This window comes from Meiothermus granaticius NBRC 107808, assembly GCF_003574355.1.
In the GTDB taxonomy this organism is placed as follows: domain Bacteria; phylum Deinococcota; class Deinococci; order Deinococcales; family Thermaceae; genus Meiothermus; species Meiothermus granaticius.
Genome location: NZ_QWLB01000025.1, coordinates 1 through 51,729 on the forward strand (window position 1 = coordinate 1; position 51,729 = coordinate 51,729).

The 51,729-nt window shown below is 63.2% G+C and carries 48 protein-coding genes, 1 pseudogene and 1 riboswitch; of the genes and pseudogenes, 20 read left to right on the plus strand and 29 right to left on the minus strand.

Going from position 1 to position 51,729, the window contains the following annotated elements:
* Positions 1-444 (plus strand): C40 family peptidase (locus Mgrana_RS09855; protein WP_147371292.1); only part of this gene is annotated, 444 nt, incomplete at its 5' end.
* Positions 445-456: 12 nt separating this feature from the next.
* Here Mgrana_RS09855 and Mgrana_RS09860 read toward each other — a convergent pair.
* The 7 genes from Mgrana_RS09860 to Mgrana_RS17365 all read right to left on the minus strand — a co-directional run bounded on the left by Mgrana_RS09860 (position 457) and on the right by Mgrana_RS17365 (position 6,592).
* Complete coding sequence (locus tag Mgrana_RS09860; RefSeq protein WP_170146442.1) at positions 457-1,296, minus strand: YihY/virulence factor BrkB family protein; 840 nt, start codon at positions 1,294-1,296, stop codon at positions 457-459.
* Between the two features lie 88 nt (positions 1,297-1,384).
* Entirely contained in the window at positions 1,385-2,122 is a 738-nt protein-coding gene (locus tag Mgrana_RS09865; protein WP_119357444.1) for a zinc ribbon domain-containing protein, read from the minus strand.
* 50 nt (positions 2,123-2,172) lie between these two features.
* Positions 2,173-2,787 carry an MBL fold metallo-hydrolase gene (locus Mgrana_RS09870; protein ID WP_119357445.1) on the minus strand — a complete coding sequence of 205 codons (615 nt, stop codon included), beginning with the start codon at positions 2,785-2,787 and terminating at the stop codon, positions 2,173-2,175.
* A 19-nt stretch (positions 2,788-2,806) separates the two neighbouring features.
* Complete coding sequence (locus Mgrana_RS09875; RefSeq protein WP_240631316.1) at positions 2,807-3,484, minus strand: sulfurtransferase; 678 nt, start codon at positions 3,482-3,484, stop codon at positions 2,807-2,809.
* A 297-nt stretch (positions 3,485-3,781) separates the two neighbouring features.
* Entirely contained in the window at positions 3,782-4,639 is an 858-nt protein-coding gene (gene mqnP, locus Mgrana_RS09880) for a menaquinone biosynthesis prenyltransferase MqnP (protein ID WP_119357446.1), read from the minus strand.
* 71 nt (positions 4,640-4,710) lie between these two features.
* Positions 4,711-6,228, minus strand: a complete 1,518-nt coding sequence (locus tag Mgrana_RS09885) for an Rqc2 family fibronectin-binding protein (RefSeq protein WP_119357447.1) — start codon at positions 6,226-6,228, stop codon at positions 4,711-4,713.
* Between the two features lie 49 nt (positions 6,229-6,277).
* On the minus strand, positions 6,278-6,592 hold the full coding sequence (locus Mgrana_RS17365) for a site-specific integrase (RefSeq protein WP_119357448.1): 315 nt from the start codon (positions 6,590-6,592) through the stop codon (positions 6,278-6,280).
* A gap of 145 nt (positions 6,593-6,737) precedes the next feature.
* Between Mgrana_RS17365 and Mgrana_RS09895 the strand changes: the two genes are divergently transcribed.
* Positions 6,738-7,859 (plus strand): trans-sulfuration enzyme family protein, encoded by a 1,122-nt coding sequence (locus Mgrana_RS09895; RefSeq protein ID WP_119357449.1) that lies wholly within the window; start codon positions 6,738-6,740, stop codon positions 7,857-7,859.
* Between the two features lie 95 nt (positions 7,860-7,954).
* Here Mgrana_RS09895 and Mgrana_RS09900 read toward each other — a convergent pair.
* A pseudogene (locus Mgrana_RS09900) lies at positions 7,955-8,081 on the minus strand (SAM-dependent methyltransferase); the annotation flags it as partial.
* 359 nt (positions 8,082-8,440) lie between these two features.
* Here Mgrana_RS09900 and katG point away from each other — a divergent pair.
* Together katG and Mgrana_RS09910 are read left to right on the plus strand one after the other, a co-directional pair.
* Complete coding sequence (katG, locus tag Mgrana_RS09905; protein WP_119357483.1) at positions 8,441-10,618, plus strand: catalase/peroxidase HPI; 2,178 nt, start codon at positions 8,441-8,443, stop codon at positions 10,616-10,618.
* An 86-nt stretch (positions 10,619-10,704) separates the two neighbouring features.
* On the plus strand, positions 10,705-11,133 hold the full coding sequence (locus Mgrana_RS09910; protein WP_119357450.1) for a hypothetical protein: 429 nt from the start codon (positions 10,705-10,707) through the stop codon (positions 11,131-11,133).
* On the opposite strand, the gene Mgrana_RS09915 is transcribed toward Mgrana_RS09910, so the two are convergent.
* The 12 genes from Mgrana_RS09915 to Mgrana_RS09970 all read right to left on the minus strand — a co-directional run bounded on the left by Mgrana_RS09915 (position 11,123) and on the right by Mgrana_RS09970 (position 24,734).
* A complete protein-coding gene (locus Mgrana_RS09915; RefSeq protein ID WP_119357484.1) occupies positions 11,123-11,893 on the minus strand; it encodes a tRNA (adenine-N1)-methyltransferase in 771 nt (256 codons plus the stop codon). The two genes, Mgrana_RS09910 and Mgrana_RS09915, sit on opposite strands and share 11 nt — an antisense overlap.
* 35 nt (positions 11,894-11,928) lie before the next feature.
* Positions 11,929-12,747, minus strand: a complete 819-nt coding sequence (locus tag Mgrana_RS09920; protein ID WP_119357451.1) for a PulJ/GspJ family protein — start codon at positions 12,745-12,747, stop codon at positions 11,929-11,931.
* A 16-nt stretch (positions 12,748-12,763) separates the two neighbouring features.
* The gene (locus Mgrana_RS09925) at positions 12,764-13,210 is read right to left on the minus strand and encodes a type IV pilus modification PilV family protein (protein WP_119357452.1); all 447 of its coding nucleotides are present in this window, start codon (positions 13,208-13,210) and stop codon (positions 12,764-12,766) included.
* A complete protein-coding gene (locus tag Mgrana_RS09930; protein WP_170146443.1) occupies positions 13,207-13,638 on the minus strand; it encodes a prepilin-type N-terminal cleavage/methylation domain-containing protein in 432 nt (143 codons plus the stop codon). The genes Mgrana_RS09925 and Mgrana_RS09930 overlap by 4 nt, the downstream gene beginning before the upstream one ends.
* Before the next feature lie 10 nt (positions 13,639-13,648).
* Complete coding sequence (locus Mgrana_RS09935; RefSeq protein ID WP_119357454.1) at positions 13,649-16,822, minus strand: DUF4900 domain-containing protein; 3,174 nt, start codon at positions 16,820-16,822, stop codon at positions 13,649-13,651.
* 194 nt (positions 16,823-17,016) lie between these two features.
* A complete protein-coding gene (locus Mgrana_RS09940) occupies positions 17,017-17,595 on the minus strand; it encodes a response regulator transcription factor (RefSeq protein ID WP_119357455.1) in 579 nt (192 codons plus the stop codon).
* 1 nt (position 17,596) lies between these two features.
* Positions 17,597-18,583, minus strand: coding sequence for a sensor histidine kinase (locus Mgrana_RS09945; RefSeq protein WP_119357456.1), 987 nt, complete (start codon positions 18,581-18,583; stop codon positions 17,597-17,599).
* A 39-nt stretch (positions 18,584-18,622) separates the two neighbouring features.
* Entirely contained in the window at positions 18,623-20,422 is a 1,800-nt protein-coding gene (lepA, locus tag Mgrana_RS09950; protein WP_119357457.1) for a translation elongation factor 4, read from the minus strand.
* Between the two features lie 102 nt (positions 20,423-20,524).
* Positions 20,525-23,161: a leucine--tRNA ligase gene (gene leuS / locus Mgrana_RS09955; protein ID WP_119357458.1), complete on the minus strand. Its 2,637-nt coding sequence runs from the start codon at positions 23,159-23,161 to the stop codon at positions 20,525-20,527.
* Between the two features lie 217 nt (positions 23,162-23,378).
* Complete coding sequence (locus tag Mgrana_RS09960) at positions 23,379-24,047, minus strand: queuosine precursor transporter (protein ID WP_119357459.1); 669 nt, start codon at positions 24,045-24,047, stop codon at positions 23,379-23,381.
* A gap of 62 nt (positions 24,048-24,109) precedes the next feature.
* Positions 24,110-24,307, minus strand: coding sequence for a hypothetical protein (locus Mgrana_RS09965; protein WP_119357460.1), 198 nt, complete (start codon positions 24,305-24,307; stop codon positions 24,110-24,112).
* A 115-nt stretch (positions 24,308-24,422) separates the two neighbouring features.
* Positions 24,423-24,734, minus strand: a complete 312-nt coding sequence (locus Mgrana_RS09970; protein ID WP_119357461.1) for a ComEA family DNA-binding protein — start codon at positions 24,732-24,734, stop codon at positions 24,423-24,425.
* A gap of 164 nt (positions 24,735-24,898) precedes the next feature.
* On the opposite strand from Mgrana_RS09970, the gene Mgrana_RS09975 reads away from it, so the two are divergent.
* Positions 24,899-25,543 (plus strand): hypothetical protein, encoded by a 645-nt coding sequence (locus Mgrana_RS09975; RefSeq protein ID WP_240631318.1) that lies wholly within the window; start codon positions 24,899-24,901, stop codon positions 25,541-25,543.
* An 8-nt stretch (positions 25,544-25,551) separates the two neighbouring features.
* Here the strand turns inward: Mgrana_RS09975 and Mgrana_RS09980 are convergent, their stop codons facing one another.
* The gene (locus tag Mgrana_RS09980; RefSeq protein ID WP_119357462.1) at positions 25,552-26,070 is read right to left on the minus strand and encodes a hypothetical protein; all 519 of its coding nucleotides are present in this window, start codon (positions 26,068-26,070) and stop codon (positions 25,552-25,554) included.
* A gap of 3 nt (positions 26,071-26,073) precedes the next feature.
* Positions 26,074-26,553, minus strand: a complete 480-nt coding sequence (locus Mgrana_RS09985) for a macro domain-containing protein (protein ID WP_119357463.1) — start codon at positions 26,551-26,553, stop codon at positions 26,074-26,076.
* 69 nt (positions 26,554-26,622) lie between these two features.
* On the opposite strand from Mgrana_RS09985, the gene Mgrana_RS09990 reads away from it, so the two are divergent.
* On the plus strand, positions 26,623-27,996 hold the full coding sequence (locus Mgrana_RS09990; RefSeq protein ID WP_119357464.1) for a GH1 family beta-glucosidase: 1,374 nt from the start codon (positions 26,623-26,625) through the stop codon (positions 27,994-27,996).
* Positions 27,997-28,012: 16 nt separating this feature from the next.
* On the plus strand, positions 28,013-29,830 hold the full coding sequence (gene pepF / locus Mgrana_RS09995; RefSeq protein WP_119357465.1) for an oligoendopeptidase F: 1,818 nt from the start codon (positions 28,013-28,015) through the stop codon (positions 29,828-29,830).
* Positions 29,831-29,838: 8 nt separating this feature from the next.
* On the opposite strand, the gene Mgrana_RS10000 is transcribed toward pepF, so the two are convergent.
* Both Mgrana_RS10000 and Mgrana_RS10005 read right to left on the minus strand, forming a co-directional pair.
* Positions 29,839-30,744: a leishmanolysin-related zinc metalloendopeptidase gene (locus Mgrana_RS10000; protein ID WP_119357466.1), complete on the minus strand. Its 906-nt coding sequence runs from the start codon at positions 30,742-30,744 to the stop codon at positions 29,839-29,841.
* 63 nt (positions 30,745-30,807) lie between these two features.
* On the minus strand, positions 30,808-32,415 hold the full coding sequence (locus Mgrana_RS10005; protein ID WP_119357467.1) for a peptidase M66: 1,608 nt from the start codon (positions 32,413-32,415) through the stop codon (positions 30,808-30,810).
* Positions 32,416-32,496: 81 nt separating this feature from the next.
* Between Mgrana_RS10005 and proB the strand changes: the two genes are divergently transcribed.
* The 4 genes from proB to Mgrana_RS10025 are packed head-to-tail and all read left to right on the plus strand — an operon-like array spanning position 32,497 to position 37,380.
* A complete protein-coding gene (proB, locus tag Mgrana_RS10010; RefSeq protein ID WP_119357468.1) occupies positions 32,497-33,660 on the plus strand; it encodes a glutamate 5-kinase in 1,164 nt (387 codons plus the stop codon).
* Between the two features lie 31 nt (positions 33,661-33,691).
* Entirely contained in the window at positions 33,692-34,948 is a 1,257-nt protein-coding gene (locus Mgrana_RS10015; protein ID WP_119357469.1) for a glutamate-5-semialdehyde dehydrogenase, read from the plus strand.
* 7 nt (positions 34,949-34,955) lie between these two features.
* Positions 34,956-35,840 carry a YhjD/YihY/BrkB family envelope integrity protein gene (locus Mgrana_RS10020; RefSeq protein WP_119357470.1) on the plus strand — a complete coding sequence of 295 codons (885 nt, stop codon included), beginning with the start codon at positions 34,956-34,958 and terminating at the stop codon, positions 35,838-35,840.
* A 58-nt stretch (positions 35,841-35,898) separates the two neighbouring features.
* The gene (locus tag Mgrana_RS10025; protein WP_119357471.1) at positions 35,899-37,380 is read left to right on the plus strand and encodes an ABC transporter permease subunit; all 1,482 of its coding nucleotides are present in this window, start codon (positions 35,899-35,901) and stop codon (positions 37,378-37,380) included.
* An 11-nt stretch (positions 37,381-37,391) separates the two neighbouring features.
* Here the strand turns inward: Mgrana_RS10025 and Mgrana_RS10030 are convergent, their stop codons facing one another.
* Positions 37,392-37,823 (minus strand): SWIM zinc finger family protein, encoded by a 432-nt coding sequence (locus Mgrana_RS10030; protein ID WP_119357472.1) that lies wholly within the window; start codon positions 37,821-37,823, stop codon positions 37,392-37,394.
* A 78-nt stretch (positions 37,824-37,901) separates the two neighbouring features.
* A riboswitch (FMN riboswitch) is annotated at positions 37,902-38,049 on the plus strand.
* Between the two features lie 150 nt (positions 38,050-38,199).
* Between Mgrana_RS10030 and Mgrana_RS10035 the strand changes: the two genes are divergently transcribed.
* Entirely contained in the window at positions 38,200-39,168 is a 969-nt protein-coding gene (locus tag Mgrana_RS10035; RefSeq protein WP_119357473.1) for an ABC transporter substrate-binding protein, read from the plus strand.
* A gap of 1 nt (position 39,169) precedes the next feature.
* Here Mgrana_RS10035 and Mgrana_RS10040 read toward each other — a convergent pair whose 3' ends face one another.
* Entirely contained in the window at positions 39,170-40,195 is a 1,026-nt protein-coding gene (locus tag Mgrana_RS10040) for a hypothetical protein (RefSeq protein ID WP_119357486.1), read from the minus strand.
* Between the two features lie 121 nt (positions 40,196-40,316).
* Here Mgrana_RS10040 and Mgrana_RS10045 point away from each other — a divergent pair, with 121 nt between their 5' ends.
* The 5 genes from Mgrana_RS10045 to Mgrana_RS10065 all read left to right on the plus strand — a co-directional run bounded on the left by Mgrana_RS10045 (position 40,317) and on the right by Mgrana_RS10065 (position 45,315).
* The gene (locus Mgrana_RS10045; RefSeq protein WP_119357474.1) at positions 40,317-41,564 is read left to right on the plus strand and encodes a polysaccharide deacetylase family protein; all 1,248 of its coding nucleotides are present in this window, start codon (positions 40,317-40,319) and stop codon (positions 41,562-41,564) included.
* 173 nt (positions 41,565-41,737) lie between these two features.
* Complete coding sequence (locus Mgrana_RS10050) at positions 41,738-42,883, plus strand: acyltransferase family protein (RefSeq protein ID WP_119357475.1); 1,146 nt, start codon at positions 41,738-41,740, stop codon at positions 42,881-42,883.
* Between the two features lie 119 nt (positions 42,884-43,002).
* A complete protein-coding gene (locus Mgrana_RS10055) occupies positions 43,003-43,266 on the plus strand; it encodes a hypothetical protein (RefSeq protein WP_119357476.1) in 264 nt (87 codons plus the stop codon).
* A gap of 70 nt (positions 43,267-43,336) precedes the next feature.
* A complete protein-coding gene (locus Mgrana_RS10060) occupies positions 43,337-43,996 on the plus strand; it encodes a response regulator transcription factor (RefSeq protein WP_119357477.1) in 660 nt (219 codons plus the stop codon).
* Positions 43,997-44,034: 38 nt separating this feature from the next.
* Positions 44,035-45,315, plus strand: a complete 1,281-nt coding sequence (locus Mgrana_RS10065) for a HAMP domain-containing sensor histidine kinase (protein WP_119357478.1) — start codon at positions 44,035-44,037, stop codon at positions 45,313-45,315.
* On the opposite strand, the gene Mgrana_RS10070 is transcribed toward Mgrana_RS10065, so the two are convergent.
* Positions 45,289-46,245 carry a PIG-L deacetylase family protein gene (locus Mgrana_RS10070; RefSeq protein WP_240631319.1) on the minus strand — a complete coding sequence of 319 codons (957 nt, stop codon included), beginning with the start codon at positions 46,243-46,245 and terminating at the stop codon, positions 45,289-45,291. The genes Mgrana_RS10065 and Mgrana_RS10070 overlap by 27 nt on opposite strands.
* A gap of 23 nt (positions 46,246-46,268) precedes the next feature.
* Between Mgrana_RS10070 and Mgrana_RS10075 the strand changes: the two genes are divergently transcribed.
* Positions 46,269-46,892: a GNAT family N-acetyltransferase gene (locus Mgrana_RS10075; protein ID WP_240631320.1), complete on the plus strand. Its 624-nt coding sequence runs from the start codon at positions 46,269-46,271 to the stop codon at positions 46,890-46,892.
* 289 nt (positions 46,893-47,181) lie between these two features.
* Positions 47,182-48,972 (plus strand): 30S ribosomal protein S1, encoded by a 1,791-nt coding sequence (locus Mgrana_RS10080; protein ID WP_119357480.1) that lies wholly within the window; start codon positions 47,182-47,184, stop codon positions 48,970-48,972.
* 60 nt (positions 48,973-49,032) lie between these two features.
* Here Mgrana_RS10080 and Mgrana_RS10085 read toward each other — a convergent pair whose 3' ends face one another.
* Together Mgrana_RS10085 and Mgrana_RS10090 are read right to left on the minus strand one after the other, a co-directional pair.
* The gene (locus Mgrana_RS10085) at positions 49,033-49,860 is read right to left on the minus strand and encodes a class I SAM-dependent methyltransferase (protein ID WP_170146444.1); all 828 of its coding nucleotides are present in this window, start codon (positions 49,858-49,860) and stop codon (positions 49,033-49,035) included.
* A gap of 61 nt (positions 49,861-49,921) precedes the next feature.
* Positions 49,922-50,995, minus strand: coding sequence for an aminopeptidase (locus Mgrana_RS10090; protein WP_119357488.1), 1,074 nt, complete (start codon positions 50,993-50,995; stop codon positions 49,922-49,924).
* 125 nt (positions 50,996-51,120) lie between these two features.
* On the opposite strand from Mgrana_RS10090, the gene Mgrana_RS10095 reads away from it, so the two are divergent.
* Positions 51,121-51,729, plus strand: a 609-nt coding sequence (locus tag Mgrana_RS10095; RefSeq protein ID WP_206075076.1) for an E3 binding domain-containing protein, incomplete at its 3' end; no start/stop codon positions are given.

Here is a 51,729-nt window from a genome sequence, read left to right on the forward strand (position 1 = left end):
CCCCTACCCGCTAACCCACCCCGGGCGGAGCCTGCCGACACCGACTACGACCCCACCAACCCACTGATTCAGGTGGTGCTCAAGTACCTGGGGCTGCCCTATGTGTATGGCTCGAGCTCCGATCTAGCGGTGGACTGTTCGGCTTTTGTACAGAAGATCTATGCCGATCTGGGCATCAAAATTCCTCGTACCAGCCGTGATCAGTGGGCCAACCTGACCACCGTGCAGGGGGCTTTGCACCAAGGCGATCTGGTGTTTTTCAGCTTTGGGGGCAGCCAGGTAGACCATGTGGGCATCTACCTCGGTCGAGGCGTATTCGCTCACGCCAACAGCTACGGCAGCCGGGTGGTGATCGAGAGCCTGGATAGCCCCTACTACAAAAAGGTCTACCGGGGGGCCAAGCGGATTGAGCTGAGCAGCGCCGGAACCCCGGCCTCGCCCTAGAGGCCGCCTACTTTAGGCCCTCGAGCCCATGGCAACTGCCCGGTTCTTAGGGCTCATGGCAGCGGCAAACAACGCCCCGATCAAAAAGGCCAGCGAGGAAAACTGCAGCCAGAGCAACAACACCGCCAGGCTGGCCAACGGCCCAAACACGGTCTGAAAAGAGACCAGGCGCAAGTAGACCCCAAACCCAACCTGCACCCCGCCAAACAACACCCCTCCGATCACCGCCCCCCAGACCGCCGCCCCCCAACCCGGCCTCCGATTGGGCAGAAGCTGGTACAAAAGCACAAAGGCTGGAATGGGCAGCAGAAAGTTGACAACCGCCCGCAGCGGGGCCTCGAGGGTGGCCAGCACCGGGATAAAGCGCGCAATCACCCCCAGCACCTGCGACCCCAGGGTGAAGAGCACAAATACCCCACCGATGGCCAAAATCACCCCTCCCGCGCGTAGGCGGGCCTTCCAGTCCAGCAACGGAGCCTCGGGATCAAACACCTGGCCCATGGCCAGGGATACCGCGCTCAAGCTGCCCGAGATCCCCCACAGCAAACCCAAGACCCCCGCCAGCCCGATGACGGGGGCGGAGGTGGCAAGGGTGGAAAAGAGCCCACCCACCGTACCCCCCACCCCAGAAGTGGCCAGGGTCTGGGTGGCGTACTCGAGCACCGTGGCTTCGAGCTCCACCGCGAAGGGGGCCCGCAGCCGAACCAAATACCCCAGCCCCGCAGCCGTCAGCAGCAGCAGGGGAAAAATACTGAAGAAGGCATAATAGGCCAGGGCCGCCGCTCGCAGCGAGACCTCTCGTTCACCGAAGGCTTGGGCGAGCCAGCTCAATCGCTTGCGCCAAGGGTTCATCCGGCAATCCTGGCATACCCACGTAGCTAGAGGGGTTAGCCATGCCACACTGTGTTCGCAGGTTTTGAGGGTGAAACCCAGCTCAGCCTTACTCCCCTTTCCAGAGAATCCGCCCACAGCTCGGGCAGCGCACGATTTTGTTCCCACCAAACACCTGCTGGGCCACGTGCATGGGAAGCTGCACATTGCAGGCCGTGCAGCGGTAGCCCGCCCCGGCCTTGGCCATCCGGGCCAGCCCCGTCCCGCGCCGGGCTCGGCGAATGCTCTCGTACTCCCGCACGATGTTGGCCGGGATGCGGGACGCCAAAGCATCCCGCTCGCGCTTTTTCTCCTGATAGGTGGCCTCTAATTCCGCGATGCGGTCGCGGTTGGCCGCCTCCATGGCCTCGAGCTTAGGACGCGCCTCCTCAACCTTAGCCCGCACCCCCTCGATCTCCCCCTCGAGCTTGTCCATCTGCTCCATCAAGGGCATGATCTCGCCCTCGATTTTTTTCTTCTCGTTGCCCTCGAGCTCCTCAATGCGGTCCTCGAGCTGGCGCATCTGCTCGCCGTACTGGGTTTGCTCTTTGGCGCTGGAAGCCCCCATCTGGGCTTGCTTGGCCCGGTCATACTTGCCCTTGAGGTCTTGTAGCTCGAGATCGGCCCGGTGATACACCACCCGCACCTCGCGCAGCCGGTCTTGTAGGTCCGCCAATTGATGTTCTAAAGTGCCAAACTCTTCGCGTGCGGCAGAGAGCTCGCTAGGAATCAACCCTTGCTCTTCACGAATCCGATCCAGCTCGAGGTCCTTATCCTGTAGATGATTCAACTGGGCCAGAGGGTCCATTCCAAACCCAGTCTAAGCCAGAGGCGTCTGCAGACGCAAACCAGAAGCGCTCAGGGGCGCAGGTAGGGGTTGTGCTCGAGCTCGTAAGCGATGGTCGTGGGGGGACCATGACCGGGGTACACCTCCGTCTCGGGCGGCAACTGGGCCAGCGCCTGCAAGGAGCGGAACAGGGCTTGAGGGTCGGCCCCAGGCAGGTCATAGCGCCCGATGCCCCCCCGGAACAGCACATCCCCCGAGACCAGCTTGCCCCCCGCATAGAATGCCACATGGCCTGGGCTGTGACCGGGAACCCAGAGCACCTCGAGGCCCAGCCCAAAGTCCAGCCGCTCCCCCGGTTGCAGCCCCAAGGTGGGCTCGGGGGGCCTGGGGAGGGTCAGGCCAAAACGGGCCGCCGCTTGGGGGGCCCCGCGGTAGAGCGGGAGGTCCTTGGGGTGCAGATACACCGGCAGCTTCAGGGCCTCAACCAGCCCCGCCACCGCACCGACATGGTCGAAATGGGCGTGGGTCAGCAGGATGGCCTCAGGCTGAAGCCCCACCCGCTCCACCTCTTTCAAAATGCGCCCCACCTCGTCGCCGGGGTCCACAATAACCCCCCGCGATCCCTCTCCAACCCACAGGTATGCGTTTTCCTGCAGGGGGCCGAGGGTTAGGGAATAGACCTGCATGCGGAAATCGCCTCCAGGCCTAGCGCTCGAGCGGAAGGTCCCCCTCGGCCTCCCACTCCAGCATGCTACCCAGGTAATTTTTGGCCCGTACCCCTTGCTCCCGTAACAGCCAAAAGGCTAGGGCGCTGCGCGCCCCACTGCGGCAGTGAAGCCCCACCGCTTGGCCCGATTGCAACCCCAGCTCCCCTGCATTATCGGCCCGAAAGTGCGAGAGTGGAACGTTCTTGGCACCAGGAATACGCCCCGAGGCAAATTCATGGGGTTCGCGCACATCCAGCAGGACGGACTCCCCCAGCACTTCGTCTGCGGTGAGCAAAATCTCGCGGTTTAGCTCGCCCCACGGAGCGGTGGGGACGGGGTGGCTGGGTGCTTGCTCGGTGGCCTGAGGCTCCCACCCCTGGGGCCAGAGGCGCACCTCGAGCCCCCCCAAAGCCAGCATGAAGGCGGTTTTGCTCAAGCGGGTGGTAAGCCCGCTGTCGTAGACCACCACCGGCCGCCCTGGGCTGGCCCCGATGCGACCGTTGAGCTCGGCCAGGCTTTGCTGGAGCCCTTGGAGTTCCTCCGCGCTGCGCAACCGGGCGCGAAAGCTCGAGAGATCCACATTGAGCGCACCGGGCAGGTGGCCCGAGGCGTATTCCCCAGGTGAGCGGGTGTCAATCAGCAGGACCTGGGTAGGGGGGGCATCGCGAAGGATCACGAGCGCGATTGTAGAGCAGTTTCTATGTCCCAAAGGTGCTACGGCCCATAAACCCCCCGGGGAAACCATGGGGATCGGGCTCTGCCCTGCCCCGCTGTGGGGCGCTTGACCGGCCCGCCCCCCGCCAAGATGGGGATAAGCTGAGAGTTTCATGACCCGGAGTGTTTCACGCCGAGCGGTTTTGAACCCTTATCCCAAGCCAATTTCAGCCCGATCCCCTGGCTTATCCACAAAGTTATCCACAGATGACCCCTAGTTATCCACAGGGTTATCCACAGGCCCCGGTTGCGGGTGTGGCTAAAGCAGGGTCTCGAGCGCGATGATCGCCAGCATGCCCAGGCTCACCACCACATTGGCCTGAAAGAAGGCCTGATCCACTTTGGAAAGGTCGTTGGGCTTGACCAGGTGGTGCTCATACCAGAGCACCCCCCCCACGAACAGCAGGCCCAGGTAGTACACCCAGCCCAACCCCTCGAGCCACCCCGTCAGGGCAAAAAATCCAAAGGTCAGGGCATGACAGGCCCGGGCAATGCGCAGCGCGGTGGGAATCCCAAACCGCGCAGGCACGCTATACACCCGATTTTTACGGTCGAAATCGTAGTCTTGCAGGGCGTAGAGGATGTCAAATCCCGCCAACCAGAACAATGCCCCCGCCCAAAAGGCGAACACGGCAGGGGAAAACGCACCGGTCACCGCAATCCACCCACCGGCGGTCGCGGCTCCCACGGTGAGGCCCATCCACCAGTGGCACAGCCAGGTAAAGCGCTTAGTGTAGCTGTAGCCCACCAGGAAAAACACCGCCACCGGCAACAACCGGGCCGTGAGCGGATTGAGCTTGAACGCAGCCAGACCCAAGCAGACCAGCCCCACCCCCGCCAGGACCAAAACCTCCTTGGGCTTCACCACCCCCCTTGGCAGGTGCCGTCCGGCGGTGCGCGGATTGCGGGCATCAATCTGTTGGTCAATCAGCCGGTTGAGGGCCATCGCTGCGGTGCGGGCGCCCACCATGGCCACCGTAACCCACAGAAACACGTTCCAGCCAGGCCAGCCTCGAGCGGCCAGCAACATCCCTCCATACGCAAAGGGCAGGGCGAAGAGGGTATGCTCGAAGCGCACCAGATCCAGGTAGGTTTTGAGTCGGCTCGAGGTCTGCACGGTATTCCTTCCCTGGACAATTTACCGGTTCTCCCAAGGCCAGACTGTGGGAGCAGGAGCCACCCAGTCCTCTAGGCAGGCGGCTCGGCATCTACAAATAGGGTTTTACCCCCGGTATAGAGCACCTGTCCCGGTGCAGCCTTGCGGGGCCGCCAGACGTGTTTTTTGGCGGTGTAATCTACCGGCACGTTTTTCTCGCCCCTGGCCCTGGAATGGTAAGCCGCCAGCTGCGCCGCATAGAGCAGGTCGGGCAGGGCGGCGGGCTGCCCCTGGGTGCGCAGGATCACGTGCGAGCCGGGGAGGCCCTGGGCATGAAACCACAGGTCTTCGGAATGGGCCATGCGGGTCAGGAGGTCATTTTCCTTGCTGCTGCGGCCCACCCAGACCTCAAACCCTCCTGGGCTCTGGAAGCGCAGCCCGGTCTGGGGGCCTTTCTCGCGGAGCTTGCGGCTCTCGGCACGGAGCTCGTCCCTCGAGAGCCCTTCCACCCGCTTGAGCTCGGCCTCCAGGGCCCCGATCTGGGCCTCGGTCTGGGGGAAGAGTTCCAGGGCCTTTTCGGCGTTGGCCTCCAGGCGCTTGGCCCGCTCGTAGAATTTGCGGGCGTTCTGGATGGGCGAGAGCCCCTTCTCCAGCGGAATTTCTACCGGCTGGCCGGAGAAGTCCTGGAGCCGCGCCACGGTTCCCGGCGGAATTTGCGGGCCATAGGCCATCAGGAGGTCGCCCCACTCGCGCAGCCGTGTCGCTTCCTCCAGCCGCTCGAGGGCCCGATGGTAGTCCTGTAAACGGGCTTGCAGGGTTTTGATCTGCCGCTCGAGCGCCTCGCGCAGGGGCTTGCGCAGGGCCTCGGCCTCCTCCTGCTCCCAGTTTGCCCGCAGTGCTGCCGAGAGCGGGGTGCGCCCCTGGGGCTGTTCCACCAGGCTGTGGATAACCCTGTGGATAAGCGGCAGATGCTCGGCGGTCAGCACTGTCTGTGGGCTGAGCTGGGCGCGGCGCAGCAGTTCGGCCCCCAGTTCCTTGCCCACCCCGTCCAGGTGTTTGAGAAACTGGGCGAAGGTCTGGCCCACAAAAGGGGTCAGCGCCTCCGGCTTTAGCATGCGGGGGTCGAGCTTCTGGTAGGGCGGGGGCGGGGTGTAGGGCAACCCAGGCCGCAACTCCCGGAAGCGGTTAATCGCAGGCGTGACGGGGCGGTCTATACCCAGAATCTGCCCCCCCAGGTCGCAGACCATCAGGTTGGCGTTGCGCCCGGTGAGCTCGAAGACCAGCCGGGCCGGGGCCACGTCCACAAAGCCCTTCTCCCCCTCAAACTCCAGCAGCACCACCCGGTCCAGCTTGACCTGCTGTAGCCCCACCAGCCGACCCTTGCAGCGGGCCTCGAGCAGCCGCTGGAAAGGGGTTCGGGCCTCGCCCCCCAGGCGGCCCGGCTCCACCGTCAGGATGGGGTTGGGCGGGCGGTAGCGCAGCACCAGGTTGCCCACCCCCTCCAACAAGAGCGCTGCCGTCCCCTCGTCCGGAAAGGCCCAGCCCAGGCTACGCAGGGGCAACTGCCCCGCCAGCTCGCGCACCACTGCATGAATCAGCAAACCTTCCATCCGGCCCTACCACGGCCAAGTATAGGGGTTTGGAGAGGGCCTGACCGCTTCAGACTTCGGAGGCTAGCCTGTTCTCGAGTACCGTTTTATACAAAAACAACAGGGCCGAAAGGGCAACGTTCTGCGTAGAGGCCGATACGTTCTGATTAACTGCGAGATCGGTTGGGTAGGCCCTTACCTCTTCTAGCCCCAACTCTCTTGGGTGTTTTCTGCCGTGGAACCTGATGAAATCGGTGATGTAATATAAATACGACTGTTCGGTACTGCGGGCTAGATGGCGAACCCTGATGGCCTCGCGCACTGAGTTTAGGAAAGGAGAGGTTTTGGGTGAGTAAAACTTCTGTGATTTATCGACGTTCGCCACTTCGGTATAACTCCTCTTGGGAGGGTGTTATACCGCAAGTGCGGCCTAATTACTAGTTGGGCTGTGCAAGTTGGATCTGGTAGAATTCGCATCTGATCCAATAGTTCCGCGCCATAATTCTTCCTGTCTGGAGGTATTCGAAAGAATGGAGAAGCGCCCGTCTGGAATCAAACCGGAGTCGTGGCTCGTCTCGGCAGGCCGCGCTTCCGAGCCCGGCGCTCCGCTGAACGTACCGCCGATCCCCGCATCGAACTTCATCATCGGCAGGGAGCGCGAGTACTCGCGCGATGATGGAACTCCGACCTGGGAAGCACTCGAAGAAGTCGTCGGCGGGCTTGAGTCTGGTAAGGCCGTGGCGTTCGCATCTGGCATGGCCGCCATTGCCGCAGTATTTGATCAGTTGGCGGCGGGTGCCGTGGTGGTGCTACCCGATGATTGCTATCAAGGGGTTGTCGGCCTAGCCGCCGCGGGCGCTGAACGACAGCGTTGGTCCGTGCAGCGTGTGGCTGTGGACGATACCGCTGGCTGGATTCGGGCCTGCGGCGTCGCTGACCTGATTTGGCTTGAATCCCCCTCGAACCCACTGCTCACGGTAGCAGATCTGGAGGCGGTCTGCGCTGCACCCCGCAAGCCCGGAGCGATCGTCGCAGTGGACAACACCTTCGCCACACCGTTGAATCAGCAGCCGCTTGACTTCGGTGCCACGGTGTCTCTGCAATCGGCCACCAAGTTCATTGGCGGCCACTCCGACTTGTTAGCAGGTGTCGCCACGACGAAAGACGATGCCCTCTGGCACGCCCTCCGGAAGTCGCGCGAGTTGACCGGCGCGACACCAGGAACGCTCGAAGCCTTTCTTGCCGTCCGCGGCGCGAGAACTCTCGCGCTTCGCTTACAACGGGCCCAGCAAACAGCCATGCTGCTTGCGGAGCGGCTTGAGGAGCACCCGCTGGTCACTCGTGTCCGGTATCCCGGCTTGCCCTCCCATCCGACGCACGCGATGGCCAAGCGTGTGCTCAAGGGCTTCGGAACCATCATTTCGTTCGATCTGCTTGGAGGGGCTGAGATTGCTGATAGGGTTTGTCGAAACGTCCGGCTCATCCGCCATGCCACCAGTCTCGGCGCAGTAGAATCAACGATGGAGCGAAGAGCCGCGATCCCTGGGCAGGGCCACCTTCCACCTTCGCTCCTGCGACTCAGCGTCGGCATCGAGGATGCCGACGATCTCTGGGTCGATCTCGATTCGGCAATCCGCTCTGCCGCCCAGTGACTCTGTCACTTGTGCCCAGCCTAACACGCGGTTGCAGGCGACTCGGCCTTCGCGGTCGCTCCGCTCCCGCTTGGCCGAGCGCCTGAACCGCCCCGTTAGACCCCCCCAACCCGCCTGAGCTGCACCAAAAACGCGGTATGCCCGACCTGCTGAAACTTGGGGTGGGCGATGGGGGGGGCGCACGTCCCACTCGCGGTGCAGTACCTCTAGGGTGCGCTCGAGCCCCACCTCACTCCAAAAAACAAAGCTAACCGGGTCACATTTCGCTCGAGACCGATGTGTTTTGCTTGAGGGCAAAGACGGTCAAGTGGGCTCTTATTCCATCTATCCCCATTTAGACGCGTTTTTGCTGAGGTCTGGATACGATCGTCCGCACCGCCAACACGACCCCTCGCTGCGGTGAGCCAAGCGATGAGCCCCACTGGCCTCGAGCAGCGAGACGAGAAAGGGAGAGACCCTGGATGAATCAACCTTGGTTAAGCGGTTGGCGATGAAGCGGGTGGGTTCTAGCCAAGCTGCCTGACTACGGCCAAATCTGAATCTTGAAGGTACAAATTCATAGCCTGGAAGGAGAGCTCGAGATGAGTGAAGAAAGCAAGTGCCCCTACAACCACATCGCCGGGGTCGGACGGACCAACCGTGACTGGTGGCCCAACCGGCTGCGCCTGGACCTGCTGCACCAGCACTCTGAGAAGTCCAACCCGATGGACAGGGATTTCAACTACGCTAAGGAGTTTAAGTCCCTCGATTACTGGGCCCTCAAGAACGACTTGGTCAAGCTGATGACCGACTCGCAGGACTGGTGGCCGGCGGACTTTGGCCACTATGGCCCCCTCTTCATCCGTATGGCCTGGCACAGCGCCGGCACCTACCGCATCACCGATGGCCGTGGCGGGGGTGGGCGGGGGCAGCAGCGCTTCGCCCCCCTCAGTGCCTGGCCCGACAATGTCAACCTCGATAAGGCCCGCCGCCTGCTGTGGCCGATCAAGCAAAAGTATGGCCGGAAGATTTCCTGGGCCGACCTGATGATCCTCGCGGGTACGGTTGCGCTGGAGTCCATGGGGTTCAAAACCTTTGGCTTTGGCGGGGGGCGCGCGGACGTTTGGGAGCCAGACGAGGACGTGAACTGGGGAGAAGAGATCGCCTGGCTGGGGGATGACAAGCGCTTCACCGGCAACCGGGATCTGCTGGCCCCCTTCGGGGCTACCCACATGGGCCTGATCTACGTCAACCCGGAAGGCCCCAACGCCAGCGGAGATTACTTGGCCGCGGCCAAAGACATCCGCGCCACCTTCGGGCGCATGGCCATGAACGATGAGGAAACCGTAGCCCTGATCGCTGGGGGCCATACCTTTGGCAAGAGCCACGGGGCTGGGCCGGAGTCCCACAAGGGCCCCGATCCGGAAGCAGCCCCGCTCGAGGCTCAGGGTTTGGGCTGGATTAGCAACTATGGCTCAGGGCGTGGCGCCGACACAATCTCCAGCGGCATTGAGGTGACCTGGACCGAGACCCCGGCGCTGTGGAGCAACAACTTCTTCAAAAACCTGTTTGAGTATGAGTGGGAGCTCACCGAGTCGCCCGCCGGAGCCAAGCAGTGGGTGGCCAAAGATGCGCCGGAGATCATCCCCGATGCCCACATCCCGGGCAAGTTCCACAAGCCGACCATGCTGACCACCGACCTGACCCTGCGCTTCGATCCGGAGTTTGGCAAGATCTCGCGCCATTTCTACGAGAACCCGCAGGCCTTCGCCGAGGCCTTCGCCCGGGCCTGGTTTAAGCTGACCCACCGCGACATGGGGCCTCGAGCCCGCTACCTGGGGCCAGAGGTGCCCAAAGAAGAGCTGATCTGGCAAGACCCCATCCCCGCGCTCGACCACAAGCTGATTGACGCGAAAGACATCGCCGCGCTCAAAGAAAAGGTGCTGGCTTCGGGGCTTTCGGTCTCGCAGCTGGTCTCAACCGCCTGGGCCTCGGCTTCCACCTTCCGCGGCTCCGACAAGCGCGGCGGGGCCAATGGCGCCCGCATCCGCCTGGCTCCCCAGAAGGACTGGGAGGTCAATCAGCCCGCCGAGTTGGCGAAGGTTCTGAAGGTGCTGGAGGAGATCCAACAAGAGTTCAACCAATCGGCCCCCGGGGGCAAGAAGGTCTCCCTGGCCGACCTGATCGTCCTGGCCGGCTGCGCGGGGGTTGAGCAGGCGGCGAGAAACGCGGGCCTCGAGCTCGAGGTTCCCTTCACCCCTGGGCGCATGGACGCCCGGCAGGATCAGACCGATGTGGAATCCTTCGCGGTGCTCGAGCCGATCGCCGATGGCTTCCGCAATTACCTCAAAGGCGAGTTCGCGGTTACCCCAGAGCAGTTGCTCATTGACCGGGCCCAGCTTCTGACCCTCAGCGCACCAGAGATGGCCGTCCTGATCGGCGGCATGCGCATGCTGGGCACCAACCACGGCGGCTCCAAGCACGGGGTGTTCACCGCTACCCCCGAGGCCCTGAGCAACGACTTCTTCGTGAACCTGCTCGACATGGGCATCGAGTGGGAGCCCACCTCCCCCGAGGCCGAGGTCTTCGAAGGGCGCGACCGCAAAACCGGTGAGGTCAAGTGGACCGGTACCCGTGTTGACCTCGTCTTGGGCTCCAACTCTCAGCTGCGGGCGCTGGCTGAGGTCTATGCCAGCGCGGACGCCAAGGAAAAGTTTGCCCACGACTTCGTGGCCGCTTGGAACAAGGTGATGAACCTGGATCGCTTTGACCTGGCCTAGCTGCCAATGTCCCACACCGCAAAAACCGCTGTGCCCTGCACGGCGTGCAGGGCACGCACTCAACCCAACCGGCCGTAGCCAGCGCCATGGCTGACTCCCACGCATTCGAACTCACCGTCCAGCGGGCTGCACTGCCTGGCCTTGCGGCGGCGATCAATGGGCGGCTGGCCCTCGAGACCCCACCGGTCACCGCGGAGGGCCTTCTGGCCCTGGCCCAAGACCCAGATCCGAACCACCTGTGCCTCACCTTCCTCTTCGTGGCGGACAACGTTTTGTCCGCCTTGGCGGCTGAGCACCCAGATCTATGGGTCCCACCTGGCTCGGTTACGGTTGGCTATATCTTCGTCAGCGCAATGCTCCAGGGCGAGGCGATTGATCTCTGCTTCTTCTCCACCAGCCACAAGCTGGCCATGGTCATGCGGGAGTCCCCTCAGGTGCGGGCCTTCTTCCGCTCGCTTGGCGCGCAGGTTCAAGAGGTCGATGAGTGGAACCAGAGCCGACCGCTTAGTCCCTAACCCGCCTGAGCTGCACCAAAAACGCGGTATGCCCGACCTGCTGAAACTTGGGGTGGGCAATGGGGGGGCGCACATCCCACTCGCGGTGCAGCACCTCTAGGGTGCGCTCGAGCAGGTAGGGCAGCCGCTGGTCTTTGATCTGCTCGAGCAAGACGATCACCTGGGTCAGGTTGGGCAGGTAGCAGACCAAAAACCGATCGAGCTTGAGGGCCGGGGTCACCGCAGGCAGCACCGTCCAGGGCTCCATCAGATCGAGCGCCACGCCGTCGAAGGCCTCTGGGGGGAGCGGGGCCTGGGCCAGGTCGGCCCCCAGCCAAGTCACGTTGCCCCAGTCTTCAAACGCGCTTAGGTTGCGCTGGGCCCGGGCCTGGTGCTTGGGGCGGGTCTCGTAGCTCCACACCTGGCCCGCAGGCCCCACCGCCCGCGCCAGGTACAGGGTCAGGCCCCCGGAGCCCGAACCGGCTTCCAATACCCACATCCCCGGAGCCAGGTCCAGCAAAAAGGCCATGGTAGCCGCGTCCTTGGGGTAGGTGGGGGTGGCCTCACGGGGCATCTGGAGGAGGTAGTCCTCGAGGGTGGGCCGGTGCACGGTGAAGCGCTCGCCCTGTGGGGTGCTCACCGCGCCGCCCAAACCGGCCTCCAAGATGCGCTCGTGGGGGATCGAGCCACGGTGCGAGTCAAAGCGGGCTGAGGGCTCGAGGCGAAAGAGGTAATTACGGCCCCGCCGGTCTTGCAGCAGCACCCAGTCCCCATATTGCATGGGGTCCAGCATACCCTTTTACCCATTCCAGGGGGTTAGTTGGTGGCTGCGCCTGCGTTGATGTTGCGGGGGAACACGGTGATGTTCAGGCCATTGGCCGAGGCCCCGTTAACCACCAGAGTTCTCCCCTGTACTTGCTTGAGGAAGCTCAGGTTGATGCCGACACTGGGGGCAGAGGCCCCGCCGGTAGTGGCCGGAACGGTAAACAGAGGGGTACCCGGTTGAACATAGTCCACCAAAACGATCCCCCTTCTAGATCCGGTCAGGGGTTGTAGGGGCAGGTTGGTGGGGGTCACGCTGGGATCGGTGGTATCGGTTCCTCCGGCCAGGTTGGCCGCCAGAACTTGGCAGGTCTGGCCGGTGGAGAGGGATAAGGAGCTGTCTATGTTGGCCCGATACTCCATCAGCACCAGGGCATTGGTGTTTTGGGTGTCGGGCTCGAGCCGCTCGCTGGCCGAGGCGTTGCTTTGGTAGAAGGCCCGGGTCATGGCGAAGTAGGCAAAGAAGCGGTATTGGTTGCTTCCGGGCTCCGGGGGCAGGAGCATCGCCACGATGGGGTCAGCCCCCACCACCCAGTTGTATCCCGAGCCCCCGACGGTCTTTTGGGTCGTCCATCCACTGCTGGTCAGGGTGATGGTGCTGCCCTGGGGATAAACGTAGCAGGCCTCCTGTAGCCTCGAGCTGATCACCCGTACGGCCAACTGGCCCTCATTGATGAGGTTGTTGCGGGAGTTGAGGTTGGTGGTGGTGCTGAGGGTATTGGTGAAGATCTGCAGAAAGATCACCGAGAGCACCCCCAGTATTCCCAGGGCGACCAGAATCTCGAGGAGGGTAAAACCCGACTTATAGCGCATTTAGGGATCTCCTGATCTAGGGGCTGGGGATGTCCAGGGTCAGCTGGGCCAAGACTGGGCTGGCCATGTTCGCATTCTGGCGCACCGAGACCACCACCCGCTTGTATGTCGCATTGGTTATGGTGCCGGTGGTGCAGGACGCCCCTACGGCAACGGTGGACAGATTGCCAATGGCCGTGGTGGTGTTGGTGATGGGGTTATAGCTGCTCACCCCCACCGAGACATTGCCCGGCAAAGTTCCGATGGCCGCTTGGGTACGCTGGTAGCAGTTTAGGTTTTGCCAGCTCCCCCGAATCCCCTCCATGATCTGCTGGGCTTGGGTGGTGGCATTGAGGGTGCGGTTGTTCTGCCCGGTGAGGCGAAACGAGGCCGCAATGGGCCCGAGCGTCAACACCATCAGCACCGCCAAAATGACCATGGAAACCAATACCTCAATGATGGTTAGCCCTCGAGACCGCTTCACTGTACGATCACCTTACCCGTCACACCCACCACCCTAACCTGTATCGGCTGGGTTCCACTGGTACCGCTCACGGTAAACACCACGGGGTTGCTCTGGGTGTTCTCGGCATTGGGGGCCGAGTAGCGCACCTGGGTGTTGCCCCCGCCATCTATGCTGATCCCGGCTGGGAGGGTTCGGGTAGTGGTCTGCCCGTTGATGGTGAAGCTGTAAGAGGTTGCGCTGAGGAGATCCAGCTGGGTAGTGGTATTGCTCCGCCAGGCATTGCTGCGGATGTTTTGCAGGTCGGCGGCCAGCGAGACCGCCGCATCGCGCACCCGACTCTGCTGAAAGCCCTGCCGCACCGCATTGGCGGCAAAGGCCAGGACAATCCCCGCGATGGCCAGCACCACCAAGATCTCTAAGAGGGTAAAGCCTCGAGCTCTGCTCACTCCTGCGCTCCTAAGGAACCTTGGTGGGCTGAATAAAGCTGGTGTTGAGGGTGACCTGATTGGGGTCGGTCACCTTGCTCACCCCGTTCTGATCCAGCTGAAGCACCCACTGGCCCTGGGTAAAGGTGGGGAAGAAGGGCGGGGTCAGCCGGCTGCCTTCGGTGCGAGGGTCGTAGGCGAAAGCCCGACCATAGCCGTTGACCACGGTACTGCCCTGCTGCTCACCAAACTGCCCGTAGTAGTTGCTGATGATCCCGCCTTGGAGGTTGAAGTTGCCCCTCGAGCCGGTGAAGCTGTCGTAATCAGCGTACACCCGCCCCGCTGAGCTCATGAGGATACCGTTGACCTCCAGGTTCTGCGGGAGGGGGTTGTTGGGGATGCGGATATCCGCGCTTTGGGAGTAGATCCCCAAGATGTTCTGCCCACTGGAGTTGGCCAGCATGGTGTCTACATCCTGGCAGGGGGCCGGGTTGATGGTGCTGCTGGCACCGCTGCCGTTGCGCGAGGGAGTACCTGAACAGGGGGGGTTCTCGTACTTGAGGTCTCCGGTGATGTTGATGCGCTGGGCCGCCGCAATGGTGAGCTTCTGGAAGCGGGCGATGGCCGGGGGGGCGGTGCGGGGATCTGTGGTGGGGATGGTGGCACCGTTCTTGTCCTTGAGGCCGCTGATGCGGGCTGGACCGGTGACGCCGTCAATGGCGTCAGGGTAGGTGCCCTCTTGCTTATCCACGTAGACGATGCCGTTAAAGTTGGGCTCGCTCTGCCAGCTGCTCCACTGGGTCTGGGCAGAGGTGGCGTTGGCCACGCCCTCGAGCCGATAGCGAGACACCGTGGTGCCGTCGGGGGCAATGCGGTACTGGATGCGGATAATTCCCCGGTTGGCGTAGTTGGCATCCAAAACCTGACCCCCGGTGCAGTTCGGGGTGGGCACGTAGGTGGGCAGGGTTAGCATGGGAGTGGTAGCGGAGAGGAGCCAGGCCGGGCCCAGCGCAGCGGTGACAAAGGGACGAACCCACCGGCGGTCAATCATCTGCCCAGAGGAACCCACCCGGATGGTAAAGGTCTTGGTTGCGGTCAACCCCCCGCTTTTGGCGGTCACCGTGATGGTGTAGCTGCCCGTGGCCACCCCCGGGCCTACGCTGATGGGCAGCGAAAGGTTGCCGGTGCTTCCGGTTCCGGAAGGAGCGGTGAGCGTACTGATGACCATGCCGCTGGGCATGCCCGAGAAGGTAAAGGTGACGATATCGGGGGTGGTGAAGTTGGAGCGGTTCGCGCTCACCGTAGTGGTGACCACCACCGTCTGGCCCGAGCTGCTACGGATCGCATCGGGTGCGTTGGAGGCGCTGGTGCTGAGGCTGGGGGTAGGAGGGGTGGTGGTGCCTCCGGTCCCCCCGCCGGTGGCCATGGGGTTGATTTTCAGCGATTGGGTGGAGGTAAAGCCGTTGGCCGTCCCGCTCACCGGAACGGTGGTGGTGGCGGTGGGGTTGTTGCTCAGGGTAACGGTAAATGTGGAGGCGCTGCTGGTGGCACTGGGGCTGGTGGGGTCTGCCGAGAACCCGGAAACGCTGTAGTTGTTGGGGGTGTACGAGCCAAAGCTGAGGTCAATGGCCCCCTGCCACGGCGAGGTCGGGCTGTTGTTGTAGGGGTTCGCGCTGGCATCCACTAAGCCGGTGCGGCTGACATTGATTTTGACGGTTTGGGCTTTGTTCTGAATGCTGGTGCTATAGGTGATGGAGGTGGGGCTGAGCGAGATGCTAAAGGGGTTTACGCACCTTCCATAGGAGAAGTAATCGCGGGTGAACTCGATCATCTGGTACTGGCTGTTTTGCTTCCAGCGGTTGTTGGCCGCGTCCCAATCGCTGGACGAGAACCCGGTCCCGTTGGCGTCCTTGGCCGCCCAAAGGGTCATGCCGTTGAGGTTTCCGGCCACCCCAGCGGTAGGAGCGGTGGGCAGCTCGGATGCGTCCACGTAAATGCCCTTGCTGTTGTTGACGATGTTCTGGGCAGCGTTTTTCTGGGTGGCATCGGTGGAAGGGGGCAGCGGAATGAAATCGGCGGAGTAGTTGACGTCTTTATCCTTATTGTTGCCGTTGGAGCAGCCCGTGGTGCCGGCTTTGGGGGCAAAGATGGGGGTAGCCGTAGGGGCCACCAAGCAGGGATCCCGGGGGCTGGAATCCGTGCCCACAAAAGCCCCTGGGGTGGCGCTGGTGCAGGTTTCTATGGTGCTGGTCACACCGCCTGCGGTGACGGTTTTGGTGCCTCGAGCCACACACCCCGCACTGGTGACGGTTTTGCCAAAGAGCGGGGACTGACCCGCGGAGAAGCTGTAGTACTCGTTGGTGTGAATCGGGCCATCGTAGACCGCGTTGTCCCCCAAAAACACCCGGCTACCGCTGACGCTGGTGAGCTGGCGGTTGGTAAACTGGGCAAAGGCCGAGAAATTGGGCGGGCTCAGCTTGAGCTGGAAGGGCCCTCCTAGGCCGCGCTGGAGGGTGCGGGTGGCCACCACCGTGGGGTTGGCCCCGGTGGTGACCAGCTCCCCGGTCGAGGTGGCGTTGGCCGGTCGGAACTCGAAGGTCAGTACGTAGGTCGAGCCGGAGGCCTGCCCCAAAACGTCCACGGCCTGGAGCCCGGCGCTCAGACGGTATTGTTCCTGAGAATTGGTGGAGCTCGAGGTCACCACCGGTGGGCGCTGAATCTGCCCCGCAAAAACCCGGGTCCAGAACTCCGCAGGGGTACCGGTAATGGGCTCGTTGGGATTGGCCGTGTTCCACGCCGAGTAGGCACTTTGGGGAATGAGCGAGGTGAAGAGGGTCCAGCGGCTGGCGTCTGAACCGGGGCTGGCCGTGCACATCACGTTGGTGGTGGTCAAGGCAGTGTTGAGGCTGCCAAAGGGAACCCCGCAGAAGTTCGCTGCGTAACCGAGAAGGGTGTTGGTGTCCAGTGAGGAGACGTCCATTCGGTTGACCAGGTAGGTTACCTGGCGCATCAGGGTTCTGGTCTCCCCTTCGGCACGGGTGATCCCCGACTCCGCCGCGTACTGGGCCCGCACGGTCTGCTGCTGTTCGGTGGTGAGCTTCCTCGAGCCCACCGTGAGGGTGCTGGTAATGGACAGCAGCACCACAAACAAGACGGCGGCAGCAATCAGAACCACCACCAGAGCGATTCCTTGGGTTCGTTTCACAACAGCTCCTCCACATGCGGCCAGCGATCGGCAGCCTTGCTCCTGCTGGGATCTGGGTTGGGCCAACCACCAAAACTCACGCGCTTCATCTCCCTTTCACCTCAGTCTGCCTTTCAGCTTAGGAGCATCGTCCCCCAATTGTTACCCCCATCTGGGGGGATGGAGCGTGCAAATGACCGCTCGAGGTCCAAGCTTCAGAGCAATCCGAGCCCCCGGGCCCGTTCCAGAGCCTCTACTCGGTTTCGGGCCTCGAGCTTGGCATACAGCCGGTCGAGGTAATCCTTCACGGTCTCGGGGGAGAGCGAGAGGTTGCGGGCGATCTCCTTGGTGGACAACCCTGTGGCGAGCTGGGCCAGCACCTCCGCCTCGCGTGGGGTCAACGAGGGCATGGGCGGGGGGGTCAGCCGGGGTTCTTGGCCCCCTTTGAGGCGCTGCAGCCGGGCCGCCAGGGCTTCCGGGGGCACCTCCTTTGACCAGTAGGCATCGGCCCCAGCCCGCGCGGCCTCGGCAATCAGGGCCGGTTCGCTGAAGGTGGTGAGGAGGGCGATGATCCCGGTGTAGCCGTTTTGGCGCAACTTGCGGGCGGCGGCGATCCCGTCCATCTGTGGCATCTTCAGGTCCATCAAAAGGGCGTCGGGGGCGTACTTGAGCGCCATCTCCGCCGCCTGTAACCCATCCTTGGCCTCAGCGACCACCTCGAACCCCGCCCCCTCGAGCGCGGCCCGCAGCCCCAGGCGGAACAAAGGGTGATCATCCGCGATCAAGAGGCGCATATCACCTGCCTAGGCTCAGCCGCAGGCGGGTTCCGGAGGCCGCCGGCAAGGCTTCGAGCCGGCCCCCGTGCACCTCGGCCACCCGTTTGGCCACGTAAAGCCCCAGCCCCGCACTCCCCGCCCGGACCCCCCGAAGCTGCACGCTGCGGAAGGGCTCGGTGAGCCGCTCGAGGCTCACCGGAAGCCCAGGACCATCGTCTTCGACCTCGAGCCAAGCCTCTCCAGCCCGCAGGATCAGGCTGCTTTGGGCGTGGCGGAGGGCATTCTCGGTCAGGTTGGTGAGGGCCCGGTCCAAGAGCTGGCGGTCCGCACGGGCCTGGCCGCTGCCCTCGACCTGAAACCGCACCCCCCGCCGCTCGGCCTCACGGGCATAGCGCAGCCGCAGGTCGTCGAGCAAGGCCCGCAGGTTGACCACCTCGAGCTGCGGCTTTTGTACCTCCAATCGGCTCGCTACCAACAGGTTTTCCACTAGCCGGTAGCTGCGTGCCAATTCCTCGCGCAGCTGATGCAGCACCTCCTTGCGCCGCTCAGGTCCGATATCGTCGCTGGTCTCCAGATACTCCAAAGCTCGGATCGAGGCCAGCAAAGGGGTTTTGAGGTCATGGGTAAGGGCCGCATAGGTGGCCTCCCGCGCTTCCAAAAGCCCCTTGATGTGGCGCAGCAGTTCGTTGAACCCCTCCCGCAGCTGGAGTACCTCGAGGGGCGGGTTGGCCTGGGGTTTGGGTAGCCGCAGCTCGGCCAGGCCGCGGTCGGTACCGCGCAGGTAGGCCAGGCTGCGGGTGAGCTCATCCACCGGATTGATCAGGGCTCGAGCGAGAAAAAAACCCATCAGGGCGGATAAAATCGCCACCAGCACCCCCCAGGCCAGCATCGGCAGGAGGCTGGGGGAAAGGTCGCGGTTACCCAGCCAAACCCCGATCATCGCCGCACCACTGCTGGCAAAGGTCATGGCCCCAATCACCCAAGCCAATTGCAGCCGCAGGGACATGGGTATAGCCTAGCGCAGAAAGGAAGGGCTCGAGGCCCCTCACTCCTTCCCGGTCGAGAGCACCGCCAGGAAGGCTTCTTGCGGCACCTCCACCTTTCCGATGGACTTCATGCGCTTCTTGCCCTCCTTTTGCTTCTCCAAGAGCTTCTTCTTGCGCGAAATATCGCCCCCATAACACTTGGCCAACACATCTTTGCGCAAGGCTTTAACCGTAGCCCGGGCGATGATCTTCCCCCCGATGGCTGCCTGGATGGGCACCGCGAACTGCTGGCGGGGAATCACCTCGCCCAGCTTGTCCACGATCTCCCGCCCCACGCTATAGGCCTTGTCTTTATGGGCGATAAAGGCCAGGGCGTCCACCGGCTCCTCGTTTACCAAAATGCTCACCTTGACCAGCTCCCCTTCGCGGTAGCCGATCTGCTCGTAATCCATGGAGGCATAACCGCGCGAGATGGACTTAAGCCGATCGTGGAAGTCGTAGAGAATCTCCCCGAAGGGAACCTCGTAGACCAGCTCCACCCGCTTCCCGATGTACTCCATATTGGCCATCTTGCCGCGCTTCTCCTGCAGGAGTTGCATGATGGGCCCAACATACTCTTCGGGGGTATAAACGGTGAGCTTGACGTAGGGCTCGTACACCGCTTGGATGCGGTCGGAGGTGGGGAGCTCAGAGGGGTTATGAATCTCGGTTTGGCTCCCGTCGGTCAGGGTTACCCGATAGATCACGCTGGGGGCGGTGGCGATAAGGTCTAGGTCGAATTCGCGCTCGAGCCGCTCCTGCACGATCTCAGCATGCAAAAGCCCCAGGAAGCCACAGCGAAAGCCGAACCCCAAGGCCTCGGAGGTTTCGGGTTCGAAGGAGAGCGCAGCGTCGTTGAGCTTGAGCTTTTCCAGGGCCTCGCGCAGGCGGTTGTACTCCTGGGTATCGGTGGGGTAAATCCCAGCGAAGACCACCGGCTTGGCCGGCTTGAACCCAGGATAGGGCTCGGCACAGGGGTTATCGGCCAGGGTGAGGGTATCGCCCACCTGGGCATCGCCGATCGCGTTGATCCGGGCCGTAACCCAGCCCACCTCGCCGGGGCCTAGGCTGGAGGTGGGCTCGAGCTGCCCAGGACGAAACACCCCCACCCGATCCACATTGAATTCCTTGGCCGTAGACCAGATGCGGATGCGGTCGCCGGGCTTGAGGCTGCCCTCCATCATCCGAACATAGGGGATCACCCCTTGGTACGCGTCAAAAATGGAGTCGAAGATCAGGGCCTGGGTGGGGTTGTGGGGCTGGCCTGCCGGGGCGGGGATCTTGGCCACGATGGCCTCCAGAATGTCCTCCACCCCTTGGCCGGTCTTGCCCGAGGCAAACACGCAGTCGTCGGCGGGAAGGCCCAGCACCTCTTCGACCTCGAGGGCGACCTCGAGGGGCTGAGCCCCAGGAAGGTCAATCTTGTTGATCACCGGGATGATGGTGTGCTGGTGCTCCTGGGCCAGATAGAAGTTGGCGATGGTCTGGGCCTCGACCCCCTGGCTGGCGTCCACCACCAACAGCACCCCCTCCACCGCGGCCAGGGCCCGCGAGACCTCGTAGCCGAAGTCCACGTGACCGGGGGTGTCAATCAGGTTGAAGGTGTAGGTCTGGCCATCCTTGGCCTGGTAGAAAAGCCGCACCGCGCTGGCTTTGATGGTGATGCCGCGCTCGCGCTCGAGCTCGAGGGAGTCCAAAAACTGCTCCCGCATCTCACGGTCGGAGACCGCCTTGGTCATCTGGAGGATGCGGTCAGCCAGCGTAGATTTGCCGTGGTCTACGTGGGCGATAATGGAAAAGTTGCGGATGCGCTCCTGCACAACAGGCCATTGTATCTGAATGAAGGGGAAACCCCCTAATCGCCCTGTCGCTCAAGGGGCGGGGAAAGGGTCCTGGAGCCCCCAGCTTCGGAAGAACCGGCCTTATCCCTTCACCACGATGTTCAGCAACTTCCCCGGCACGTAGATCTCCTTCACCACCTGCTTCCCCTCGAGCCAGGCCTTTACGTTCTCGATCTCTCGCGCAATCCGCTTCACTTCCTCCTCGCTCGCCTCAGCCGGCACGGTGGCCTTGCCCCGCACTTTGCCCGAGACCTGCACCACCAGCTCGAAGGAATCGGCTACCAACGCAGCCGTATCCACCTCAGGCCAGCGGGCCTGGAACACCGAGCGGCCCTGATCCAGCCAGTGCCACAGCTCCTCAGCCAGGTGCGGGGCAAAGGGCGCGAGCATCTGCAGGTAGTAGCGGATGGCGGTGCGATAGACGGGGGAGACCGCCCGCTCCTTGCGGTAATCGTAGAGGGCGTTGAGCAGCTCCATCAGGGCCGCAACCGCGGTGTTGAAACGGAGGTTCTCGATGTCCTCGCCGACTTTCTTGAGGGTCCGGTGGAGCTTTTGATAGAGGGCCCTATCGGCCCCACTGAGCGCAGCGGGCTCGAGCCCCTCGGAAACCCTCTCCAACTCGGCCCGATCTTCACTGACCCGGCGAAAGACCCGGTTGAGGAAGCGCCAACTGCCCTGCACCCCCTCCTCGGTCCAGACCATCTCGTTCTCGGGTGGGGCGGCGAACAGGATGGTCACTCGAGCGATATCGGCCCCCTGCTCCTTCACAAATGGCCCCACCATCACCCCGTTGCCCAGGCTCTTGCTCATCACCGCCGGTTTCCAAAAGTACGTCTGCCCCCCCTCCTGGCGCAGCTCGGCCCCGCCCTTCTCGGCCTCTTCTACGGTGAGGCCCTGGGGGAGCTCGAGCTTGCTGCGCCGGGCATCGTCGAGGAAATGGATGCGCCCTTCACGGAGCTCCACCTGGCCCACGTTCGTCCAGCCCATCACCATCCCCTGGGTGAACAGGCCCTCAAAGGGTTCTTCGGCTTCGACCAGGCCCAGGTCGTGCAGGAACTTGGTGAAGAACCGACTATAGAGCAAGTGCAGGATGGCGTGCTCGATCCCGCCAATGTACTGGTCAACCGGCATCCAGAAGTTGGCCTTGGCGGGGTCGAAGGGCTGGTTGGGGTTTTGCGCGTCGGTGTAGCGCAGGAAGTACCAGGACGAGTCGAAGAAGGTGTCCATGGTATCGGTATCGCGCCGAGCCTTACCCCCGCACTTGGGGCACTCGCACTCGTAGAATTCGGGGTGCGCCGCCAGGGGGCTCTTGCCCTTGGGGCGGATGTCGTCCACGTCGCGCAGGGTGGGCAGCTCGACCGGCAACTGCTCGTAGGGCACCGGCACAATACCGCAGCGTTCGCAGTGAATCATGGGGATGGGGGTGCCCCAGTAGCGCTGGCGGCTAATGAGCCAGTCGCGCAGGCGGTAGTTGACCTTGCCCTCCCCGATGCCCTTTTCCTCCATCCAGGCGATCACTTTCTTTTTGGCCTCCTCCATGTAGAGGCCGTCCAGGAAATCCGAATTAATGGCAGGGCCATCCTCGGTGTAGGCTTTGCCTTGCCAGCCCTCGGGTGGCTGCACCGTGCGGATGATTTCCAACCCGAACTTCTCGGCAAACTCCCAGTCGCGCTCGTCCTGCCCCGGTACGGCCATGATGGCCCCGGTGCCATAACCCGAGAGCACATAATCGGCAATCCAGACCGGAATCTCCTTGCCGTTGGCCGGGTTGAGGGCGTAAGCTCCGGTAAAAACCCCGGTTTTCTCGCGATCTTCGCGCTGGCGCTCGACCTCGCTTTTCATCTTGGCTGCCGACACATAGGCCTCTACGGCCTCTTTTTGCTGCGGGGTGGTAATCTGGGCCACCAGCTCGTGTTCGGGGGCCAGCACCATGAAGGTAGCCCCAAAGATGGTATCGGGGCGCGTGGAGAACACGCGGATTTTGGCTTCGTGCCCTTTGACCTGGAAGTCGAACTCCGCACCCTGGCTCTTCCCGATCCAGGCCCGCTGCATGGCCTTGACCTTTTCGGGCCAGCGGGGGAGCTTTTCCAGGTCGGTCAGCAGGCGCTCGGCATAGTCGGTAATTTTGAGGTACCACTGCTCGAGCTCCCGCTTCTCGACCAGTGCCCCACTGCGCCAGCCCCGTCCGTCAATCACCTGCTCGTTGGCCAGCACGCTTTGTTCAACCGGATCCCAGTTGACCAGGCTCTTCTTGCGGTAGACCAGGCCCCGCTCGTACATCTTGAGGAAGATCCACTGGTTCCACCGGTAATACTCAGGGGTGCAGGTGGTGACCTCACGGCTCCAGTCGTAGCGAATGCCCATCAGACCCAGGGATTCCTTGGACTGCTGGATGTTGCCAAACGTCCAGTCGGCGGGTGAGACCCCGAACTTGAGCGCGGCGTTTTCCGCAGGCAGGCCAAAAGCGTCCCAGCCAAAGGGGTGCAGCACGTGGTAGCCCTGCTGAGTCCGGAAGCGGGCCAGGGCGTCGCCCATGGTGTAGTTCTTCAGGTGGCCCATGTGCAGGTCGCCCGAAGGGTAGGGGAACATCACCAGAATGTAGGCCTTTTTGGTGCCACCAGGGCCTTCTTTGGCCTCGAGCAAGCCTATCTCGTCCCAGTATTTCTGCCATTTGGGCTCGAGCTCGTGGGGGTTGTATTTGTCGGTAGTGGGAACCATGCGCTCTCCTAAAGTTCAACGAGCTATTTTATGGGTTTGACCCAGGCAAGAACAGGGTTAGCCGGGTATGGGCGGGGGCCTCCAGAAACAAAAACCCCCCTTCAAGGAGAAGGGGGAATCCCATCCAAATAGGCCTCCCCTAAGGCAGGGCTAGGAGCATAAACTTCATGAAATTAAGCATAGCACGGCTTGAACCCAAGCCGCACCGGCTTTGGCCTCAGCGCAGGGCAAAGGGATTGAAGTTGGTATCGCGGTCATAGTAGTCCTCCTGCTCGTTGCGCTTGAGAAACCCCACCACCGCGTAGGTCAGCGGGGTGAACAAGGCTTCCACCCCACACTTGAAGACATAGTTGGAAACGAACACCGTCCACAAAAGCGTGGGACTCCACACCCCGTAAAAGGCCACCAGCAAAAAGACCGAGGTGTCGAAAAGCTGCCCCACCAGGGTCGAGCCCAGGGTGCGGGTCCAGAGCCAGCGGCCCTGGGTGAGCAGTTTCATCTTGGCCAGCACATAGCTGTTGATGAACTCACCGACCCAGTAGGCCACCAAGCTGCCCAGGGCGATGCGCGGGACCAGGCCGAGGATGCTCGAGAAGGCCTGGGCCGTTCCAGCCTGGTCCTTGGGGGTGGGCAGGAGATTCACCACCCCAAAGGTAAGGGTGGCCAGCGCCAGCATGGCGAAACCCGTCCAGATCACCCGGCGGCTTCTCCGGTAGCCATAGACCTCGGTCAGCACATCGCCAAAAATGTAAGCCAATGGAAACAGCAGGGTTCCGCCATCAAAGGTGAAGGGCCCCAACACCACCACCTTAGTGCTGGCGACGTTGGAGACCACCAACACCACCACAAAAAAGGCCGTGATCAGATCAAGGTAGCGGTAGCGCATAACACGAGATTGTACATGGGCCTAGGCGCTACCCGGCAACCAGGGGTGGGTTTCGAGGTTGGCTAACCTTTATCTTTGGAGGAATCTTGGCTGGGCTCCTCTTCTTTGGGGGTTATCGCTCCCAGGGTCGGGATGGGGTCGCTGGCCGGGAAGGTCTCCTCGAGGGCCTCGTCCAGATCCTGCTGGCTGAGCTCCTCCGCGGTCTTGTCCGGTAGGGTTTCGGGGAGATGCGGATTGGATTGGTTTACAGGGTTTGCCATAGCACCCCCTCCTTTTAGCCCCTAGTCTAGGGCCTTGGCCGAGCCGTGGGGTGAGATAAGCAACAGAAAACCCAGCCCTTGGGCCAGGTTCATTCTCCATTAGAAAAGAGATCGCCTACTTGTACAAGAAGCAGGGCCGGAACTTAACAATGTTCTTTTCACCAATGCCCTTGACCTTGGCGACCAACTCGGCTTCATCTTTGTAGGGACGACCCTTGATGATGGCCTCAGCCGTTTTCATCCCGATCCCAGGAATCTTGTCGAGATCGGCAGCGGTCGCGGTGTTGACATTGACCGGCTTCACCGCGCAAGCAGCGGGGGCGCTGCTGGAGCTTGAGCCGGTCTTGGTGGAGCCGCTTTGGCCGAATACCGAGGCACCTGCGATGGCCAACGAAGCCAGCGCCAGTACAAGAAATTTGCTCTTCATGCTCTCCTCCTCGTACACCTTACCGGGGTACCGCTTCAGTTTCGAAGCTGGCCGTGAAGCGCACATGAAACTTGGGATCAAACCCCACACCCCAAGCGGCCTCGGGTTAGCCTGATTCCCAAGCCTCCCATCTCCCCCTCCTCAAACCTCGGCATAATAGCCCTGTGAAACTCCGCCTCCTCCTCCTTGGGACCGCCATGGCCCTTCTCTCCTGTGCCCCCAACCGCACCTCAGACCCGGCCTACCTCTCGGCCTATGCCCAAACCCCCCGCCTGAACGTGGCCTGTGTGGGCGAGTCCAACCGCCCTGGGCCGGTGCTCGAGTTCGGGCCCAACGCCTGCACCCTGGTTCTCTACCCCACCGATGCCCGGGACGTAAACCGGGCGGAATACACCGTGACCATCTTCTACCGCGCTCCCGCGGGAAACCTCTTCAGTTCGCGGTTTGAGAACCGCACCCGGGAAATCAAGGGCGATACCCCGATGAGCTATACCCAGGCCGCCACCGCCAGTTTCCCGGTTTACATACCCGACACCAACTTCTTTCGCATCACCGGACGGCTCCTGGAGAGCACCTTCAAGGTGGTGCTGTCCTTGGCCCCTGCCGCACTGGGCAATTACCTGGGTATACCCATCCCCGCCATCGGCCTGGACAAGACCACCGAGGGCCTCTACAAGCAGATGAGCACCGCCATCAACGACCTCATCAACAACAAAGAGCAGCCCTATGCGGTACAGGTCACCGCGCGGCTGTGCGGGCCACAGCTGTGCAGCCCGGCTCAGAGCCAACTGATCAAGCTACCCCAGTAGCCCCCGGTTCAGATCCTGGACTCCCATCGTCTCTCCCTGCCCAGCACCGCGCCTCCAACCAATGCCAACCCCAGGTTGACCCACAACCAAGCCAGATCGGCCCTCCGACCCGAGATCCAGGTCAGGTTGCCAAAGAACACGATGTCCCAAAACAGATGGGAGGCCAGCCCCAGGGCAAAGGGGAAGACCAGGCGGGGTTGGAACCCCACCGCCCAGGCGAACAGCAGCAGGGGCAACACGCTGTGGCTGAGGGGGTTGCGGTGAAAGCCAATCCCAAACACCAAGTCCCAATCGGGAACCCAGCTTCCCAGGTAGAGTGCGCACAGCGCAGGAATCCACTCCCCCAGCCCTCGAGGCCTGTACACTGCTCCCCAGCCGAACAGCCCCAGAACCAGCCAAAACACCCCCGCAACCCCGGCGTGAATCAGGCGATCGGTGGAAAACGCGGCCAGCCGGGGCAGGAACTCCGACAGCAGCACGGCCAGAAGGGTAAATCCGACCAGGCCGAGGCTGCGCGAGGCCGTCATGGCTTAAAGGGCCCGGCGGATGGCGGCTTCATCCGCGCGGGTAAACCCGTAGAGGGTCACTTCCAGGGTATCCGGGGCCACCTTGATCTCCTCGAGCATCACCTGGGCTACCGCCTCCACCTCCAACCCCCCGACCCCGGTGCCCAGGAGCGGGAAGGCCAGGAGGTGAATATCCTGATCCTGAGCCAGCTTGAGCGCGCTTCGGGTAGCCGCCCGCACGGTCTCGAGGCTAGCCGGTTGATCCCCCAGCACCGCGGCATGGATCACGTACCGCACCTTGAGCTGGCCCGCCCCGGTGATGGCCGCCTCCCCCACTCGAATCGGCCCGATGGTGTCACAGGCTTGCTGGATGCTCGGCCCTCCCTTGCGGGCGATGGCCCCAGCCACCCCAGCCCCGAGCTGGAGGTGATTGTTGGCCGCATTGACGATGGCTTGCCCCTCGAACTCGGTAATATCCCCCTGAGCGACTCGGATCAAAGCCATGCCTCGATTCTAAAGGACTCCCCCAGGGATTCCCTTCCCACCCCCCCGATAGGGTAGATTGGGCCCCAGATGGCCGATTTGAGCGCTTCTGATTTTGGTCCTGAGTTTCGCTGGGGAGCCGCCACCGCCGCGTATCAAATCGAAGGTGCGGTGGCCGAGGATGGGCGGGGGGCCAGCATTTGGGACACCTTCAGCCACACCCCAGGCAAGGTTCGGGGGGGAGACAACGGCGATGTGGCCTGCGATCACTACCACCGCTACCGTGAGGACCTCAGGCTGGCCTACGAGATGGGGATGTGGGTCTATCGCTTCTCGCTGGCTTGGCCCCGAATTCTCCCAGAGGGACGGGGCAGGCCCAACCCCAAGGGGCTGGACTTTTACCATCGGGTCATTGACCGCACCCTCGAGCTGGGCTTAGAGCCCTGGGTTACGCTGTACCACTGGGACCTGCCCCAAGCCCTGGAGGATCAGGGGGGGTGGACCAACCGCGAGGTTGTGGGTTGGTTTAGCGATTACGCCGCGCTGTGCGCCCGGGCCTTTGGGGATCGGGTGCGAAACTGGATGGTGCTCAATGAGCCTTTTGTCTTCACCACCCTGGGCTACATGCTGGGCACCCATGCCCCTGGGCGCAAGGGCCTGGGCCACTACCTCCCCGCCATCCACCACGCGGCCCTGGCGCAGGCCGAAGGCGGGCACGTGCTGCGCCAGATGCTGCCGGGGGCCCAGATCGGCACCACCTTCTCGGCTTCCTATGTGCAGCCCCTAAACCCCTGGCCCTGGAACCGGGGAGCCGCGGCCCGGATGGATGCCCTGGTCAACCGGCTGTTTCTCGAGCCCGCCCTTGGGCTAGGGTATCCCTGGCGCACCCTGCCCTTCTTACACCTCATGCGCCGCCACATCCGCCCAGGGGACCTCGAGCGCCTGGGGTTTGAGTTTGACTTCATCGGCCTCCAAACCTACTTCCGCATGATCGTGGGCTTCAGCCTGACCGATTTTGGCAACTTCGCCCGCGAGGTTCCCCACGCCAAGCGGGCCCGGCTCAACCCCACCCCCTGGAGCGGAACCCTCACCGCGATGGGCTGGGAAGTCTGGCCGGAAAACCTCTACCGCCTGCTCAAGCAGTTCGGGGCCTATCCAGGGGTAAAAAAGATCGTGGTCACCGAGAACGGGGCCGCTTTTCCGGACACCGTGCGGGAGGGTCGGGTGGCCGACCCTGAGCGCTTGCGGTTCATCCAGGAGAGCTTGGGGTATGTGCTCAAGGCCCAGCGCGAGGGGGTTCCGGTCAAGGGTTACCTGGTCTGGAGCCTGCTGGACAACTTCGAGTGGGCCGAGGGCTACCATCCCCGTTTCGGGCTGGTCTATGTAGACTACCCCCAGCAGCAGCGCATATTGAAGGACTCGGGGCGCTGGTTTGCCCGCTTTCTGACCAGAGGGTCAGTTTGAGGGTAGAATCGTCCCCATGACCTCGCTGCCTAAGCGCACCGAACTCCCCAAGGAACAAACCTGGAACCTCGAGCCCCTCTTTGCTTCCGAAAGCCAATGGCAAAGCGCCCTGGAGCGGGTCTCGGCCTCGATTCAAGCCCTCGAGCCCTTCGCAGGCCGCTTAGCGGAAAGCGGGCAAACCTTGCTGGCCGCGCTGGAAACCCGCGAGCAAATAGGCCTCGAGGCCTCCAAGGTGACCATGTACGCCTCGCTCCAGCAGTCCACCGACGGGGGTAATGCCCTCTACACCAGCATGCTCAGCCAGGCCCGGGCGGTGATGGCACAGGTGGCGGCGGCGGCCGCCTACATCGAACCCGAAATCTTGGCCATCCCGGCCGAGCGGCTCGAGGCCCTCATCGCTCAGGAGCCTGGGTTGGCGCTCTACCGGCATTATTTCGAGGGCTTGCGGCTGCGCCAACCCCATGTGCGCAGCGCCGAGGTAGAGGCCGTGCTGGCCCAGGCTTCGGACCCCCTGGGGGGGCACAGCGCAACCGCCAGCGCCGCGACCAACGCCGATATGACCTTCCGAGCGGTGGAGTTCGGGGGGCAGCAGCTCGCGGTCTCCCACAGCAGCATCGGCGAACTGCTGGTGCACCCAGAGGCGGCGGTGCGCAAAGCGGCCTGGGAGTCCTATGCCGATGGCCACTTGGCCTTCCAACACACCCTGGCTTCTACCCTGCAAGGCAGCATCAAGAGCTACGTTTTCGGGACCCGGGCCCGGGGCTACCGCAGCAGCCTCGAGCGGGCGCTCAGCGTGGGTCGCACCGTGAACAACATCCCCCGCAGCGTCTTCGACAACCTGTTGGCGGTTTTCGAAGCCAACCTGCCCACCTGGCACCGTTTCTGGCAACTTCGCCGGAAGGCCAAGGGCGGACGGTTGCCCAACCCCGATGTCCCCCTCTACGACGCTCCAGCCCCCCTGGTGCCAAGCCCCAGGGTCAGCTTCCGGGAGGCGGCTGAGATCATCTGCCGGGGGATGGAACCCTTGGGAGCGGAATACGTCGAGCCCATGCGCCGGGGGTTGCTCGAGGAGCGCTGGGTGGACTGGGGCCAGAATATCGGAAAGCGGGCTGGGGCCTATTCCTCAGGGCTCAAGGGAACCTTTCCCTACATCTTCATGAGCTGGTCGGACGATCTGTTCTCGCTCTCCACCCTGGCCCACGAGCTCGGCCACTCCATGCACTCCTATTTTTCCCGCAACACCCAGCCCGCCGTTTACGCCAACTATTCCCTATTCATCGCGGAGGTGGCCTCCAACTTCAACCAAGCCCTGGTGCGCGCAATGCTGCTGCGCGAGGCCAAAACCCCGGAGTACAAGTTGGCTGTGCTGGAGGAAGCCTTTGCCAACTTCCACCGCTACCTCTTCGTGATGCCCACCCTGGCCAAGTTTGAGAAGGAGCTGTACGAGCGGATTGAGGCTGGAGGAGCCCTCTCCGCCCCTTTCCTCAATGCCCGGCTGGCCGAGCTGTTTAGCCAAGGCTATGGTGGGGCCGTAGAGATTGACCCAGAGCGGCTGGGTTCGGGCTGGATGAACTTTTCACACCTCTACCAGCCTTTCTATGTTTACCAGTACGCCACCGGGATCGCCGCCGCCAATGCCCTGGCCCAGGGGGTGCTCGAGCAAGGCCCGGCCGCGGCCCAGCGGTACCTGCAATTCCTCAAGGTAGGGGACTCGGTTTATCCTCTGGAAGCCCTTCAGATCGCCGGGATTGACATGACCCGCCCAGAGCCAGTGGAGCGCGGCTTTGCGGTGCTCAAGGCCATGGTGGATGAGCTCGAGGGCTTAGTGGGCTAGCAGGGGTCTCACTTGCGGTCGTTGACCACCCCGATGGGGTGGATCAGCCGGGTGACCCAGGGTTGAGCCAGGGATTGGGTGTAGGTTGCGCTGGGCAGGCTGTAGGCATCCGCGGCCCCGTAGTTGACGGTATAGCCTAAGTCCTGCATGGAGCCAATGGTTACCCGGCTCAGGGGGTTTTTGCTGCCGATATACCCGGTCATGAGCTCATCCCCAAACACCGCCTTGCTCCAGTGGCTGTCACAGGTGCCTAGCCCACCTCCGGTCTCCAGGGGGATATTTCCCGTCCCCCCAAGGCGTTGCCACTCCCGCAGGGCGTTGGTTCCCACGAATTGGGGGTTGCTGCCACAACTCGCCCCGTTGCCCACACCGGTCGCCAGGGCTCGCCCATACTCGTTCCAGAGGGTGCCAAACCCCAGTACGTGGGCCATCTCGTGGGTGACGGTTGCCAGCAGCAAACCTCGGCTCTCGAGGTCGTTCACATCTGCCGAGTCCAGGGTGATCACCCCGTAAATCGGAAGGTTGCTGCTGCTGCGGATCAGGCAGGGCCCAGAACTGCCCAAGGTGCCGCCCACCCCGTCCATGGGCTTAACCACCAGGTCTATGCGCACGCTGTTCACGGGGCCGCTATAGGCCGGCAGACTGCTGTCGCAGGTGTTGCTGCTATCGGTGTTGACGGTAAGGGTGGTGGCGGGCAACCCCACCGTAATCACTTGCTGCCAGCGCGCAGCCGCCTGCTGAAAGATGGCCTGCTGGCTGCTGCTCACCGAGTTGACGATGTTGAGGTCAATCTTGAATGAAGACGAGGTACCAGGAATACCCGCGAGCCCGCTCGAGGCGCCGGGGGTACCCGTGCCCCCACATCCCACCAAAACCCCAAGCAACAAAAACCCTACCCAACCCCTGTGGTTCATAGGGTTGAGCCTAAAAACGGAAGATGAATCTTTGGAGCATCTAGGGTGAAGATTTGATGAACCTCAGCGAGGGAACTCGAGCCGCACCGAGTTGACCCCATCGGAGAGCACTACCTCGAACCGCCCTCCGACAGGCAGACCTTGGGTAGCGATCTGGGCGCTTCCACCCCTTAGCCACAGCCCTAGGGTGGTGCGCTCCGTCCCCAGGTGGGCCACCGAGGCATAGGGATACGAGGCCGAGTCCCACTTTAGGCTGAGCACGCCGCTGGTCTCGCCCAGGGAAACCCCCGGAGCGCTCTGAGGGCGCAACCCCACCGCCCGTTGCAGCAGGCTCCGGCTGCCGCTGCGCACCTCGAGCCCCATCACCGCACCGGGGTTGGGGATGCTGAAGCTGAAGTGCTCCTCGGCAAAGCCGGGGTCGGGGTCGGTGCCGGGACCATGGGGCGCCTCGAGCGGCACGCTCGAAAACGAGATCTCGCGCAACCCCGCGGGGGTCTCCAAGCGAAGGGTGTAGGGCCCTGGCCGGGGCGGGTCAGGCACAGCCCAGACGCGCTGCAGGGGGTTGAGCCAGAGCTCCCCTTTGTGCACCTTACCGCTCACCAACAGCACCTCCTGGGCCACCGTCAGAGACTGGGCTTGAGGGGGATTGTTCTCGAGATAGGCCTGGATCTTGCCGTAGGTGTAGTCGGAGATCCACTGGGGGCCGCAGTAGCTCATCACATCTTTGTACTTGGCCGGGTCATAAAGGGCACCGCCCAGACTATAGCCCCAGGAACCGATGGAGGCCCCCGCATACGCGCTGGGCCAGTTGGTCTCGAGGCCATCGCTGGTGTCACAGGGAGCGTGGTACATGCTCAGGTTATGCCCGAGCTCGTGGGTCATCACCCAGGCTGAGCTGTTGGCAGCATCCCAGCTCACCGAAACCCCTCTGGCGATGTAGCCGATACCGGCAATCCCACCACTGTATCCAACCTTGACCACCCCGGCATAGTAGCGGCGGCTCCCATCGCTGGAGCGAAGGGTAGAGAGCGCACTCAGCAGCGAAGACCAATCGCTGGAGGGGCCCTGAAAGGGCGCTCCGTAGGTAAAGGGGGCTCGAGCCAGGGTCTGTAGATCCCTTACCGGCAGCATGTCCTTGAGCAGGTCGGTAGAAGGCAGGGTAGGAGGGGTGCTCTGCCCCTGGGTGAGGATCGGCACCAGGGTCAGGTAGAGCACGGTTCCAGCCCCCACGGCGGGCTTGAGGGTTTGAAGGAGGCTCGATCCAGCGGAATCCGCATAAAGCCGCACCTCGAGCCCGCTCGCTACCCACCCCGCAGGTAGGGTAGCGGTGTAGGTGCTGCCCAGATCGCCCGGGCCCGCTGGAGTGGTGGGGAGGGTGGGGGGGCCCTGCAGGCTCAGGCGGCCCTGAAGGGCCGAACCCAGGTACACCTCCGCCCTGAGGTTGGCCGGGAGTTCAGCCTGAGCCCCTACCGCGTAAACCCGCAGCAAGGCCGGTTTTCCCGCCACCAGCCTTGGGGTGCTGCTGAGCACGCTCTGACCCCACTCAACCCGGGAGAGGGAGACCTGGCTCGAGCCCGGGGTCGGCGAACTGGGGGAGGTCGGGAGGGTCGAGCTCTGGGTCGAGCAGGCCGCCAGAGCCAAGAGCAGGATTAGGGGCGGGGCCTTGGTCATGATGCCCCCCTATTGTCCGGCAGCCCACCGCCTCCTTGCGGTGAGAAATGACCCGAGTGGCGTTACGATAAAAGATAGCTAATGGAGAAGCGCTTTCCCCTCCCTCCGGAACCCTACCACCGCCTGGTCATCAAGGTGGGCAGTGCGGTGCTGGCAGGCTCGAGCGGGCTTAACCCCACCCGGCTGCACGACCTCGCCCGCCAGATCGCACAGCTGCGGGCCGAGGGTCGCGAGGTGGTTCTGGTTTCCTCAGGGGCCATGGCCTCTGGCGTGGCCAAGCTCGGCCTAAAGGGCCGCCCCAAAACCATGCCCGGCAAGCAAGCCGTGGCCGCGGTGGGGCAGCCGCTGTTGATGCGCGCCTGGACCGAGGCTTTTGCCAAACTGGATCACGCTCCAACCCCCGAGATCGCCCAGATCCTCCTTACCGCCGAAGACCTGGCCCATCGCCACCGATACCTCAATGCCCGACACACCCTGGAAACCTTGCTCTCCTGGGGCATCCTCCCGATCATCAATGAGAACGACACGGTGATGACCGACGAGATTAAGTTTGGCGACAACGATCAGCTCTCGGCGCTCATCGCTTCGCTGGTAGGGGCGGATTTGCTGGTGCTGCTCTCGGACATAGATGCCCTTTTCAACACGGACCCGCGCTCCAACCCTGGGGCTCAGCCCATCCCCTACGTCGAGCAGGTGGATGCCGCGGTAATGGCCATGGCTGGGGAAAGCCCCAACGCGGTCGGCACCGGCGGGATGAGGAGCAAGCTCCTGGCGGCTGAAAAAGCCCAGGCTGCCGGGATTCCCATGCTGCTGCTGCCGGGAACCCGCCCGGGGGCGGTGCTCGAGGCCCTGGCCGGTCAGCCCCTGGGTACGCTATTTGCTGGGGGCAACCGCCGCTACAGCGGCAAAAAGCTCTGGCTCTACCAGCTTCCCAAACCCCAGGGCGAGGTCGTGGTGGATGCTGGGGCGGCCCAGGCCCTGCGCCAGGGGGGGGCCTCGCTGCTCCCCGCGGGGATTCGTGGGGTACGGGGGAACTTCGGGGTAGGCGAGGCGGTGAAATGCCTCGATGAGGGGGGGCGGCTGATCGGAATCGGGCTGGTGAACTACTCTTCTGCCGAGCTAGCCCGCATCAAAGGGGTCAAAACCCGTGAGATCGAGGGAATTCTCGGGTACAAGCATTCCGACGAAGCCATCCACCGTGACTATTTCGCCCTGGGGAACGAACTCGAGGTCGCCAAGCCGTAAAGCGCTTGGCCCGCTTGGTAGACTCGAGGCTATGGTCAACGCCCCTAGCTCACTGCTTCAGTTAGCCCAGGCGGCCCAAGCAGCGGCCCGAGCGCTCGCCAAAGCCAGCCCTGCGGCCAAGGCCCGGGCCCTGCAGCTCACCGCAGAGAAGCTGCGCACGGAATGGGAGGGCCTCGAGGCGGCCAACCGCGTCGATCTGGCCCAGGCCGAGGCCACCGGTCTATCCAAAGCCAAGCTAGACCGGCTCCGGCTCACCGCCAGAATTCGCGATGACCTGATCGGCGGGCTTTTACAGGTGGCCGAGATGCCGGACCCCATCGGGGCCATTGAAAGTCTCACGGTTCGCCCCAATGGCCTACAGGTGGGCCGGATGCGGGTCCCGCTGGGGGTTATCGGCTTCATCTATGAATCGCGGCCCAACGCCACCGTTGAGGCCAGCGCCCTCAGCCTCAAGGCCGGAAACGCCATCCTGCTGCGGGGCGGCAAGGAGGCCTGGCACTCCAATCGGGCCCTCGTGCAGGTGCTCCAGGCCTCGCTTATAGAAGCAGGCTTACCCGCTGAGGCCATCCAGCTAGTACCCACCCCCGACCGCTCGGCCATCCTCGAGATGTGCCAACTGGCCGGGCTGCTGGACTTGATCATTCCCCGGGGGGGCAAGGAGCTGATCGAGCTGGTGCAGCGCGAGGCCCGGATGCCGGTGCTGGCCCATGCCGAGGGGGTTAATCACCTCTACGTGGATGCCGGGGCGGATTTAGAGAGTGCAGTGGCCATCGCGGTGAACGGCAAAGCCCAGCGTCCCAGCACCTGCAACAGCCTCGAGAAGGTTTTGGTACACGCGACCGAGGCCCCACGCTTCCTGCCCAGGCTAGCGGCGGCGATGCAGGCTGCTCAGGTTGAACTGCGGGGAGACCCGCGAACCCGGGCCATCATCGAGGCGACGGCTGCGCATGAAGAGGACTGGAGCACCGAGTACCTCGACCTGATCCTCACCGTGAAGGTGGTGGACTCCCTCGAGGAAGCCCTGGCCCACATCGCCCGCTACGGCTCGAGGCATACTGAGGCCATCTGCACCAACACCCACCCCCATGCCATGCGCTTTCTGCACGAGGTAGACGCTTCGTTGGTGCTGGTCAATGCCTCGCCCCGCTTCAACGACGGCTTCCAACTCGGGCTAGGCGCTGAGATTGGGATCTCCACCAGCAAGCTGCACGCTTATGGGGCCATGGGGGTACGCGAACTCACCACCACCAAGTTCATCGCCCTGGGGAACGGCCAAATACGAGACTAATGCTCTCATGCTCGGGTTTTTACAGCGCATTTACCAAAGCTATACGGCCTCCCACATTCCCTTTTTCGCTGCCGCCCTGGCCTACTACGCGCTGTTCAGCCTGATGCCGCTGCTGTTTCTGTTGGTGGGGGTGTTTGGTTTCATCCTGCGGGGCAATGCCGAGCTCGAGAGCGCCTTTTTCAGCCGGTTGGTCGAGCTCACGGTGCTGCTGTTCCCCACCCAGCCGGAGATCGCCCAAACCCTACTGAGTTTTTTGACCAAAGGTGCGTTTCCCATCACCTTTGCCAGCTTGCTAGTACTCTTATGGGCCAGCAGCAACTTCTTTGCCGCTTTGGCCTACGCCCTGGGGGTGATCTTCGGCCAGGGGCCTCCCCGGCTGCAGCTTCCCTTCCCCCCAGACTTCCCTGCCCCCGGCCTCTCTCCGCTGGGCCGTGGTTCACGGCGAGTTCTGGCCCAGCTAGGGGCACTGCGGGGGCGGGTGGCGGCGTTGCTGGCCCCACTGCTGCTGGGTTTAGCCCTCATCCTGCTGGCCCTGCTGGGGCTGGGGCTCTCCTTCCTGCTGCGCTATCTTCCAGCCGGGTTTGATTTTCTGCGGGGGGGCCTCGAGCTGATTCTTCCCATCCTGGGCGGTTTCCTGCTCTTCTTCTTCACCTATGCCCTGCTCCCGGTTCCCGCGCCCCAGCTCAGCTCAGCGCTGCTGTCGGCCCTGCTGGCCGCCCTGGCCTGGGAAGGGATGCGGCTGGGGCTGCCCCTCCTGCTCCCGCGCACCCAGTATGAGGTGATCTACGGCCCCATCGCTGGGTTCTTGCTGGCCCTGGTGGGGTTTTACCTGACCATGTGGATTCTGCTCTCGGGTGCGGTGGTGGCCCGGGTGCTTTCTGAGGAGGTTTAGGCCCTCTCTCCGTGAAGCAAGGTGCAGTCGTCCGCTGGGCGGTGGGTATGCTGGAGGCATGGGTCATCCGGCTCCGCCGCTCCCAGCCACCGCTGAAACCTCGGTGGCCATCCGGCTTGCCGGGGTAACAGTGGAGTTCGGGGGGCAGCGGGTGCTCTCGGAAGTGAATTTAGAGGTGCGCAAGGGCGAGTTTGTGGCGATCATCGGACCCTCAGGAGGCGGTAAAAGCACCTTGCTACGGGTGATCGCGGGGCTGCTTGGGGCCCAGCAGGGCGAAGTGCAGGTAGCGGGTCAGCCCGCGATGGTGTTTCAGGATTATCGGCTCCTGCCCTGGCGCACGGTAGAGGGCAACATTCGGCTTCCCATCGAACTCACCGGGCGGGGCAAGATTGAAACCCATCTGGGGATGAAGCCCTACTGCAAACTGTATCCCCACCAGCTTTCTGGGGGGATGAAGGCTCGAGTGGCCATCGCCCGGGCCTTGGCGCAAGACGCCGAGGTGCTGCTGATGGATGAGCCCTTCGCCGCGCTCGACGCCCTGGTGCGCGAGCGGTTCAACCTGGAGCTTAAGCAGCTCCATCAGCGCACCGGGAAAACCGTGCTGTTCGTGACCCATAGCATCCGTGAGGCGGTGTATCTGGCCGACCGGGTGGTGGTGCTGACCGGTGGGAAAATTGACACGGTGCTGGACACCTCGGGCGAAGGCCGCCTTACCGCCTTCACCGACGGCCTCGAGGCCGAACTCCGCCAGCGGCTAGGGGTGGCGGATTCGAGCTTCCTCGAGCCCCCTCCCCCTCCCCTGCGTCCGCCCTGGGAGCTCTTTGGGGTGGTGGGCCTCGTTACCCTGTTTTTCCTGGCCTGGGGACTGCTGGCCGCGCAGGTCCCGGTCTTTGTGCCTCCGCCGAGCGCGGTCTGGAGCGCCATCCTCCAAAACAGCGGCATCCTGGCACAAAATGCCCTCTCCACCTTGCAGACCACCGGCCTGGGAATTCTCTGCTCACTGCTCATCGGCCTGCCCCTGGGGTATGCGATGGGCCGGGTTCGGGCCCTGGAGCGGCTGCTCTCGCCCTTCATCGTGGCCCTGCAGGCCGTTCCAACCGTGATCATTGCCCCCCTGTTGATCATCTGGTTCGGTTATGGGCTCAGCTCCAAAGTGATCGTCACCGCCTTGATCTCGATCTTCCCGGTGTTGGTCTCGGCCATGGTGGGGGTGCGCGAGGTAGACCGCACCTACCGAGAGGTGTTCCAAACCATGGGGGCCAAGGCCTGGGGGGTGTTTGCCAAGCTGGAGTTTCCCGGAGCCCTCCCAGTGATCTTGGGTGGGCTGCGCCTGACCGTCTCGCTGGCCTTGATCGGGGCGGTGGTGGCGGAGTTTGTCTTTGGTGGCTCCGGCCTGGGATTCATGGCCAACAGCGAACGGCTCAACTTTCACTACCCCACCTCTTTCGCTGCGGTGGTGGTGACGGTGCTGCTAGGGATCACGCTCTATGGCCTGGTGGCCTGGCTCGAGGGGTACGTGCTGCGCTACCGGCGGCGGTAATCCCCGCCCGCTCATTGCTCCTCACGCTGCACCGCCTGGTGGGCGAACTCGAGCAGCGGCTCGGGCCGCGCCTCATAGAGCACCCACAACAGCTCCACCAGTTGGCCGTCGGAGAGCCCCCTCAGCTCCGCCAGCATCCCCGGTTTTTGAGGCTTGGGCCGGACCCTGCGGAAGACCTCGGGGGCCTCGAGGATCGCCAGGGCCAGGGCCACCACGTGCTTGCACACCGGTCCCCAGGTATAAGGACAGGTACAACCCCAGGTCCCCTCCTTTAGGTCAATAAAGCTGCGGTAGGGGTAGGGGGCCGAGCCGCGCAGCCGGGCCCGGTAGCGCTTTTGGGCAACCGTGGCCTCCAAAAACTCGGCCCTCCGGAACAGCTCCTGCCCCCGCTGCAGCACCCGCGGGTCGGCTTGTTCCAGCAGGCTCTCGAGTTCCAACCGCACCCCCCCATCACAATCTAACCAGGCCCACTTTGCAACCCCGAACGGGGCGGGTATCCTGAACTCGGACCGCTATGGTCCTAATTCCTTCGGGGCGGGGTGCAATTCCCCACCGGCGGTAACGGCCCAAGGCCGAAGCCCGCGAAGCCTGGAAATCAGCCGTACATCCAGGCCCGACTCGGTGAGACTCCGAGGCCGACGGTCACAGTCCGGATGAGAGAAGGAGCGAAGCCCAGGGTTTCCCGACCCTGAGCGGCAAAGATGATTGGAAATACCTCCTAGCCCTTCCAGACAACTCCGTTCGCTCTAACCCCGCAGGCCTGAGTTCGTGCCTCGGCCTGGGCTGAGGATGCACGGTTCGTCTTGGAGGGATGGTTTCATGAAAGTTTGGACGGTTTTGTGGTTGGCCTTGATCTCGCTGGGCCTGGCCCAGGGGCAAAAGGTTCGGGTTGGGCTCGGGTATCTGCCCGATGTGCAGTTCGCCCCCTTTTACGCCGGGGTGCTCGAGGGGATCTATGCCAAGAGTGGCCTGGACGTGGAGTTTCAGCACGGGTTTTCCTCTGAGCTATACCCGCTCCTGGCTCAGGGCAAGCTGGACTTCGTGGTAGCCGACGCCGAGGACGTGATCGCCCTGCGGGCCCAGGGCACCCCGCTGAAGTATGTCTTGGCCATGTATCAAAGCGTGCCCAACGCGCTTTTTTCCAGGGTTGAGAAGGGCATCAAGACGGTGCGCGACCTCAAGGGCAAGACCATCGGGATACCGGGGCTTTTCGGTAACTCCTACACCTCCCTCCAGGCCATGCTGCGGGCCGCAGGGCTCAAGGAGTCCGAGGTCAAGCTCGAGCAGATCGGCTTTACCCAGGCCGAGGCTGTGCTGACCGGTCGAGTGGATGCGGCCATGGGCTACATCAACAATGAGCCGTTGGTGCTTCAGGCCAAAGGAATTGCCCTCAACGTGATCCCCGCCGCACCCTATAACCTTTCCCCTGGGGTGGGGGTGATCGGCAGCGACAAAGGCCTGGAAAACGCCGAGTTGACCCGTAAATTCGTTCAGGCCACTCAGGACGCGCTGGCCTTCACCCTGGCCCAGCCCCGCAAAGCCTTCGAGGACTCCAAGAAGTACGTGCAAAACCTGGGGGAGGACCGCTTCAAGGTGTTACAGGTTTCCCTGAAGCTCTACACCTCACCCTATACCCGCACCCACGGCCTGGGGTTTTCCAACCCGCAGGCTTGGGTCAGCGGGCTGGCCTTGCTGCAGGCTACGGGACGGGTCAAGACGGGCCTTCCGGCCACCGCCTTCTACACCAACGAGTTTCTCAAGCCTGGGGGAGATCAGGCCAGCCGGTGAATCACCTCGAGGCTGCGGCAAACGCCGCCTTCGGGCCATCGGGGACGTAGCCGTACTGCTCGTATAGGGCGTAGCCTTTGCGGATATAAGCACGGGCTTCCTCGGCCTTGCCCTCACGCTGTAAAACCAACCCCAGCACATAGGTGGCCAGCGGGTTTTCTGGGGCATACTTCACCGCCTGACGCAGAAAGCGTTCGGAAGCCGCAAGGCCCTCGGGGGTTTTGGGCGCAGCCAGGAACCCCCCTGGGGCCCGCTCACCCCGGTAGTAGTAAAACTGCGAGCGCAGGTAGTCGAAGCTGAGTGGGGTCACGGCCCGGGGCTTCACCACCTGTCCAGTGGCCACCAGCTTGTAGCCGGAGATGGTGTGGTCCGGGTTGAAGACCGGTTCGGCAAACTGGTATTTGCCCTGGATGGGCGCGAAGATGCCCTGATGGGTGAAAAAGGGGGTGGGCTCGGAGGCATCAATCTCCACGTCGCGCCCATCGGAGAGCTTGATGATCGCGGTGACGTGGCCCAGGTTGCTGACCTGACCCTGTTGGTTTTTCCAGACCATATAGGCCCCGGCCTCAATCCCCATCTGCTGGAGCATCCCTGCGATCAGCACCGATTGCAGCAGGCATTGGCGCTCGCTGCGGGTCACTGCATAGGTAAACTCGTAGCCGCGCTCGAGGCTGAACTTGAGGAGGGTGGCCTTGACCAAGCGGTGCAGCCAAGCCCCGGTCTCGAGCTCGAGCTTGGTTTTGGCGGCTGGATCCCTGAGGGCGGCCAGCTCCTTTTTGCGCTGGGCTAAAGCCGCCATCAGGCCGAGGTTGGGATACCCCTCGAGCTTCGCTTGGGGGGTTTTGGCGTAGGCGGCTTCGAACCAGGCATAAAACGGCTGAACCCCTTGCGCGGGGCTCTCCCTGTAGGAGTCCTGTACCCACGTGGTAAATGCCGGAGAACGGTAGGGATACTCCCCCGCTTGGGGCTGGGCCCAGGCCCACCCCACCAACCCCAGGCCAAGCAAGCCGAGCAAGGCACGCTTCATATCCCCCATAGTGTTGAAGATCTCCATGAAGCCGGGGTGATAGGATGATCCCGCCCGCGGCGCTGAAGAGGCGCTTCAGGACAAATTCATTTGCTTAGCCATGATTAATAGAGGTACGCCGATGCAACGCTATCGTTTAGTCCTCACCGCCCTGCTGTGGAGCCTATCCGCCGCTCTGGCGCAACCCCAAGCCCCACTGCCTAAGGTCGAACCCATCCTTCCAGGTGAGGTGCAGCCCCTTGCCCCTGGACAACTCCCCCCTCCGGTGCTGCCCCAGATCTCCCTGACCCCGGCCATCCCCGAGGTGCGGCGAATCTCGTATGCCTCCAACGGCTTCATCGAGGTAGCAGCGGCTTTGGTTCTGGTTCCGGAGGAGGACACCAATCCGGAGTATCTGCTGAGCAAAGCCCAGCAGGTGGCTCGAGCCACCTTTGCAGCCCGACCCAGCCTCGAGGAAGTGGACCTGAGCTTATACAGCGCCAAAGATTACGCCGGTTTTGGCGGGCCGCTGCCCCGCTTCACCGCGGCGGTCAACAAAGCCCGTCTCCCCGCGTTTCTGGCCCTCAATCTGGGCAGCCTGCACAGCTACGATCACCTCTGGCTCAACCCCGGTGACTCCGTGTATGGCCCCCCCGCGCCCTACACCAGCGAGCTTGAACGGACCCCCCGTTTCCAGGGAACCGGGGCCCAGGTGCGGGCTCAGCAGCTCGAGCAAACCGCGGCCAGCCAGCAGGGCGGGGTGCTGGGAAACCTGCTCTACCACGGTGATCCTTCGCGCCCCCTGGCTGCCTTGACCTTCGATGACGCGCCCCATCCCCTCTACACCCCGCTGCTCCTCGATGCCCTACGCCGGGCCCGGGTTCGGGCCACCTTTTTCTGCATCGGGCGCAACGCCAAAGCCTATCCATACTTCATCCGTGACCTCTCGAGAGAAGGCCACGAGATCGGCAACCACACCTACCACCATGTCCGGCTCAACAATCTGGACGCGGCCAGCATTCGCCAGGAGATCGTGCTGGCCAATCAAGTCCTAGAGGGCATCACCGGCAAACCAGTGCACTTCTTCCGGCCTCCCGGCGGGCGTTTTTCCCCCACCGTGCTCAGCGTGGTGCGCGAGCTGGGTATGACCATGGCCTTCTGGACCGATGACCCTGCCGACTTCGATAACCTGGGGGATGCGCGGCTCGAGAACCGCCTGGTCTCCAAGCTGCGGCCTGGGGGAATTGTGCTGTTACACGATAATGTCCTGCAAACCACCCAGGTGTTGTCCAGCTTCTTGAGTGTGGCCGAGCGCCAAGGGATACGGCTGGACACCCTGGGTGCCCTGGTACGCCGGGCTGCTCCCTCCGTCACCTCGGCCCAGCCCTAACCCCAATTGTTGCCGCGCCAAGATTTGACCAGCGAAGCCGGGCCTAATCTACGGGCAGCCCTTCCCATCCTCCTCTTCAGCTTCTTTTCAGCAGGGCTTCACCAGATCCACAAAGACTGGGAGGATAGTTGGAATGAGCCAGGCCGCGAGGTCGGAGGCGACCAAGAGGATTTATGGTTGTACCCACCGCCCTACCCAAACCCACAGCTGTCCCCAAAGCTTCCCAGCGCCTCCTGGCCCTTGACGGGTTGCGGGGCTTGACCGTGCTGCTGATGCTCTTGGTCAATAACGTCGCCCTCGATGCGGCCACCCCCGACACCCTAACCCACGCTCCGTTTGGAGGGGTAAACCTGGCCGATCTGGTGTTCCCTTGGTTTTTGTTCTGCATGGGGGCCGCAATCCCCTATGCTCACGCCAGTTTTCTCAAATCGGGACAGTCCGTGTGGGCCTACGTACAGAAGGCCCTGGGGCGCAGCCTCGCCCTTTTTGCCATCGGGCTGTTTCTGACCAGTGCCCTGGCCCACGCTCCGGTCTTCGCATTGGGGGTTTTGCAGCTCATCGCCCTGGCCTATCTGGTGGCCGCGCTGATCTACGTCGCCCTACCCCGAACGCTCCCGCTGCTGGGGGTGGCCGGGTTGTTATTGGTGGGGTATTGGGCCGCTTTGCGCTTCGTGCCCATACCGGGAGCGGGGCCTGGGATCTTTGAGGAAGACCGCAACCTGCTCCTTTACCTCAACCAAACCTACCTCGAGCCCATCGGGTTGCGCGGCCTGCTCTCGGTAATCCCTACCGCTGCCTTGGCCCTGCTGGGGGCGGTGGTGAGCCGAATCTTGCGCAGCGGTGGCCGCGGCGACCCCAAAACCACCGACCCCGCCGCCCGGCCCCGGCCGATCAGCCTCGAGCTGCTGGCCTTCGGCATCGGCATGACCCTCATTGGCTGGCTATGGAGCTTTAGTCTGCCCTTCAGCAAAACCTTCTGGACCTCGCCCTATATCCTGTTCTCGGCGGGGTTAGGGACCTTGTTGATCGCTGTTTTCTATCTGCTCTTCGATCTCAAGGGATGGCGATGGCTGGCCTTTCCCCTGGCGGTGCCGGGCTCCAACGCACTGCTGGCCTATGTGGCCCCAATCCTCTTCAAAATCTGGGTGCTTCAGGGGTGGAGCCTGGGCGGGCAAAACCTGCAAAAGCTCTGGCTGAATGCCCTGGTTTCGCTGAGCGGCCCGATCACCGGCGGGTGGCTCTACACCCTTTCCTACATTGCGGTGTGGTGGTTGGTCCTTCTCTGGCTCTATCGGCGACGTGTTTTCCTGCGGGTCTAAGCCTTCTTAGGGCCGGCCCTCACCCGGCCAAAAGCAGCCCCCCTTCACCCTGAATTCACCCTACCCATAGATGCTTTTTGGGACCCAGAGCAGTTCTATGGGTCCACTTGGAGAAATCTATGAAAAAATCGTTGATCTGGGCAGTAGGGGTTCTGGCCATCCTAGGCGCTTCGCTCGTGCAGGCGGCTCCCGTGCAAGCTGCAACCAGCAAGACCACAACCGTGCATACCCACAAACGGGTGACCCACAAGAAGGTGGTCCACAAAAAATTGGTGCATAAGAAGGTCATCTATAAAAAGTCTGTTCGCAAACCCCTCAAGCTGCGCGCCCATGCCCATCACAGCCTCAAATCCCATCCTCGCCTTTGGACCAAGAAAGCCTAAGCCAGCGGAGTGATCCTGCCCTCCAACCCCGATCATGCTTAACTCACCGGAAGCTGCGATACCCTTAGATATGCGCCTGCTGGTGGTGGAGGATGAGCCAAGCCTGAGCCAGACCCTCTGTGAAAGCCTGGCCACCCAGGGGTTTCAACCCTGGTTAGCGGCCTCGGCTGCAGAGGCGGAGAGGGTGGTTTGGGAAAGACCCTTCGACCTGTTTTTGCTGGATGTGATGCTCCCCGAGGGGGAGGAAGCGGGGTTTGAGCTGGCGGAGTCCCTGCGCGAGGCGGGGTTCCGCCAACCGATCCTCTTCCTCACCGCCCGCGAAGGATTGCCCGACCGGGTACGGGGCCTCGAGGTGGGGGATGATTACCTGCCCAAACCCTTTGCCCTAGCCGAGCTGGTGGCTCGGCTGCGGGCCTTGGCCCGCCGGGGGGAAGTGAAGCCCCAGGTACTGCGGGTGGGAGACCGCTTGGAGATCGCTTTTGAGCGGCGCGAGGTGCGCTACCGGGGGGACCTGATCCGGCTCACTGCCAAGGAATACCAGGTGCTCGAGCTTTTTGCCCTCAACGCCGGGCGGGTTTTCACCCGCGAAGAGGTGCTCGAGCGCATCTGGGGGCCAGGGTTTGAATCGGATTCCAACCTGATTGATGTCTACATCAAAAACCTGCGCAAGCGGTTATACGAGGGCGTGATCGAGACGGTGCGGGGGCTGGGGTATCGGCTGGGGGAGTAAGCCCCTGATGCTCGCCTGGGGCAGCACCCACAAGAGCTATGTACCTTCGCACGCGCCTGGCCCTGATTGCCGCCGGACTGACCCTGGCGGGGTTGGGGCTGGGCTTGGTGCTGCTGTATGTGCTGCTGGAGCGCAGCCGCCTGGCCGATCTCGACCGCGAGCTGGCGTTCCAGGCCAAAACCATACTGAACGCCGCGCTAACCGACCCCAACAACGAGATCACGCCGGAGCTCGAGGACGAGCTCACCCTGCAAAGCGGGGTGAGCTCCATGCTGGTGTTCCGGGAAGGGCGGCTGATCTTTGCCGGAGGAGCCCTCAACACCAATGATTCCCTCGACCCCGCCACCCTGCCGCGCGGCAATGGGGTCTCGAGCGTAGGGGGGTGGCGGGTGCATACCCTTTCCCGCTCCGGCCTCACCGTACAAGTTGGCCGCCCCCTGGCTACCCTCTCGCGGGGACTCAACCGCTATGTCGCGGTAGCCCTGCCGCTGGCCCTGACCCTGGGGCTCCTGGCCGGGGGCACCGCCTGGTTACTGGTAGGGCTGGCGCTCAAGCCGCTCGAGGCCCTTACCGAAGCCACCTCCCATTTTGAGGAGGGTGCGGAAGTTCCCGAGCCCCCCAACAACGACGAGGTCTCCACCCTCTCGCGCAGCTTTCGAGACCTGCTGGCCCGCTTGCGCCTGCAGCGCGAGCGTGAGCAGCGTTTCTTAACCTACGCGGCCCATGAGTTACGCACCCCCATCTCGGCCTTCCGGGCCAGCCTCGAGGCCGCCCAGTTCCGAGGGCAGTTGGACGCTCCGCAGATCGAGCGGTTGCACCGCGAGGCCTTACGGCTGGAGACCTTAGCCCAAAACCTCCTGGCCCTCTCCCGGGCGGAGTCGGGGGAGGTACGCGTGCAGCCGCTGGACCTGGCCGACCTCCTCTCTGAAGCCTTTGATCGCTTTCAGCCGCTGGCCCTGGAGCGGGGGATGGAGCTCGAGCTGAACGCCAACCCCGCCCCTACCCAGGCCGATCCCCGGCTGCTGGAACAAGCCCTCAATAACCTGGTGATCAACGCGCTCCGCTATGCCAAAGTGGGGTTCATCCGGCTCAGCAGTGGGACCGAAGGCGGCTGGGCCTGGCTCGAGGTGGCCGACAACGGCCCTGGTTTTCCCAAAACCATAACCGAAGGGCTGGGGCTTCGGGTGGCCTATACGGTGGCCCGCGCCCTGGGGGGAAGGTTCTCTACTGCCAGCGCCGATGGAGCCCGGGCGCGGCTCGAGCTGCCGGCGGAATCCCCTCAGAAACCGGGCTCAGTGCTGGGGCAATGGGGTGGTTGAAAACAATTCATTCTGACGCACAAAAGCCCGCATAAAACGCCCCAGCAGCCGCATCTGGGTATGGTGGGCTTGGATCGCTTGCAGCTTTTTGGTGGCTTCATCCTGGCTGAGCGGCAAGGAGGTCCACTCCAGTCCACGCCCTCTGGGCGGGGGTTCCAGCGGCAGGGTCGGGTGCAGCCCTTTGGGCAAGGGCCACTCCAACCCACCATGCACTATCCAGTAACGCAGCCTCTCGCTTTCTCCCCGGGCCGCGAGCACCTGCAAAGCCAGCTCAGCCACCGCGCGGTGATCGGGGTGGGCATCCTGTGGGCTAGGCGCCAGCACCTGGGTGGGCTGTACCCTGTCCAGCACCCTCTTGAAATCGCGCTCGAGGTTCTCGCCAGTATATAGGCTGCCGGGGGTCAGATTGCCGCCATAGGGCACCCAGGAGAGGGCGGTGTAGCGGCTGATATAGGGCCTGCTGCGGTATTCCCTCAGCAGCCGAGCCAGCCCCTGATCCGGATAGCCCAGAAAGAACAGGTGGGCCTCCGGGACCCCCAATATGCGGGCCGCGGCTCGAGCCTCAGCCTGACGGGTGGCCGCCAGCTGGCGCAAGGCCTGGGGCCCAGGGCGCGGGGTATGCCCCAGCAACATGGCATCCCACTCAAAACCATCCCCGTTGGTAAACCACACTACATAGACCTGGGCCCCCGCCTTCAGGGCTTGCTGCATCGCCCCAGCACAGCACAGGGCTTCGTCATCGGGATGGGGAGAGAGCACCAGCAGGCGATCCGCTGGGCCGAAGCGCAGGGCCTGGGGCAAACTCTGCACCCTCGAGCCGTAGTAAAGCCGATACCCTAAGCTGAACAGCCCTGGAGCATTGATCACCAAAAAGGCCGTCGCTAGAAGTACCAGCAAAAGGTAGCGCTTCTTGATTCGCCGCGCACGCACGGGAGTATTATCGCCGGGTGCATGTGCGTGAGGTGAAGCCTCTCGACCTCGAGCCACTGGGCGAAATTGCCTATCGCACCGGATTCTTTGGCGATAGCGCACACCGCTTCTTCCCCGCTCAGGCCCTGTTCTGCGATTTGTGGGTGCGTCCTTATCTGGAGGGTGCGGGCTGCTGTGGATTCATAGGCGAAGACGAAACGGGCAAGCCGCTGGGCTATATCTTGGGAACTTGCAACCTGCGGCAGTACCAGCGCTGGATCCTCCAGCACCTCCCCAGGCTGTTGTTGCGAGCCCTGCGCGGGGAGTACCCAGGGCTCCTGGGCAGCTTGCCCTACCTGGTGCGCATGGCGCGCTACCCCACCCATCTGGCCCCGCTCGAGACCTATCCAGCCCAGCTGCACATCAACCTGCTGCCCGAATCGCGCGGCCAGGGCCTGGGAAGCCAGCTCATGGAGGCCTACCTCAGCTGCTTGCGCAGCAGAAATGTGATGGGGGTGCAGCTCTCCACCACCCGTGAAAACACCGCTGCTGTGGGGCTTTATCAGAAATTTGGATTCCACGTCTACAGCGAGTATCAAAGCCCCTTGTGGCAGCCCTGGTTGGGACGGAGCACGGGTCATGTGGTGATGGTCCGTGGGCTTTCCTAAGGGAATCCGGGCCGAAGCCGGTTGCGGCCCCCGGCCCTGAACCCCAGCCGCCCAGCGCCACAGGAGATTCAGGAAATCCGTCCCAACTTCATATTTGGGCGGGTCTAAACTGGCCGAAGCAGGTTGGACATTTGCCAAAGCGTGTGCTATAACTGACAGGTATGTCCTTTGACAGTCTCCCCAGACGTTAACGCCAGAGGACGACCCGTCGCGCAGACAATTTCCTCAAAGCCTGGCCGAGCCGGGCCGGATTGTCGCCGCGATCAAATGGAGTGGAGGAAACAGGCGGATGGAAGACCAAGCAACCCAGACCCCGGTAGAAACCGGAACCCAAGAGGCTGCCTCCTCGGCAGCCCCCAAGACCGTGACCCCGCCTTCGGCGGCCCAGACCCCCAGTGCGCCCCTGGAGCAGGGCGGGGCCAGCAGCGCCCAGAGCGGGCCTTTCAGCATGGAGCAGGCCCTGCAAGACGCCGAGGCTCGGCTCGAGAAAACCGTTCAGCGCGGACAGATCGTTCAGGGCACGGTGGTGTTGGTCACCCACGATGGGGTGATGGTGGACATCGGGACCCGCACCGAGGGGCTTATCCCCTTCAACCAGCTCACCGAAGAGAACCTCTCCGAGGAAGAACTCAAGAATCTGCTCAAACCGGGCGACAGCGTGACCGCTTATGTGGTCCGGGCCGATCTGGACAACGGGCAGATCGTGCTCTCCAAAAAGCGGGCCGAGAGCGACCAGTCCTGGGTTAAGATTCAGGCCCTCTTCGACCAAGGCGAGCCGGTGATGGTTACGGTCAAGGAAAAGGTCAAGGGCGGCTTGGTTGCCAACATCGAAGGTGTACGGGCCTTCCTACCCGCTTCGCAGGTAGACCTCAAGCGCACCCCCGAGCTCGACGAGTATGTGGGCCAGAGCTTCCCGGTCAAGATCATCGAGCTCAACCGCAAGAAGGGCCGGATTATCCTCTCGCGCCGCACGGTGCTCGAGAGCGAGCAAAAGGAAGCCCGGGCTCAGGTGCTCTCCCAGCTCAAAGAGGGGGATGTGGTCGAGGGTCAGGTGGTAGAGGTCACCGAGTTCGGGGTCTTTGTGGCGCTGGGCGGGGTGGATGGCCTGGTGCACCGCAGCGAGATCACCTGGGGTCGCTTCAACCATCCCCGGGATGTGCTGCAAAAGGGCCAGCATGTGCGAGCCAAGGTGCTCTCGATCGACACCGAGCGCGAGCGGGTTAACCTCTCGATCAAGGCCCTGACCCCCGACCCCTGGCTCACCGTCTCGGAGAAATACCCCATCGGCAGCAAGGTGAACGGCAAGGTAGTGGGCCTAACCCAGTTTGGCGCCTTCGTAGAGGTGGAGCCGGGGCTCGAGGGCCTCATCCATATCAGCGAGCTCTCCTGGACCAAGCGCCCCAAGCACCCTTCGGAGATCGTGAAGGAAGGCCAGGAGGTTGAGGCCCAGGTCTTGCGCATTGACCCTGCCGAGCGCCGGCTGAGCCTGGGGCTCAAACAGACTCAGCCTGACCCCTGGAAGTCTCTTCCCGACCGGTTCCCGCCCGGAACCCCGGTCAAGGGCCGGGTCACCGGCCTCACCGATTTCGGGGTATTTGTGGAGATCGAGCCGGGCATCGAGGGCCTGATCCACGTCTCCGAGCTGGATTACTCCCGGGTGGAGAAGCCCTCCGACCTCTTCAAGAAGGGCGATGAGGTCGAGGCGGCCATCCTCAACATTGACCCTGTTGAGCAGCGCATCTCCCTCTCCCGCAAGCGGCTGCTCACCCCGCCCCCCCAGGCGGTCTCGATCCCCAGCGGGGAGGAAGATGGGGAGCGCCGTCCGCGCCGGGAAGGGGCCGGGCGTGAGAACCGCCCCAAGCGTCCCAAGGGCAAAGGCGGTCCCCGCGAGGGCCGTGGCCTGCGCGAGCGCGACTTCGACTACGGTGGGGCTGGGAGCACCGCTGCCTACAACAACTACGATCCCACCGTGGCTGCTTCCTCCAACACCAACGTCAAGCTGGGGGATGTGTTCGGTGACCTGCTGAGCCAGCTTAGCCTCGAGGAAGAGCACGAGAAGCAGGCCGAAAAACAAGGCTAGAAACCCTTTACCCGGATCCCTCCGCGCCACACCAGGGCTGGTGTGGCGCGGAGGGGTTTTTTATGCTGCTCCAGGCTTCCGTCCGAAGGCAAAGTTGGCGGATACGTCCACCCAGATTCCATCGGGGGTGACCAACGGTCGCAGCTCCTCGAGGTGCTCGGCTTTCAGCTTTTCGCGCTCCCCGGGAGTGAGCTGTGCCAAGGACTGACCCTCGAGCCCCGCCATCATCTCGGCCCAACGGGCTTCCACGTCGGGAAGGTAATAGCCGCACTGCTCCGAGTACACTTCAATTGCTTCAAAACCGGCCTGGGACAGCAAATCTCGGCAGGCGTGGGGATCGATCAGGCGAACGGTCGGGAGCGGGCCTCGAGCAATCCCGTACCGCTCCAGCCGCACCGCCCAGAGGTCGTTTAAGGGTTGCAGAAACCCCGATCCGAAGCTGGAAAATCCTACTCTTCCGCCGTTTTTCAGCACCCGCCTGCATTCGCGCACCACCGCAAGCATATCGGGTATAAAGAATAGGGACGAAGCGCAAAGCACCGCATCAAAGCTGGCATCGGGGAACTCGAGCCGCTCGGCATCGCCTTGGCGAAACTCGAGGTTGCTCACCTCACCAAACTTCCGCCGGGCCTGGACCAACATCTGCGAGGAGAGGTCCATCCCGATCACACTTCCGCTCGGCCCCACGATCTGTGCTGCGACCCCGGCCACCAGCCCGGTGCCGGTAGCCACGTCCAAGACCTTCATGCCCTCGCGCAGCTCAGCCAGCTCTAGCAACCGCCGGGCGCAGACCTGCACGAAGCGCAGGGCGTCGTACCCGGCTGCCATGCGGTTGAAGGTCTCCTGCACCCGCTGCTTTTGTTCACTCGGTGACGGGGCTTGTGACATGGGTTCCTCCTCGGGGCCCGAGGCAGCGAACTGGGGTTGGATGGTCTCGAGCTGCCCCAGTCTACAATCCCAGGAACTCCCCGTTTTCCTGCAAGACCTCGCCATCAGCCCAGATCCGCCCACCCTGGCGCAGATCCAGCACCAGGTCCCAGTGAACGGCGGAAACGTTGGTCCCACCGCTCTCGGGGTAGCTGCGCCCCAGCGCGAGGTGCACGCTGCCGCCAATCTTCTCGTCGTAGAGGATGATCCCGCTGGGCTGCGCGATGCCATAATTGGTCCCGAGGCCAATCTCACCCAGGAAGCGCGCCCCCGCGTCGGTCTCGAGCATCCGCTGAAGGTACTCCTCCCCCCGCTCGGCTCTGGCCTCCACGACCTTGCCCTGCTGGAAGCGCAAATACACCCCCTCAACCCGCTGCCCCGAGACGGTGGCGGGCAGGTTGAAGAGGATCTCGCCCTCAGCGGAATCCTCGTGGGGCCCGGTGTAGACCTCACCGCTGGGCATGTTGCGCTTGCCGTCGGAGTTAAGCCAGGTACGGCCCGTCACCCGTAGCCGCAGGTCGGTGCCGGGGGCCTCGAGCCGCAGTTCCCGCACTGGCTCGAGCCGCCCGATCAGGGCGGCCTGAAAAGCAGCCAGCTCGCGCCACGCCGCCACGGGATCGGGCCGGTCTAGGTACAGCGCCCGTTCCACAAAAGCCCGGAATTCCGCCGTGCCCATCCCAGCCCCCTGAGCATAACCGGGGGTGGGGTACAAGGTCAGGCACCACCGCTTTTGTAGCCGCAGCTCGCTCAGGGGCCGCCAGGCTTTCTGTTGGGCGGCAATGCGGGCAGGGTCTATGTCGGTGGCCTCAAGCGGGTTTTCCGCGCTTAAGATTCGCAAGGAAGCATCGGCCCCCTCCATCAAGGCCAGCCTAGGGGGTGGGATGCGCTCGAGCCACTCCCCTCCCCAGCGGTAAAGATCGCGGGTCTGCCCAGGATACTCGAGCAGCACCAGCGGATAAGCCCCCCGCTCAAGCGCGGCGGGCACCAGCCGCTCGATCAGGGGGAGGGCCGGGGTTTGGGCTTCAACCACTACGGTCTGGCCTGGACGCAGCTCGAGGCAATACTCACTCAACAGCGCAGCAAAACGGGATTCCACCGCCTCAGGATACACGAGGCCGCATGCCTTCAGATAACGCCGGGTAACGCAATTATTCTCGATGCCCGCCTTGGCTGTTCAGATGCACCGGCAATACGTTACGCCTACGCTATGATTGGGGGAAGATGAGTGAGGTCAAAATTACCCCGCTGGCTCGCCGTCTGGCCGAGGAAAACGGCATTGACTGGCGTAAGCTCAATGGCACTGGTCCGGATAATACCGTGGTGGAGCGGGATATCCTAAACTTCTTAGCCAGGGTGATGGCCGGGGAAGTGAACCTGCCCCCCACCCCTGAGGAAGTCGCTCCGCCCCCCGAAGACATTCCCAACATGGCTCAGGCTCAGGCCCTGCTGCAACGCGAGGGGGTGCAGCTCGATGACCTGGTACCCAGCGCCCCGAGCTCGAGCCCCCTCCCCGAGGCCGCGCCCCGGCCCACCCTGGATGACCTGGACTTCGACATTGATTTTGAAACCGAGGCCGAGCTGTCCCTATCGGCAGAGCCCCCCGTAGCCGCATCCAAAACCCCCACCCTGCTCGAGATGGCCCCTGAACCCGAGCTGCCCGAGCCTCCAGCCCAACCCGTGGTAGAAGCCAGGCTACCCAGCCTGGAACCCCTCCCCAGCAATTCGGTCAACCCTGATCTGGAGGGGCTTCCGCCGCTGCCCGAGATGGAGCCCGAGCCCCCCCTACCCTCGGCTTCGGAGTCATCCCGGCTGGTTTGGGAAACCCAGGAG

Excerpts from the sequence above, each read along its gene's own strand:
- Mgrana_RS09860 (WP_170146442.1), bottom strand. The coding sequence starts at position 1,296 with ATGAACCCTTGGCGCAAGCGATTGAGCTGGCTCGCCCAAGCCTTCGGT.
- Mgrana_RS09865 (WP_119357444.1), bottom strand. The coding sequence starts at position 2,122 with ATGGACCCTCTGGCCCAGTTGAATCATCTACAGGATAAGGACCTCGAG.
- Mgrana_RS09870 (WP_119357445.1), bottom strand. The coding sequence starts at position 2,787 with ATGCAGGTCTATTCCCTAACCCTCGGCCCCCTGCAGGAAAACGCATAC.
- Mgrana_RS09885 (WP_119357447.1), bottom strand. The coding sequence starts at position 6,228 with ATGGAAGGTTTGCTGATTCATGCAGTGGTGCGCGAGCTGGCGGGGCAG.
- Mgrana_RS09895 (WP_119357449.1), top strand. The coding sequence starts at position 6,738 with ATGGAGAAGCGCCCGTCTGGAATCAAACCGGAGTCGTGGCTCGTCTCG.
- katG (WP_119357483.1), top strand. The coding sequence starts at position 8,441 with ATGAGTGAAGAAAGCAAGTGCCCCTACAACCACATCGCCGGGGTCGGA.
- Mgrana_RS09910 (WP_119357450.1), top strand. The coding sequence starts at position 10,705 with ATGGCTGACTCCCACGCATTCGAACTCACCGTCCAGCGGGCTGCACTG.
- Mgrana_RS09915 (WP_119357484.1), bottom strand. The coding sequence starts at position 11,893 with ATGCAATATGGGGACTGGGTGCTGCTGCAAGACCGGCGGGGCCGTAAT.
- Mgrana_RS09920 (WP_119357451.1), bottom strand. The coding sequence starts at position 12,747 with ATGCGCTATAAGTCGGGTTTTACCCTCCTCGAGATTCTGGTCGCCCTG.
- Mgrana_RS09940 (WP_119357455.1), bottom strand. The coding sequence starts at position 17,595 with ATGCGCCTCTTGATCGCGGATGATCACCCTTTGTTCCGCCTGGGGCTG.
- Mgrana_RS09945 (WP_119357456.1), bottom strand. The coding sequence starts at position 18,583 with ATGTCCCTGCGGCTGCAATTGGCTTGGGTGATTGGGGCCATGACCTTT.
- leuS (WP_119357458.1), bottom strand. The coding sequence starts at position 23,161 with ATGGTTCCCACTACCGACAAATACAACCCCCACGAGCTCGAGCCCAAA.
- Mgrana_RS09960 (WP_119357459.1), bottom strand. The coding sequence starts at position 24,047 with ATGCGCTACCGCTACCTTGATCTGATCACGGCCTTTTTTGTGGTGGTG.
- Mgrana_RS09965 (WP_119357460.1), bottom strand. The coding sequence starts at position 24,307 with ATGGCAAACCCTGTAAACCAATCCAATCCGCATCTCCCCGAAACCCTA.
- Mgrana_RS09970 (WP_119357461.1), bottom strand. The coding sequence starts at position 24,734 with ATGAAGAGCAAATTTCTTGTACTGGCGCTGGCTTCGTTGGCCATCGCA.
- Mgrana_RS09980 (WP_119357462.1), bottom strand. The coding sequence starts at position 26,070 with ATGACGGCCTCGCGCAGCCTCGGCCTGGTCGGATTTACCCTTCTGGCC.
- Mgrana_RS09985 (WP_119357463.1), bottom strand. The coding sequence starts at position 26,553 with ATGGCTTTGATCCGAGTCGCTCAGGGGGATATTACCGAGTTCGAGGGG.
- Mgrana_RS09990 (WP_119357464.1), top strand. The coding sequence starts at position 26,623 with ATGGCCGATTTGAGCGCTTCTGATTTTGGTCCTGAGTTTCGCTGGGGA.
- pepF (WP_119357465.1), top strand. The coding sequence starts at position 28,013 with ATGACCTCGCTGCCTAAGCGCACCGAACTCCCCAAGGAACAAACCTGG.
- Mgrana_RS10000 (WP_119357466.1), bottom strand. The coding sequence starts at position 30,744 with ATGAACCACAGGGGTTGGGTAGGGTTTTTGTTGCTTGGGGTTTTGGTG.
- Mgrana_RS10005 (WP_119357467.1), bottom strand. The coding sequence starts at position 32,415 with ATGACCAAGGCCCCGCCCCTAATCCTGCTCTTGGCTCTGGCGGCCTGC.
- proB (WP_119357468.1), top strand. The coding sequence starts at position 32,497 with ATGGAGAAGCGCTTTCCCCTCCCTCCGGAACCCTACCACCGCCTGGTC.
- Mgrana_RS10015 (WP_119357469.1), top strand. The coding sequence starts at position 33,692 with ATGGTCAACGCCCCTAGCTCACTGCTTCAGTTAGCCCAGGCGGCCCAA.
- Mgrana_RS10020 (WP_119357470.1), top strand. The coding sequence starts at position 34,956 with ATGCTCGGGTTTTTACAGCGCATTTACCAAAGCTATACGGCCTCCCAC.
- Mgrana_RS10025 (WP_119357471.1), top strand. The coding sequence starts at position 35,899 with ATGGGTCATCCGGCTCCGCCGCTCCCAGCCACCGCTGAAACCTCGGTG.
- Mgrana_RS10035 (WP_119357473.1), top strand. The coding sequence starts at position 38,200 with ATGAAAGTTTGGACGGTTTTGTGGTTGGCCTTGATCTCGCTGGGCCTG.
- Mgrana_RS10040 (WP_119357486.1), bottom strand. The coding sequence starts at position 40,195 with ATGAAGCGTGCCTTGCTCGGCTTGCTTGGCCTGGGGTTGGTGGGGTGG.
- Mgrana_RS10045 (WP_119357474.1), top strand. The coding sequence starts at position 40,317 with ATGCAACGCTATCGTTTAGTCCTCACCGCCCTGCTGTGGAGCCTATCC.
- Mgrana_RS10050 (WP_119357475.1), top strand. The coding sequence starts at position 41,738 with ATGGTTGTACCCACCGCCCTACCCAAACCCACAGCTGTCCCCAAAGCT.
- Mgrana_RS10055 (WP_119357476.1), top strand. The coding sequence starts at position 43,003 with ATGAAAAAATCGTTGATCTGGGCAGTAGGGGTTCTGGCCATCCTAGGC.
- Mgrana_RS10060 (WP_119357477.1), top strand. The coding sequence starts at position 43,337 with ATGCGCCTGCTGGTGGTGGAGGATGAGCCAAGCCTGAGCCAGACCCTC.
- Mgrana_RS10065 (WP_119357478.1), top strand. The coding sequence starts at position 44,035 with ATGTACCTTCGCACGCGCCTGGCCCTGATTGCCGCCGGACTGACCCTG.
- Mgrana_RS10080 (WP_119357480.1), top strand. The coding sequence starts at position 47,182 with ATGGAAGACCAAGCAACCCAGACCCCGGTAGAAACCGGAACCCAAGAG.
- Mgrana_RS10085 (WP_170146444.1), bottom strand. The coding sequence starts at position 49,860 with ATGTCACAAGCCCCGTCACCGAGTGAACAAAAGCAGCGGGTGCAGGAG.